This is a genomic window from Agrobacterium sp. NPDC058088, assembly GCF_042885035.1.
Lineage (GTDB): Bacteria > Pseudomonadota > Alphaproteobacteria > Rhizobiales > Rhizobiaceae > Agrobacterium.
Genome location: NZ_JBHVSU010000003.1, coordinates 345,758 through 402,624 on the forward strand (window position 1 = coordinate 345,758; position 56,867 = coordinate 402,624).

Annotated in this window: 51 protein-coding genes (1 of these 51 cut by a window edge); 20 read left to right on the forward strand and 31 right to left on the reverse strand. The window is 59.9% G+C overall.

Features of this window, described 5'->3' with window-relative positions:
- Both ACFVTJ_RS11615 and ACFVTJ_RS11620 read left to right on the forward strand, forming a co-directional pair.
- A protein-coding gene (locus ACFVTJ_RS11615) for an FkbM family methyltransferase (protein ID WP_386907449.1) crosses the window boundary here: on the forward strand, positions 1-425 show its 3' portion. It extends 271 nt beyond the left edge of the window; the window shows 425 of its 696 coding nt (coding positions 272-696); its start codon lies beyond the left edge, outside the window; the stop codon is at positions 423-425.
- 316 nt (positions 426-741) lie between these two features.
- Positions 742-1,578 (forward strand): alpha/beta fold hydrolase, encoded by an 837-nt coding sequence (locus ACFVTJ_RS11620; RefSeq protein ID WP_386907451.1) that lies wholly within the window; start codon positions 742-744, stop codon positions 1,576-1,578.
- A gap of 53 nt (positions 1,579-1,631) precedes the next feature.
- Here ACFVTJ_RS11620 and ACFVTJ_RS11625 read toward each other — a convergent pair whose 3' ends face one another.
- From ACFVTJ_RS11625 to ACFVTJ_RS11655, 7 genes are all read right to left on the reverse strand, one after another.
- Positions 1,632-3,014 carry an FGGY-family carbohydrate kinase gene (locus ACFVTJ_RS11625; protein WP_386907453.1) on the reverse strand — a complete coding sequence of 461 codons (1,383 nt, stop codon included), beginning with the start codon at positions 3,012-3,014 and terminating at the stop codon, positions 1,632-1,634.
- Entirely contained in the window at positions 3,011-3,334 is a 324-nt protein-coding gene (gene rhaM, locus ACFVTJ_RS11630; RefSeq protein WP_386907455.1) for an L-rhamnose mutarotase, read from the reverse strand. Before rhaM ends, ACFVTJ_RS11625 begins: the two co-directional genes overlap by 4 nt.
- A 3-nt stretch (positions 3,335-3,337) precedes the next feature.
- Positions 3,338-4,348, reverse strand: coding sequence for an ABC transporter permease (locus ACFVTJ_RS11635; RefSeq protein ID WP_386907457.1), 1,011 nt, complete (start codon positions 4,346-4,348; stop codon positions 3,338-3,340).
- The gene (locus tag ACFVTJ_RS11640) at positions 4,345-5,346 is read right to left on the reverse strand and encodes an ABC transporter permease (protein WP_269823499.1); all 1,002 of its coding nucleotides are present in this window, start codon (positions 5,344-5,346) and stop codon (positions 4,345-4,347) included. Before ACFVTJ_RS11640 ends, ACFVTJ_RS11635 begins: the two co-directional genes overlap by 4 nt.
- A 14-nt stretch (positions 5,347-5,360) precedes the next feature.
- Complete coding sequence (locus ACFVTJ_RS11645; protein WP_386907459.1) at positions 5,361-6,896, reverse strand: sugar ABC transporter ATP-binding protein; 1,536 nt, start codon at positions 6,894-6,896, stop codon at positions 5,361-5,363.
- A gap of 223 nt (positions 6,897-7,119) precedes the next feature.
- Entirely contained in the window at positions 7,120-8,130 is a 1,011-nt protein-coding gene (gene rhaS, locus ACFVTJ_RS11650; RefSeq protein ID WP_386907461.1) for a rhamnose ABC transporter substrate-binding protein, read from the reverse strand.
- Positions 8,131-8,177: 47 nt separating this feature from the next.
- On the reverse strand, positions 8,178-9,002 hold the full coding sequence (locus tag ACFVTJ_RS11655) for a DeoR/GlpR family DNA-binding transcription regulator (RefSeq protein ID WP_063949198.1): 825 nt from the start codon (positions 9,000-9,002) through the stop codon (positions 8,178-8,180).
- Between the two features lie 200 nt (positions 9,003-9,202).
- Here ACFVTJ_RS11655 and ACFVTJ_RS11660 point away from each other — a divergent pair, with 200 nt between their 5' ends.
- Both ACFVTJ_RS11660 and rhaI read left to right on the forward strand, forming a co-directional pair.
- A complete protein-coding gene (locus ACFVTJ_RS11660) occupies positions 9,203-11,299 on the forward strand; it encodes a bifunctional rhamnulose-1-phosphate aldolase/short-chain dehydrogenase (protein WP_386907463.1) in 2,097 nt (698 codons plus the stop codon).
- A 51-nt stretch (positions 11,300-11,350) separates the two neighbouring features.
- Entirely contained in the window at positions 11,351-12,643 is a 1,293-nt protein-coding gene (gene rhaI / locus ACFVTJ_RS11665; protein ID WP_386907465.1) for an L-rhamnose catabolism isomerase, read from the forward strand.
- 194 nt (positions 12,644-12,837) lie between these two features.
- On the opposite strand, the gene panB is transcribed toward rhaI, so the two are convergent.
- The 8 genes from panB to ACFVTJ_RS11705 form a co-directional block, all read right to left on the reverse strand.
- The gene (panB, locus tag ACFVTJ_RS11670; protein ID WP_386907467.1) at positions 12,838-13,677 is read right to left on the reverse strand and encodes a 3-methyl-2-oxobutanoate hydroxymethyltransferase; all 840 of its coding nucleotides are present in this window, start codon (positions 13,675-13,677) and stop codon (positions 12,838-12,840) included.
- The gene (panC, locus tag ACFVTJ_RS11675; RefSeq protein WP_386907469.1) at positions 13,674-14,552 is read right to left on the reverse strand and encodes a pantoate--beta-alanine ligase; all 879 of its coding nucleotides are present in this window, start codon (positions 14,550-14,552) and stop codon (positions 13,674-13,676) included. Before panC ends, panB begins: the two co-directional genes overlap by 4 nt.
- A gap of 139 nt (positions 14,553-14,691) precedes the next feature.
- The gene (locus ACFVTJ_RS11680) at positions 14,692-15,468 is read right to left on the reverse strand and encodes an enoyl-CoA hydratase-related protein (RefSeq protein WP_386907471.1); all 777 of its coding nucleotides are present in this window, start codon (positions 15,466-15,468) and stop codon (positions 14,692-14,694) included.
- Entirely contained in the window at positions 15,458-16,384 is a 927-nt protein-coding gene (locus ACFVTJ_RS11685; protein ID WP_386907473.1) for a hydroxymethylglutaryl-CoA lyase, read from the reverse strand. Before ACFVTJ_RS11685 ends, ACFVTJ_RS11680 begins: the two co-directional genes overlap by 11 nt.
- Before the next feature lies 1 nt (position 16,385).
- Positions 16,386-18,380, reverse strand: a complete 1,995-nt coding sequence (locus ACFVTJ_RS11690) for an acetyl/propionyl/methylcrotonyl-CoA carboxylase subunit alpha (RefSeq protein ID WP_386907475.1) — start codon at positions 18,378-18,380, stop codon at positions 16,386-16,388.
- Between the two features lie 7 nt (positions 18,381-18,387).
- Positions 18,388-19,989, reverse strand: coding sequence for a carboxyl transferase domain-containing protein (locus ACFVTJ_RS11695; protein ID WP_386907477.1), 1,602 nt, complete (start codon positions 19,987-19,989; stop codon positions 18,388-18,390).
- A 9-nt stretch (positions 19,990-19,998) separates the two neighbouring features.
- Positions 19,999-21,171: an isovaleryl-CoA dehydrogenase gene (locus ACFVTJ_RS11700; protein ID WP_386907479.1), complete on the reverse strand. Its 1,173-nt coding sequence runs from the start codon at positions 21,169-21,171 to the stop codon at positions 19,999-20,001.
- 75 nt (positions 21,172-21,246) lie between these two features.
- Complete coding sequence (locus ACFVTJ_RS11705) at positions 21,247-21,720, reverse strand: Lrp/AsnC family transcriptional regulator (RefSeq protein ID WP_003524741.1); 474 nt, start codon at positions 21,718-21,720, stop codon at positions 21,247-21,249.
- Positions 21,721-21,952: 232 nt separating this feature from the next.
- Between ACFVTJ_RS11705 and ACFVTJ_RS11710 the strand changes: the two genes are divergently transcribed.
- From ACFVTJ_RS11710 to gpmI, 6 genes are all read left to right on the forward strand, one after another.
- Positions 21,953-23,068 carry an acetyl-CoA C-acyltransferase gene (locus ACFVTJ_RS11710; protein ID WP_386908033.1) on the forward strand — a complete coding sequence of 372 codons (1,116 nt, stop codon included), beginning with the start codon at positions 21,953-21,955 and terminating at the stop codon, positions 23,066-23,068.
- Between the two features lie 12 nt (positions 23,069-23,080).
- Positions 23,081-24,208 carry an acyl-CoA dehydrogenase family protein gene (locus ACFVTJ_RS11715; protein WP_386907482.1) on the forward strand — a complete coding sequence of 376 codons (1,128 nt, stop codon included), beginning with the start codon at positions 23,081-23,083 and terminating at the stop codon, positions 24,206-24,208.
- A 44-nt stretch (positions 24,209-24,252) separates the two neighbouring features.
- Complete coding sequence (locus ACFVTJ_RS11720; RefSeq protein ID WP_386907484.1) at positions 24,253-25,491, forward strand: 3-methyl-2-oxobutanoate dehydrogenase (2-methylpropanoyl-transferring) subunit alpha; 1,239 nt, start codon at positions 24,253-24,255, stop codon at positions 25,489-25,491.
- A 3-nt stretch (positions 25,492-25,494) separates the two neighbouring features.
- On the forward strand, positions 25,495-26,508 hold the full coding sequence (locus ACFVTJ_RS11725; RefSeq protein WP_386907486.1) for an alpha-ketoacid dehydrogenase subunit beta: 1,014 nt from the start codon (positions 25,495-25,497) through the stop codon (positions 26,506-26,508).
- Between the two features lie 2 nt (positions 26,509-26,510).
- Positions 26,511-27,785 carry a dihydrolipoamide acetyltransferase family protein gene (locus ACFVTJ_RS11730; RefSeq protein ID WP_386907488.1) on the forward strand — a complete coding sequence of 425 codons (1,275 nt, stop codon included), beginning with the start codon at positions 26,511-26,513 and terminating at the stop codon, positions 27,783-27,785.
- A gap of 209 nt (positions 27,786-27,994) precedes the next feature.
- Positions 27,995-29,512, forward strand: coding sequence for a 2,3-bisphosphoglycerate-independent phosphoglycerate mutase (gene gpmI / locus ACFVTJ_RS11735; RefSeq protein ID WP_386907490.1), 1,518 nt, complete (start codon positions 27,995-27,997; stop codon positions 29,510-29,512).
- 74 nt (positions 29,513-29,586) lie between these two features.
- Here the strand turns inward: gpmI and ACFVTJ_RS11740 are convergent, their stop codons facing one another.
- The 7 genes from ACFVTJ_RS11740 to ACFVTJ_RS11770 form a co-directional block, all read right to left on the reverse strand.
- Complete coding sequence (locus ACFVTJ_RS11740) at positions 29,587-30,024, reverse strand: DUF6691 family protein (protein ID WP_386907492.1); 438 nt, start codon at positions 30,022-30,024, stop codon at positions 29,587-29,589.
- On the reverse strand, positions 30,021-30,428 hold the full coding sequence (locus ACFVTJ_RS11745; RefSeq protein WP_386907494.1) for a YeeE/YedE family protein: 408 nt from the start codon (positions 30,426-30,428) through the stop codon (positions 30,021-30,023). Before ACFVTJ_RS11745 ends, ACFVTJ_RS11740 begins: the two co-directional genes overlap by 4 nt.
- A complete protein-coding gene (gene bigR, locus ACFVTJ_RS11750) occupies positions 30,425-30,781 on the reverse strand; it encodes a sulfite-sensing transcriptional repressor BigR (protein ID WP_386907496.1) in 357 nt (118 codons plus the stop codon). The genes ACFVTJ_RS11745 and bigR overlap by 4 nt, the downstream gene beginning before the upstream one ends.
- Positions 30,775-32,070 carry a bifunctional sulfur transferase/dioxygenase Blh gene (gene blh / locus ACFVTJ_RS11755; protein WP_386907498.1) on the reverse strand — a complete coding sequence of 432 codons (1,296 nt, stop codon included), beginning with the start codon at positions 32,068-32,070 and terminating at the stop codon, positions 30,775-30,777. Before blh ends, bigR begins: the two co-directional genes overlap by 7 nt.
- Before the next feature lie 261 nt (positions 32,071-32,331).
- The gene (locus ACFVTJ_RS11760; RefSeq protein WP_386907500.1) at positions 32,332-32,817 is read right to left on the reverse strand and encodes a hypothetical protein; all 486 of its coding nucleotides are present in this window, start codon (positions 32,815-32,817) and stop codon (positions 32,332-32,334) included.
- Between the two features lie 13 nt (positions 32,818-32,830).
- Entirely contained in the window at positions 32,831-33,622 is a 792-nt protein-coding gene (locus ACFVTJ_RS11765) for an SDR family NAD(P)-dependent oxidoreductase (RefSeq protein WP_386907502.1), read from the reverse strand.
- A gap of 26 nt (positions 33,623-33,648) precedes the next feature.
- A complete protein-coding gene (locus ACFVTJ_RS11770; protein ID WP_386907504.1) occupies positions 33,649-34,476 on the reverse strand; it encodes an alpha/beta fold hydrolase in 828 nt (275 codons plus the stop codon).
- 131 nt (positions 34,477-34,607) lie between these two features.
- Between ACFVTJ_RS11770 and ACFVTJ_RS11775 the strand changes: the two genes are divergently transcribed.
- On the forward strand, positions 34,608-35,591 hold the full coding sequence (locus ACFVTJ_RS11775) for a GlxA family transcriptional regulator (protein WP_386907506.1): 984 nt from the start codon (positions 34,608-34,610) through the stop codon (positions 35,589-35,591).
- A gap of 228 nt (positions 35,592-35,819) precedes the next feature.
- On the opposite strand, the gene ACFVTJ_RS11780 is transcribed toward ACFVTJ_RS11775, so the two are convergent.
- Complete coding sequence (locus ACFVTJ_RS11780; protein WP_386907508.1) at positions 35,820-36,455, reverse strand: LysE family translocator; 636 nt, start codon at positions 36,453-36,455, stop codon at positions 35,820-35,822.
- 431 nt (positions 36,456-36,886) lie between these two features.
- Here ACFVTJ_RS11780 and ACFVTJ_RS11785 point away from each other — a divergent pair, with 431 nt between their 5' ends.
- The gene (locus tag ACFVTJ_RS11785) at positions 36,887-37,915 is read left to right on the forward strand and encodes an LLM class flavin-dependent oxidoreductase (protein ID WP_386907510.1); all 1,029 of its coding nucleotides are present in this window, start codon (positions 36,887-36,889) and stop codon (positions 37,913-37,915) included.
- An 85-nt stretch (positions 37,916-38,000) separates the two neighbouring features.
- On the opposite strand, the gene ACFVTJ_RS11790 is transcribed toward ACFVTJ_RS11785, so the two are convergent.
- Entirely contained in the window at positions 38,001-39,308 is a 1,308-nt protein-coding gene (locus tag ACFVTJ_RS11790; RefSeq protein WP_386907512.1) for an NtaA/DmoA family FMN-dependent monooxygenase, read from the reverse strand.
- A 341-nt stretch (positions 39,309-39,649) separates the two neighbouring features.
- On the opposite strand from ACFVTJ_RS11790, the gene ACFVTJ_RS11795 reads away from it, so the two are divergent.
- The 8 genes from ACFVTJ_RS11795 to ACFVTJ_RS11830 all read left to right on the forward strand — a co-directional run bounded on the left by ACFVTJ_RS11795 (position 39,650) and on the right by ACFVTJ_RS11830 (position 49,516).
- Entirely contained in the window at positions 39,650-40,717 is a 1,068-nt protein-coding gene (locus ACFVTJ_RS11795; RefSeq protein ID WP_386907514.1) for an ABC transporter substrate-binding protein, read from the forward strand.
- 7 nt (positions 40,718-40,724) lie between these two features.
- Entirely contained in the window at positions 40,725-41,618 is an 894-nt protein-coding gene (locus tag ACFVTJ_RS11800) for an NmrA family NAD(P)-binding protein (protein ID WP_386907516.1), read from the forward strand.
- Positions 41,609-42,778 (forward strand): LLM class flavin-dependent oxidoreductase, encoded by a 1,170-nt coding sequence (locus ACFVTJ_RS11805; protein ID WP_386907518.1) that lies wholly within the window; start codon positions 41,609-41,611, stop codon positions 42,776-42,778. Before ACFVTJ_RS11800 ends, ACFVTJ_RS11805 begins: the two co-directional genes overlap by 10 nt.
- 90 nt (positions 42,779-42,868) lie before the next feature.
- A complete protein-coding gene (locus ACFVTJ_RS11810; RefSeq protein WP_386907520.1) occupies positions 42,869-44,068 on the forward strand; it encodes a M20 aminoacylase family protein in 1,200 nt (399 codons plus the stop codon).
- A gap of 35 nt (positions 44,069-44,103) precedes the next feature.
- Positions 44,104-45,693, forward strand: a complete 1,590-nt coding sequence (locus ACFVTJ_RS11815) for an ABC transporter substrate-binding protein (protein ID WP_386907522.1) — start codon at positions 44,104-44,106, stop codon at positions 45,691-45,693.
- A gap of 442 nt (positions 45,694-46,135) precedes the next feature.
- The gene (locus tag ACFVTJ_RS11820; RefSeq protein WP_386907524.1) at positions 46,136-46,486 is read left to right on the forward strand and encodes a DUF3088 domain-containing protein; all 351 of its coding nucleotides are present in this window, start codon (positions 46,136-46,138) and stop codon (positions 46,484-46,486) included.
- Positions 46,487-46,525: 39 nt separating this feature from the next.
- Positions 46,526-48,121, forward strand: coding sequence for an ABC transporter substrate-binding protein (locus ACFVTJ_RS11825; RefSeq protein ID WP_386907526.1), 1,596 nt, complete (start codon positions 46,526-46,528; stop codon positions 48,119-48,121).
- A 42-nt stretch (positions 48,122-48,163) separates the two neighbouring features.
- Positions 48,164-49,516, forward strand: coding sequence for an LLM class flavin-dependent oxidoreductase (locus ACFVTJ_RS11830; RefSeq protein WP_386907528.1), 1,353 nt, complete (start codon positions 48,164-48,166; stop codon positions 49,514-49,516).
- Between the two features lie 16 nt (positions 49,517-49,532).
- Here ACFVTJ_RS11830 and ACFVTJ_RS11835 read toward each other — a convergent pair whose 3' ends face one another.
- The 7 genes from ACFVTJ_RS11835 to ACFVTJ_RS11865 form a co-directional block, all read right to left on the reverse strand.
- Positions 49,533-50,504: a LysR substrate-binding domain-containing protein gene (locus ACFVTJ_RS11835; protein ID WP_386907530.1), complete on the reverse strand. Its 972-nt coding sequence runs from the start codon at positions 50,502-50,504 to the stop codon at positions 49,533-49,535.
- Positions 50,505-50,541: 37 nt separating this feature from the next.
- On the reverse strand, positions 50,542-51,780 hold the full coding sequence (locus ACFVTJ_RS11840) for an acyl-CoA dehydrogenase family protein (protein WP_386907532.1): 1,239 nt from the start codon (positions 51,778-51,780) through the stop codon (positions 50,542-50,544).
- Between the two features lie 68 nt (positions 51,781-51,848).
- Positions 51,849-52,904, reverse strand: a complete 1,056-nt coding sequence (locus ACFVTJ_RS11845) for an aldo/keto reductase (RefSeq protein WP_386907533.1) — start codon at positions 52,902-52,904, stop codon at positions 51,849-51,851.
- An 18-nt stretch (positions 52,905-52,922) separates the two neighbouring features.
- Positions 52,923-53,858, reverse strand: coding sequence for an ABC transporter ATP-binding protein (locus ACFVTJ_RS11850; protein ID WP_386907535.1), 936 nt, complete (start codon positions 53,856-53,858; stop codon positions 52,923-52,925).
- Positions 53,836-54,834, reverse strand: a complete 999-nt coding sequence (locus tag ACFVTJ_RS11855; RefSeq protein WP_386907537.1) for an ABC transporter ATP-binding protein — start codon at positions 54,832-54,834, stop codon at positions 53,836-53,838. The genes ACFVTJ_RS11850 and ACFVTJ_RS11855 overlap by 23 nt, the downstream gene beginning before the upstream one ends.
- Entirely contained in the window at positions 54,831-55,826 is a 996-nt protein-coding gene (locus tag ACFVTJ_RS11860) for an ABC transporter permease (RefSeq protein WP_006698433.1), read from the reverse strand. The genes ACFVTJ_RS11855 and ACFVTJ_RS11860 overlap by 4 nt, the downstream gene beginning before the upstream one ends.
- Complete coding sequence (locus ACFVTJ_RS11865; protein ID WP_004445474.1) at positions 55,823-56,812, reverse strand: ABC transporter permease; 990 nt, start codon at positions 56,810-56,812, stop codon at positions 55,823-55,825. The genes ACFVTJ_RS11860 and ACFVTJ_RS11865 overlap by 4 nt, the downstream gene beginning before the upstream one ends.
- Positions 56,813-56,867 lie beyond the last annotated feature (55 nt).

The following is a 56,867-nucleotide window of genomic DNA, read 5'->3' on the forward strand; positions in this document are numbered from 1 at the left end:
ATTGCCGCGGCAATGTCGTGTTTTCGCAGGGACTTCTTACCGCCGACGAGCCGAGCTCCTATCCCTTTTATGTTCGCAAGGATCTCTGGATGTCGTCGATGGACGAAAATCAGGGCCCTTATGAAAAACGCATCGAAATCTCCTCGGCGAATATCGATGAATTTGTTGCGGAGCAGGGCATTACCGCGCTCGTTATGGATATAGAAGGCGCGGAGCGCGATCTGCTCGGCAAGGCCGAGCTTGCCGGCGTGGAGCGGATATTCGTTGAACTGCACGACCACCTTTACGGTCTCGCCGGCGTCCGCGACATCATGCAGGCACTCACCGCCAAGGGTTATGCCTATGATCCGCGCGGCTCTCGCGGTCCTTGCGTGCTGTTTTCCCGGGATGACAGCCCGAGGGAATACGATCCCGACGTGGATTGAAAGCCGGGCACCTCCCGCCAGGGGCGGCGTTGGAGAGTTTGTTTTAAACTGCGGCAGGGCGCTGAGCGTTCTGCCCGCAATCGTTTTACAAACCGCTTGCGCCATCTGGCGCAACCTTTAGTGCTTCATGCCGTTTAGTGCCCGTGCCACGATTCATCTGGCAGCGGGTGGCGCCATTATTATTGCCAAAAACGCAATTCATTCCGAATTATTATTGTAATTGTTGAGACCATTTTCCTGCGTCATTATCCCTCCATCAAACCGGCGCACAACAGGATGCACCGGAGATGCCAACGCAACCGAAGGAGAAACGATCATGGGCTTTGTTAAGACGACAGACGGAACCGAAATCTTCTACAAGGACTGGGGCCCGAAGGATGCCCAGCCGATCGTTTTCCACCATGGCTGGCCGCTCTCGTCCGATGACTGGGATGCGCAGATGCTGTTCTTCGTTTCCAAAGGATATCGCGTCGTCGCCCATGACCGCCGTGGTCATGGCCGTTCCGCGCAGGTTGCCGATGGTCACGACATGGACCACTACGCCGCCGACGCCTTTGCCGTCGTCGAAGCGCTCGATCTGAAGAATGCCGTCCATATTGGTCATTCCACCGGTGGCGGCGAAGTTGCCCGTTACGTCGCAAAGCATGGTGAACCCGCCGGCCGTGTTGCCAAGGCCGTTCTCGTGTCCGCCGTGCCGCCGCTGATGCTGAAGACCGAGGCCAATCCCGAAGGTCTGCCGATGGAGGTTTTTGACGGCTTCCGCTCAGCGCTTGCCGCAAACCGCGCCCAGTTCTTCCGCGATGTGCCGGCCGGCCCGTTCTACGGTTTCAACCGCGATGGCGCGACCGTGCATGAAGGCGTTATCCAGAACTGGTGGCGTCAGGGCATGATGGGCAGTGCAAAGGCCCACTACGACGGCATCAAGGCCTTCTCTGAAACAGACCAGACGGAAGACCTGAAGAATATCAGCGTTCCGACGCTGGTTCTGCACGGCGAAGACGACCAGATCGTTCCGATCGCCGACTCCGCTCACAAATCGATCAAGCTGCTGAAAAACGGCACGCTGAAGACCTATCCCGGTTTCTCGCACGGCATGCTGACCGTCAATGCCGATGTGCTGAACGCCGACCTGCTGGCCTTTATCAAGGGCTGAGCGCTCTGCAGAACGGGAATGCGGCCGGTTACTCGGCCGCATTTTTATTTGGGCTAGGTCAAATGACCCCGCCAGGCGGTGCGATAGGAAGTCAGCTCGGGGATATCTCCCGCAATGAAATGACGCTCTCGCCCGGCAACCGGCTTGATCCCGGTGAGGAGTGCAGCACCCGCACTGGTCCCCGTCGAGCCTTCCATGGCAATGACGTCGGTTGCTGCAAAAGTGGCGAGTGCCTTCAAATAGAGCGTGTTTCCGGCAAAGGGGCCTTCAACGACAACCGGTCCTCTTCGTTCAACGAGCGAAAGGCAGAATTCTGTCATCAGGGCAAGATAGAGCGAAGCAGTGGCATGTCGCTCCGCCGCTGTTGCATCGCCATCGGCGATCCAGCGTGCCGCCTTTTCCGGAAAGGGGCCGGAGCCGCTGACCACGCTCGGCAGCAGCATCATTCCTTTTTCGATAACCGCGCCGAACGCGGCTTCAATTTCGTGGATTGTGGCTGGTCCGAATTGCTGCGCCAGCATCTCATATTCCCTGCCGCCCATGAAGCGGGAGGAAGGAACCGGTCGCCCGAGGGCATCGACATTCAGAAGCGTATCGCGGTTGGGATCCAGCGCATCCGCCTTGCCGCCAATGGCGAAATTCACCACCCAGGTGCCTGTGGAAACGACGGAAAAATCTCCGTTGCGGCGAAGAAGGTGCGGCAGTAGCGAGGCATTGGAATCATGGATGCCGCAATAGACCGGCATATTCGCAGACAGCCCGGTTTCCTGTGCCAGCGATGGGCGGATGGTTCCCAGCACATCGAAAGCGGAGCGGACAGGCGCCATCAGATGCTCGATACCGAGACGCTCGACCAGCGAGGAAAAGCTCTTCACGCGCGGGTTCCATAGGTCCGTGTGGCAACCAAGCGAGGTCGTTTCGGTTGCCTGAACGCCGGTCAGCCGCCCTGCCCAATATTGCGGGTAAGTGACGATGTCGCGCACCCTGGCAAACTCGTCCGGAAAGGCGGTTTTCTGGAAATGGATTTGTGCACCGAGGTTCAGTCCTGCAGGAAGCTGCGGCGAGCCGGTCTCTGCGAAATCGGGCCTGATCTCGCGATAGGCCTCCTGAACGGGTTCTGGGTAAGCGTGCTCGTAATCAAGCACCGGCATGGCGAGGTCGCCGTTTCCATCGAGAAGTGCTGCTGAAGCGCCATGGGTGGTGATGGAAATCGCGTCGAAACCCGGCTCGCGGCTAAACCGCTGAAGAGCGGCAAGAATGAAGTGCCAGAGCATCTCCACATCGTAATGTGGGTAGGGGCCATCGCGGAGAACGGGGTTCGTCCGCTTCTCGCCGGCAATTTCCTCGCCGCTGCCGGTGTCGATGACGACTACTTTGGCATTGGTCTTGCCGATATCGATGACCGCGACCCGGCTCCGTCTGATGCTGTCGCTCATGGCTGATGGAACACCGTCACCAGGTCTTTCACAACGGGTGAGTTATCGGGATTGCTCTCCATGATATCAGCCATATGCGCCCACCATTTCTTCATCACGGGATGGTCGGGCAAAGCCGCCATGCCGTGGGTCTTCGGCCGCGTCAGCACGCCGAAGAGAATGTTGGTTTCCGGGTCGAGATGGATGGAGTAGTCGCTGACACCCGCCTCGTGCAGCAGCGCCACCAGCTCAGGCCATATTTCGTCGTGGCGCTTTTTGTATTCGGCCTCCTTGCCGGCGAAGAGTTCCATCTTGAAAGCGTGTTTTTCGAGTTCCGGCATGGCTCAGCCTTTCATGGCTCGAAGGCGACGGACGACGATGGGGATGGCGATGGTAACGATGAGCAGCAGGCCAACGAAGATCGACATGACGATGCCGGGCACGTTCAAAAGCCCCAGCCCGAAAGTGACAAGGCCCATGACGAAGGCGGCGATGACGACGCCCGCAATCGTGCCGGAACCGCCGAGAATGGAAACGCCACCCAGCACCACCATCGTTACCACTTCAAGCTCCCAGCCTTGAGCGATTGACGGGCGCGTGGAGCCGAGCCGCGAGGTCAGGCAGACGGCGGCAATGCCGCTCATCAGGCCGGTGAGCAGAAAGAGGATGAACTTCACGCGCTCGACGGGAATGCCGGAAAAGCGGGCGGCGAAGGGGTTGGTGCCGATGACATAGACCTGCCGGCCGAAATTGGTTGCGTGCAGCAAAATGGCGAAGAGGACGGCCATGATGACGAATAGCACAAATTCGAATGAGATCACCCAGAACACGTAGCCTTGACCGAAATAGGCGAAATCCGCCGGATATTTGCCATAGGCCTGATCCCCCAGCACCATATAGGAAATGCCGCGAAACAGGCTCATGGTGCCGATGGTGACGACGATGGAGGGCAGTTTCAGCCCCGCGACCAGAAAGCCGTTGAAGGCGCCGCAGAAAAGCCCGGTGCCGATGCCGATGGCGACGAGGCCGGGCGTGCCGACACCCATCTGCACCGCCGCTCCCATGGCAGTGGAGGCGAGCGCGATGATGGCGGCGACTGACAGGTCGATTTCACCGGCGATGATCAGAAGCGCCATGGCAAAGGCAATGATCGCCTTTTCGGTGAAGTTGAAGGTGGCATCGGAAAGATTCCAGGCATTGAGGAAATAGGGCGAGGCGAGCGAATTGGCGATGAAGATCAGGATCGCAACGCCAAGAAGCAACACTTCCCAACTGGCCATGATACGGCTGAGCGGCGTGCCGAGTTTATCGGGAATGACGCGCGGTGCCTGTGACGATTGGGAATTCGTGCTCATGCGGATGCTTCCTTCCCATGGTCTGCTGCGGCCCGGTCGCGCAGGATGATGCGGCCTTTTCTGGCTTCAGCGCGGGCGTTAAAGACAACGGCGAGCACAATGACCACGCCCGAAATCGCCATTTGCGCGAAGGGTGAGATGCCGATGACGGGCAGCGCATTCTTGATGACGCCGAGGAACAGCGCGCCAAGCACCGCTCCGGCCACCGAACCGATACCGCCGGCAATCGAGATGCCGCCGATCACATTGGCCGCCACGCTATCCAGTTCGAAACCGGCGGCGATATCCACATAGGCGACGGCGTAACGCGACACCCAGAGATAGCTGGCGAGACCGGCGAGCGCGCCCGACAGCACGAAGGCGAAGAAACGCGTCCGGCCGACATCGATGCCGGCATAGACAGCAGCACCCGGATTGCCGCCGGAGGCGTAAGCGGAGCGACCGAAGGAGCTTCGGGTGAGCACCAGCCAGGCCCCGGCGATGATGAGAATGGCGACCCAGGACAGAACCGGCATGCCGAGGATCATCGTGCGCGGCACATTGAGGAAAGTTGGCGAAAACTGATGCGCATTCACCCAGCCCCCACCCGAAAGCACGAAGGCCATGCCGCGGTAGATGGTGAGCGTGCCGAGCGTCACGACAATGGGCGGAATGCCGAGCCACCAGACGAGTATGCCGTTGATGGAACCCAGAAACGCGCCGATACCGACCGCCATGACGATGAGAAGCGGCAGCGGAATGCCCGGAAAAGCGGCATTGGTCATCGCCACCGCCATGCCGGTGAAGGCGAGGTTGGCGGCAACCGAAAGATCGATGGATTTGGTGAGAATGACCGCCATCTGCCCAAGCGCCAGAATGATGAGGATGGACGTATCATTGAATATATTGACGAGATTGCCGGGCCGGCCGAAGCCGGGCGCGCGTAGGGCAAAGCCCGCTATCATGACGATGATGATGCCCGCCAGCAGCCATTCGCGATTTTTGAGTAGACGTTGCATGTTCGTGGCCCCTCTCAGGCATTGCCGGTGGCGGCGCGCACCAGCTTTTCCGGAGAAAAATCGGCACGTTCGAACTGGCCCGCCATCAGTCCTTCGCGCATCACGATCGCGCGGTCGGACATGCCGAGGATTTCGGGAAGTTCGGATGAAATCATGATGATGGACAGGCCTTCGGCGGCAAGCTCGCTGATGAAGCCATGCACGGCGGCCTTGGAGCCGATATCGATGCCCTTGGTCGGTTCATCAAGAATGATGACCTTCGGCTGGGTGGCGAGCCACTTGCCGATCACCACCTTCTGTTGATTGCCGCCCGAAAGCGTGCCAACAGGCACCGAAAGGGCGGCCGCGCGCAGGTCGAGCCGCGCGGCATATTTGCGCGCCAGCGCGAATTCATTGGCCGCGGCCAGAAACCCCTTGCGCGAGGTGCGGGTGAGGGAAGGCAGCGACATGTTCTGATAGATCGGCATATCGAGCGCCAACCCGTGGCGGCCCCGCTCTTCCGGCACATAGACAATACCGGCGCGGATTGCATCTTCCGGCGAGCGGATGGTGAGCGGCTGGCCGTTCAGCATTACCTCTCCCGAAGCCGCACGGGTGATGCCGAACAGCGACTGGCAGAGTTCAGAGCGCCCGGCGCCGATCAGCCCATAAAGGCCGAGAATTTCGCCCTTGCGCAGATCGAGCGAAATATCGCGGAATTCCGTCTGGTGCGAATAGTCTCGGACCGACAGAACCGTCGGGCCGAGCGTGACGGCCTGTTTTGGGAAGGCATTCGTCACATCGCGGCCGACCATCAGCCGCACGATCTCGTCCTGCGGTGTAGTAGCGAGATTGCCTGCGCCGACCATCTTCCCGTCACGGAACACGGCGTAATTTTCGGCGATTTCATAGACTTCATCGAACTTGTGGCTGATGAAGAGGATCGCCTTGCCCTGCCGCTTGAGGTTTTCGACGATGCGGAAGAGATCGTCGATTTCCTTGCGCGAAAGAGCGGCGGTCGGTTCGTCCATGATGACGATGCGCGCCTCGACGGACAGCGCTCTGGCGATCGCGACCAGATGGCGTTGGGCAATCGACAGGTCTTTCAGCCGGATGGACGGATCTATGGTGCTTTCGAGTTGTTCCAGCAGAACGCGGGCGCGGTCGTTGATGGTCTTCCAGTCGATCAGGCCGAAACGACCTTTTGGCGCATGGCCGAGGAAGATGTTTTCGCCGACCGAAAGCTCGTCGAACAGCACGGTTTCCTGATGAATGGCGGTCACGCCGGCATCGATTGCGTCCTGTGCGCTATGGAAGTGGACAGTCTCGCCATCCAGCAGGATTCCGCCTTCGTTCGGGCGATAGATGCCGGTGAGGATCTTGACGAGCGTGGATTTGCCCGCGCCGTTCTCACCGATCAGGGCGGTAACCTTGCCGGGGTATAGCGCGATATTGACGCTATCAAGCGCTTTTACGCCGGGGAATATCTGGCTGATGCCGCGCATTTCCAGAATGGGTGTGGGGCTGGGGGCCTCTGTCATGTTGATGGTTTGGGTTTCAGCACGCATCATTCCGTCTTACCGGTCGGTTTTGAGTGAAGTGATCGGGGCCACCCCCCTCTGCCCTGCCGGGCATCTCCCCCACAAGGAGGGAGATCGGCCAGAAGAAAACGCTCGCTCACTCGCAACGTTAGAGATGGCCGAGAGGCCGCCGCATATCGATCTCCCCCCTTGTGGGGGAGATGCCCGGCAGGGCAGAGGGGGGTAACCTCCGCACCGCCGGATGTTATCAAGATCAAAAAATCTTCGAAAACTGGTCGATATTCTTCGCGTCATAAATAAACGGATCAGCCATCGCCGCTTCGCTGTTTTCGCCAACCTTGATCTTGCCCATGCGGCCAGCTTCGATTTCCGACCCGGGCTTGCCATCGGTTTCGCCCTTCACCAGGCGATAGGCGATCTGGGTGGCGGAATAACCGAGGTCGATCGGGTTCCAGATGGCGAATTCCTTTGTCGCACCGGACTTGATGGCGCCCGCCATTTCCGATGGCAGGCCAAGGCCTGTGACGAACACCTGACCGATCTTGCCGGCATCCTTCACGGCCTGCGACGCGGCGAGAACGCCAACCGTCGTCGGTGCGACGATAACTTTCACATTCGGCTGCGAGGAGAGCAGGCCCTGCGCTTCGCGATAGCTCTTGTCGGCAAGGTCGTCACCGTAAACCGTGGTGACGAGGTTGAGACCGGGGAAATCCTTCAGCTGCTTTTTCATCTCGCCGATCCAGACATTCTGGTTCGTGGAGGTGGTGGTAGCAGAGAGAATGGCGAAATCGCCCTTGCCGCCTTCGAGATGTGCCGCAGCCAGCTGCAGGCACATCTTGCCAATCAGCGCGTTGGACGAGGGGTTGAGCTGGAGAATGCGGCCTTCGGGAGCGACGCCAGAATCCCAAGAAATCACCTTGATCCCGCGTTGTGCCGCCTTTTTCAGTGCCGGAACAACGGCGTCGGGGTCGTTTGCGGAAATCGCGATGGCGTCAACGCCCTGCGCGATCAGCGAATTGATGACTTCGATCTGACCTTCCGCCGTGGTGGTGGTCGGGCCGGTATAGATGATCTCGACGCCGCCGAGGTCCTTTGCCGCCTCCTGTGCGCCCTTGTTGGCGGCTTCGAAAAAGCCGTTACCGAGTGATTTGACGACGAGCGCGATCTTGACGTCGGCGGCCTGGGCAACGCCGCCCAGTCCTGCGACAGAAAGAGCCGCGCTGAGTGCCAAGACGCTGGTCAATGTTCTGCGTGTAAGTTTCATGTCCCTTTTCCTCCCGTTTTGAACCTTGTTTTTCTCCCCCGCGCTCCTCATGCGACCGAAGAAGAATTCTCCTCATCCGGCGGGCCGGATGTTTTTCCCACGGCACCGGCAATCAGCAATTCGACGCCGGCATTTTCCACCATCCTTGCCGCCTCGTCCGAAATCCCGTCATCGGTGATGATGGTCGTGACGTTTTCGAGCGGGCATAAAATCAGGCTGGACCGTTTTCTGAATTTCGAGGAATCGACCATCACGATCAGCTCTTCCGCCTGCCGCATCAGCTTTTGCTCGCTCTGGATCACCAGCGCATCGGATTCCATGATGCCGAGCGCTCCCACGCCCTGCGCACCGAGAAATATCCGCCGCGCATAAAAATTGCGGATCGCATCATTCTCGAAAGGCGACAGGATAAGGCTCTGATCGCGATAGATCGCACCGCCTGGCACGCTGACACTGCATTTGGAATGTTTGACCAGATGCTCGGCAATGGCGAAAGAATTGGTCATCACCTGCAGGCGGCGGGCCGCCATGTAATGCACCATCTGGAATGTCGTGGTGCCGCCATTCAGGATGATCGCGTCGCCATCATTGCAGAGATCGACCGCCTTGCGCGCAATTGCGCGTTTCTTGTCGATATTGACCGATTCGGAGACGCGGAATGGCCGGGCTGCCAGGTTGCCCAGCTGCGGCGGATGTACCGCTTCCGCTCCGCCGCGCACGCGCCGCAATTTGCCCTGAACATGCAGAGACGCGATATCCCGGCGGATCGTGGCTTCCGACGCATCCGTCAGTTCGGCAATATCCTGCACCGTCACGACAGCTTTTTCCTGTGTGGCGCTCAAGATGATGCGATGGCGTTCGCGTTCGTGCATGGGGTCCTCCTGACCGTGATTATTCGCAATCTCTTTACGTTGTCAATCAACAACGATCAAATTAATCAATATCGCGCTGCAGCATGAAAAATTATGATCGTTTTTGATTGACATTGTGCTTTTGGATGCGCGATACCTGCGATCAAAGGAGGCGGGCCGGTATCGGCTCCGCGAATGCAGACAGATATTGGGAGGAAGACATGACGGGAACATCCCGCCTTCTCGAAAGCCGTTGGGACGACGCCTATGCGAAGACGCTCGATGAGCCCGGCAAGCTGCTTTATCGCTCCAATCTCTTAGGGGCCGACAAGCGCATCACCAATTATGGTGGCGGCAATACGTCTGCGAAGGTTCTTGAGGCTGATCCGCTGACCGGCGAAAAGGTCCGTGTCATGTGGGTCAAAGGCTCCGGCGGCGATGTCGGCACCATCAAGCTCGATGGTTTCGCGACACTTTATCTCGACAAGCTGGAAGCGCTGAAAGGCATTTATAAGGGCGTTGAAGACGAAGACCGCATGGTCGGCTTCCTGCCGCACTGCACCTTCAACCTCAATCCCCGCGCCGCCTCGATCGATACGCCGCTGCATGGTTTCGTGCCCTATGATCATGTCGATCATATGCATCCGGATGCGATCATTGCGATTGCCGCCTCTAAGAATTCGAAAGAACTGACGCAGCAGATCTTTGGCGATGAAATCGGCTGGCTGCCTTGGCGTCGTCCCGGTTTCCAACTCGGTCTTGATCTCGAAGCTTTCGTCAAAGCCAATCCCAGGGCGAAGGGCGTGGTGCTGGAAAGTCACGGCCTCTTCACCTGGGATAACGACGCAAAGGCTTGCTACGAACTGACGCTCGCCATCATCAACAAGGCGATCGAATGGTTTGCGGGAAAGACTGAAGGCAAGGTGACCTTCGGCGGTGCCGTTGCCAAGAGCCTGCCGGTGGCCGAACGCCGCGCCATTGCCGCCCGGCTGATGCCGGAAATCCGTGGCCGCATCGGCCGCGAGGAACGCAAGCTTGGCCATTTTGACGATCAGGATGCGGTTCTTGAATTCGTCAATTCTAAGGATCTGAAGCCGCTCGGGAACCTCGGCACATCCTGCCCGGACCATTTCTTGCGCACGAAAATCCGCCCGCTGATCCTTGATCTCGATACGGCGAAACCGGATGTCGACGCGCTCACGGCCGCTCTCGACGCGGCGCTGGAGGCTTACCGCGCGGATTATACGCGCTACTATGAGGCCTGCCGCCACGATAATTCACCGAAGATGCGCGATCCGAACCCGGTGATTTTCCTCATCCCCGGCGTCGGCATGTTGTCTTTCGCGAAAGATAAGGCGACCGCTCGCATCGCCGGCGAGTTTTATGTCAACGCCATTAACGTCATGCGCGGTGCTTCCACCGTATCGGAGTATCAGGGTCTTCCGGAGCAGGAAGCCTTCGATATCGAATATTGGCTGCTGGAGGAAGCAAAGCTACAGCGCATGCCGAAGCCGAAAAGTCTTGCCGGCCGCGTGGCTTTCGTCACCGGCGGTGCCGGCGGCATCGGCCGGGCAACGGCGGAACGGCTTGCGGGCGAGGGTGCCTGCGTGGTTCTGGCCGATATTGACGAGACCGCGCTGGAGGCCGCCAGGGGCGATTTCGTCAAGCGTTACAGCGCCGACGCGGTGCGTACCGTCAAGCTTGATGTGACGCAGGAGGACGCGGTGATTTCCGCCTTTGCGGAAGCGAGCGTGGAATTCGGCGGCGTGGATATCCTCGTTTCCAATGCCGGCATCGCTTCTTCCGCCCCGGTGGAGGATACGACGCTTGCCATGTGGAACAAGAATATCGACATTCTCGCCACGGGTTATTTCCTTGTGTCGCGAGAAGCATTCCGGCTGCTGCGGCGTCAGAATCTCGGCGGCAACGTCGTGTTCGTCGCCTCCAAGAATGGCCTTGCCTCTTCACCCAATGCGTCGGCCTATTGCACGGCGAAGGCCGCTGAGATTCATCTCGCCCGTTGCCTGGCGCTTGAAGGGGCGGAAGCGGGCATTCGCGTCAACACCGTCAATCCCGATGCCGTGCTGCGTGGTTCTAAAATCTGGAACGGCGAGTGGCGGGAGCAGCGTGCTGCTTCATCCAAGATCGAGGTGACCGATCTGGAGGAACATTACCGCAAGCGCTCGATGCTGAAGCTTAACGTCTTTCCGGAAGATATTGCCGAGGCGATCTACTTCCTGGCGTCCGACGCTTCCGCCAAGTCCACCGGCAACATCATCAATGTCGATGCCGGTAATGCGCAGAGTTTTACGCGATAATTGGGGGCGGTAACGGCTGGCGGTAACGCCGCGTTGACCGGGGAGGAAAAAATGACCGAGACGAAAATCGCCGCTGATGTGATCGCGGCTGAAAACGAAAAGCGCGCCGGCGCACAGAAAGACGACTATCAGGCGCTGGGCAACCAGCTAGCGCGCCGCAACATCGACATCGATGCCGTTACGGCCAAGGTGGCGGAATTTTTCGTCGCCGTGCCGTCCTGGGGCGTCGGCACGGGCGGCACGCGCTTTGCCCGTTTTCCCGGCACGGGTGAGCCGCGCGGCATTTTCGACAAGCTCGATGATTGCGCCGTCATCAACCAGCTGACGCGCGCTACACCCAATGTCTCCCTGCATATTCCGTGGGACAAGGAAGACCCGAAGCAGCTGAAGGCCCATGCCGATGCGCTGGGTCTCGGCTTCGACGCCATGAACTCCAACACGTTTTCGGATGCGCCCGGCCAAAGCCATTCCTACAAATACGGCTCCCTCAGCCACACGGACGCCGCCACGCGTCGGCAGGCCGTGGAACACAACATCGAATGTATCGAAATCGGTGACGCCATCGGCTCCAAGGCACTGACGGTGTGGGTGGGCGATGGCTCCAACTTCCCCGGCCAGAGCAATTTCACGAGAAGTTTCGAACGTTATCTCGCGGCCATGGCCGATATCTACAAGGCGCTGCCGGATGACTGGCGCATCTTTTCCGAACACAAGATGTATGAGCCGGCCTTCTATTCCACTGTGGTACAGGACTGGGGCACCAATTATCTCATCGCCAATACGCTGGGCGAAAAGGCCTTCTGCCTCGTCGATCTCGGCCACCATGCGCCGAACACCAATATCGAGATGATCGTCGCCCGGCTTATCCAGTTCGGCAAACTCGGCGGGTTCCATTTCAACGACAGCAAATATGGCGATGATGATCTCGATGCCGGCTCGATCGAGCCCTACCGCCTGTTCCTCGTCTTTAACGAACTGGTGGACGCCGAACATCGCGGCGTGAAGGGTTTCCATCCCGCCCATATGATCGACCAGTCGCATAATGTGACGGACCCGATCGAAAGCCTGATCTCCAGCGCCAATGAAATCCGCCGTGCCTATGCGCAGGCACTGCTGGTGGATCGCGTGGCTCTCGATGGCTATCAGCAGGAGAATGACGCGTTGATGGCTTCAGATACGTTGAAGCGGGCCTACCGCACCGATGTCGAGCCGATCCTTGCGCAGGCCCGGCAATTGGCAGGCGGCGCGATCGATCCGATTGCGGCCTATCGGGCGAGCGGCTACCGCAAGCGGGTGGCGGCGCAACGGCCTGCTTCGGTCGGCGGCAGCGGCGGTATTGTGTAAGTTCGGTATCGCTAGAACAGGGAAAGCTGAGGCTGACTACACACCTTGCCTCTATCTCGACGTCATCCTCGGCCTTGTGCCGAGGATCTGCTAGCGTCGCATAAAATCGATAGGCAGCAGATGCTCGGGACAGCCCGAGCATGACGAAGGTGAAGGTGTTGGTGACGCACTCGCCCACTCGCTGCGCGCCTTTATTACTTTCCTGAAGGCGATTGCCGGCGCACCTGAAACGTATGCTCCGGCCCGGGAAACGCCCCCGAGCGAACTTCATCGGCATAGGCCGCCGCTGCTTCGGAAACCATTGGGCTTAGATCAGCGAAGCGCTTGACGAATTTCGGTTTGAAATCGGAAAACAGGCCAAGCATGTCGTCGGAAACCAGCACCTGTCCGTCACAGGCCGGCGATGCGCCGATGCCGACGGTTGGGGCGGCAAGTTTCTCCGTCAACTCGCGGGCAAGCGGTTCTACGGTACCTTCCACGACGATGGCGAAGGCGCCGGCCTGATCGACGGCAATTGCGTCGCGCCAGATTTTCTGCGTTTCCGCATCCGAATGGCCGAGCGAGCGGAAGCCGCCGGCAGTGTGGACGAGCTGCGGCATCAGCCCGACATGGCCGAAGACGGGAATGCCGCGCGCGACCAGAAAGGCAATGGTCTCTGCCATTTCCTCGCCGCCTTCCAGCTTCACGCCGTCGCAGCCGGTCTCCTGCATCAGCCGGACAGCGTTGCGGAAGGCCTGTTCTTTCGATTCCTGATAGGTGCCGAAGGGAAGGTCAACGATGACGCAGGCATGGTCGACGCCGCGCATGACGGCGCGACCATGGGCGATCATCATGTCCAGCGTCACACCCACCGTCGTATCCATGCCGTAAAGCACCATGCCGAGCGAATCTCCGACCAGCAAGAGATCGCAATGCGGGTCGAGCAGCCGGGCAATCGGCGTCGTATAGGCAGTGAGGCAGACGATGCGCCCTTCGCCTTTCATCTGCCGGATGGAGACCGTCGTCAGCCGTTTTTGTTTTGCATGCGCGCTCATTGGGCGGCCTCCTGTTTCCCGGTCTTATCGCGGCCGATGACGCGGTTGTCGAGAAGCCGCGTGCTGCCGACGCGCACGAACAGCGCGACCAGCACGGGGCCTGCCTGCAGGGAGGTAACGGGTGCCAGCGTATCGGGATCGCGCACTGCAACAACCTCCGGCGAAGCCAAGGGCTCGGCTGCGATGAACTTTTCTATTGCCGCTTCAACGGCTGCCGGGTCATCAAGGCCTTCAACATAAAGCCGTTCGGCCTCATCCAGAGCGCGGGGCACGATCACGGCGGCAGCGCGTTGCTCGGGCGTCAGATAAACATTGCGCGACGAGCAGGCGAGCCCGTCGGCCTCGCGCACCGTGGCGACGGGAACGACCCGCACCGGCTGGGCAAGGTCTTCCACCATGCGCCGGATCAGCGTTACCTGCTGATAGTCCTTTTCACCGAAATAGGCCGCGTCCGGCTGGACGAGATTAAACAGCTTGGTCACGACGGTGGTAACGCCGGCGAAATGCCCCGGGCGCACCGCACCTTCCAGCTGGCTGCCCAGTTCCGGCACATCCACCACCGTTTGCATCGGGCGCGGATACATCTCCGTAACGTCAGGAGCGAACAGAATATCGACACCCGCCTCCTGCAATAGCTGGCTGTCGCGCGCGAGATCGCGTGGATAACGCGCCAGATCTTCATTCGCGCCAAACTGCAACGGGTTAACGAAGATGGAAACCACCGTCACGTCGTTTTCCGCTTTGGCTCTGGCAACCAGCGTCAGATGGCCGACATGCAGAAAACCCATGGTCGGAACAAAGCCGATGGTTTTGCCTTCGCGGCGAAAGGCGGCTATCGCAGCCCGCAATTCGGCGACGGTTTTTACAAGGCGCATGGGGTCTCCTCCGGCTGCCCGATCGCCATCCGGCGAAAGGTGGTGGATAGAACGCGATTTGCTGAACGGGGTCAACGCGGCCGCGAGCATTATATCGATTAACAGCTGAAGAGGCGCCGTCGCTTTGAAGTGCTGCGGTTCAGGATTTGCCGACCCATGCTGGCGGGCGCTTTTCGGCAAAAGCCTGCCGCCCTTCGCGCGCTTCATCGCTGCCGCTAACGGCTGCGATGGCGTCTTCTGCAAAGGCAAGCCGCTTATCGGAAGGCATGTCGCGCATTGCCAGCAAGGCTGCCTTTCCGGCCGCGATGGCACCCGGCGCGTTCTGCCGCAACCTTGTGAGAACATCTTCGATCAAACTATCGAGTTCGGCCAGGGGTGCGGTGCGATTGACGAGGCCGAGACGTGTGGCCTCCGCAGCGCTTATCGGCTGACCGAGATAGGCCATTTCCTGAAGCCCGCCAAGGGGTATTTTCGCCAGCAGCTTTGCCGCCACCATGGCGGGGAAAAGCCCGATCCGCACTTCCGGCAGGCCGAATTCGGCATGATCCGCGGCATAGGCAAGATCGCAGGCGGCGACAAGGCCGAGCCCGCCGGCCAGAACCCGGCCATTGATGCGGGCAATGACGGGCTTGTTGCAGCTCTCTATGGCGCGCATCAGGTCGGCAATCGGGTTTGTCCCATTGCGCGAAAGGAACATGCCGCCGGCACTTTCTTTCAGATCGGCTCCCGAGCAGAAACTGCGGTCTCCCGCTGCCGTTATCACCACGGCTCGCAGGCTGCCGTCGCCTGATGCCGCGCGGATCGCAGCGGTCAGCGCATCCGTCATCGCGGCATTGAGGGCGTTGTGAACCGCGGGCCGGTTGAGCGTCAGCCAGAGAACGTCCTTGTGTGTCTCCTGCAGCGATTCATCCGCCATGCAGGTCACCCTCCTGTTTTGCGGCAAGCAGCGCTTTTCCGGCGCGGGCCGCGTTCGGCCTGCCGAGATGCCGGCTGATCCACTCACCGGTCTTCGCGACCGCCATCAGGTCGATACCGGTTTTAATACCAAGTCCTTGCAGCAGATAAACGACATCTTCCGTCGCGACATTACCGCTCGCCCCCGGCGCAAAGGGGCAGCCGCCCAGCCCGGCAACGGAACTGTCGAAAACGACGATGCCTTCCTGAAGCGAGGCGAGCACATTGGCGACGCCCTGCCCATAGGTATTATGGAAATGCATGGCGATTTTTTCACGCGAAATGCCGGTCGCCACACGCTCAATGACCTTGCGGACCTGGCCAGCCGTGCCGACGCCGATCGTATCGCCGAGCGAGATTTCATAGCAGCCGAGGGCCATAAGCGCCTCGGCCATCGCCGCCACTTCATCGGGCGCAACTGCCCCATCATAGGGACAACCGGCAATGCAGGAAACGTAACCGCGCATGCGGATATTCCGGCTGGCGGCCGCCTCCGCGACATCGCGTAGGCGCTCAAGGCTGTCGGCGCGCGAGCAGCCGATATTGTGCTGGCTGAAACCTTCCGAGGCGGAGACGAAAACGGCAATTTCCGCGACACCTGCCTCGATGGCCGCCTCGAAACCTTTTATATTGGGAACAAGCGCCGGATAGGCCGTTCCCGGCCGTCGTTCGAGGCCTTGAAACACCTCCCTCGAACCCGCCATTTGCGGCACCTTTTGGGGAGATACGAAGGCGCCCGTTTCGACCGATTGCAGGCCGGCTGCGGCGAGCCGCTCGACAAGCTCGATCTTGATGGGAGTGGAAACCTCGGCGCTTTCGTTCTGCAGACCGTCACGCGCGCCCACCTCAACGATCTTCACATTGCGAGGCCAGCCCATCTCACACACCCTCCGGCTCGAAATCCACCAGCACCGCACCGGCGACGACCATGTCGCCTTCAGCGCAGTTGATGGCAGTGACGGTGCCTTTCGACGGGGCGCGGATCGTATGCTCCATCTTCATCGCCTCCATCACGACAAGCGCATCGCCGGTCTCGACGGCCGCGCCGCTCTGGCTGAGCACGGCACGGACAACGCCCGGCATGGGCGCCTCAAGACCGCCGATATGGCCGGCAGAATCCGCAATGTCGACCGGATCCGGCTGACTGATGCGATAGTGTTCGCCCCGCAGAAAAAGGGCGTAGCTGTCACCCTCCGCAAAGAAATAGCCTTGCCATGTCCTGTCGTTGACGGTCGCGCGAAAGCGGCCGCTGTCTGAGAGGTTGCCCCGGATGCGGATTGTCTGTCCGCTGGTCTCCAGTAAAAAGCCGTCCGCTTCATAGGTAACACCAAGGTCGATTGGCTGGTTCTGAAGAGTGAAATGCAGCGTTTCCCGCGCGGGCGCATTCAGCCTGAAGGCATTGGTGGTGTTCCAGGGACTATAGGGGTCGGTCTTTGCTTGCGGGTTGGCGCTTTCGTTTTTACGGGTGAGAAGGAGGCCGAGCGCAGCCAGTACGATCTCCTTTTCGCCCACGGCCTCCGGTGCAAAAAGGGCTGCGTCGTTGCGCGCGATGAAGCCGGTATCCAGATCGGCGGCGGCGAAAGCATCGAGCCCCGCAAGCCGTGTCAGAAAGGCGACGTTGCTGATGACACCGCAGATCGCCAGCTCTTCAAGCGCCATTTTTAGACGCCGTACGGCGGCGGAGCGGTCATGATCCCAGACGATCAGCTTGGCGATCATCGGATCGTAATGCACGGTGATGGCGTCGCCGGTGCGGATGCCGCTGTCGATCCTGAGATGCGGGTCTTCGTCGGGAAAGACAAGATGGCTGATCATGCCAATCGACGGCAGAAAATCATGCGCCGGGTCTTCGGCATAAATCCGGGCCTCTATGGCGTGGCCGTTGATGCGCAGACCGGTCCAGTCTTCCGGCAGCGCTTCTCCATTCGCGACGCGGATTTGCCATTCAACCAGATCGAGACCGGTAATATATTCCGTCACCGGATGCTCGACCTGAAGCCGCGTGTTCATTTCCATGAAATAGAAGTCGCCGGATGGATCGAGCAGGAACTCCACCGTTCCCGCACCTCGATAATCGATGGCGCGGGCGGCGGCGGTTGCCGCATCATACATGCGTTGCCGCAAGGCGTCGGACAGCCCGGAGGCGGGGGCTTCCTCTATCACCTTCTGGTGCCGGCGCTGGATCGAGCAGTCGCGTTCAAAAAGTGAGACGCAATTGCCGTGGCCATCGGCAAAGACCTGCACTTCCACATGGCGCGGTCGTTCCAGGTATTTTTCGATCAGCATGCGGTCATTGCCGAAGGCGGCAAGCGCTTCGCGTTTTGCGCCGGCAAGCTCCACCGCGAAGTCACGCTTTTGCCTGACGACGCGCATGCCCTTGCCACCGCCGCCGGCCGAGGCCTTGAGCAGCACCGGATAACCGATTTTGTCTGCTTCGGCCGCCAGCCGTTTTTCGGCCTGCTCATCGCCGTGATAACCGGGAACGACGGGAACACCCGCCTCGGTCATCAGTGCCTTCGCTTCGCTCTTTCCACCCATGGCGCGGATTGCCTGTGGCGGTGGGCCGATGAAAATGAGGTCTGCGGCGGCACAGGCTTCGGCGAAATCGGCATTTTCGGACAGAAAGCCGTAACCCGGATGGATCGCCTCCGCGCCGGTTGTTTTTGCCGCTGCGATGATTTTTTCCGCATCGAGATAAGAAGCGCGCGCCGGTGCGGGGCCGATGGCGATGGCCTCATCGGCCAGCGCCACATGCATGGCGTTTCGGTCGGCATCCGAATAGACCGCGACGGTGCGGATACCCATGCGGTTGGCGGTGCGGATGATGCGGCAGGCGATTTCGCCCCTGTTGGCGATCAGTATTTTAGAGAACATCGTCGCCTCACATCCTGAATATGCCAAAACGGGTGGGCTCTATCGGTGCGTTGAGCGCGGCGGAGAGGCCAAGTCCAAGCACGAGGCGGGTATCCTTCGGGTCTATGATGCCATCGTCCCACAGCCTTGCACTGGCATAATAGGGATGGCCTTCCCGTTCGTATTTTTCCCGGATCGGCTGTTTGAACGCCTCTTCGCCTTCCTTCGACCAGTGACGGCCATCGGCCTCGATGCCGTCGCGGCGGATTTGCGCCAGAACGGACGCCGCCTGTTCGCCGCCCATCACCGAAATGCGGGCATTCGGCCACATCCACAGGAAGCGCGGCGAATAGGCCCGCCCGCACATGCCGTAATTGCCGGCCCCGAAGGAGCCGCCGATGATGACGGTAAATTTCGGCACTTTGGCTGACGCAACAGCGGTGACGAGCTTTGCGCCATCCTTGGCGATACCACCAGCCTCATAGGCCTTGCCGACCATGAAGCCGGTGATGTTTTGCAGGAAAACCAAGGGGATGCCACGCTGGCAGCAGAGCTCGATGAAATGCGCGCCCTTCAGCGCCGATTCCGAAAAAAGGATACCGTTATTGGCGATGATGCCAACAGGATAGCCATGGATATGGGCGAAACCACAGACCAGCGTCGTACCGTAAAGCGCCTTGAACTCATCAAATTCAGAACCATCCACCAGACGGGCGATGATCTCACGCACCTCGAAGGGTTTGCGTGTGTCAGCTGGAACGATGCCGTAAAGCTCATCTGCGGGATAAAGTGGCTCTGCCGGCTCGCGGATATCCAGCTCCACCTGCTTGCGGCGGTTGAGGGTAGAAACGATCCGCCGGGTCAGCGCCAGCGCATGGCGGTCGTTGTGGGCATAGTGATCGGTCACGCCGGATTGCCGCGAATGCACATCCGCACCACCCAGGTCCTCCGCGCTCACCACTTCGCCGGTCGCCGCCTTTACCAGCGGCGGGCCGCCGAGGAAGATCGTGCCCTGATTTTTGACGATGACGGACTGGTCGCTCATGGCAGGCACATAGGCCCCGCCCGCCGTACAACTACCCATCACCACGGCGATCTGGGCGATGCCTTCCGCCGACATATTGGCCTGATTGTAGAAGATACGGCCGAAATGATCGCGGTCGGGAAACGCCTCGTCCTGATTGGGCAGGTTCGCGCCGCCGGAATCCACAAGGTAAATGCAGGGCAGGCGGTTCTCCGTGGCGATTTCCTGCGCGCGCAGGTGTTTCTTCACCGTTAGCGGATAATAGGTGCCGCCCTTTACCGTCGCATCATTGGCGACGATCACACATTCGCGGCCCGAGACCCGGCCGATGCCAGTGACGATGCCGGCGGCGGGAACGGGTTCGTCATACACCTCGTAAGCTGCAAATTGCGAAAATTCGAGGAATGGACTGCCGGGATCGAGAAGTGTTTCGATCCGGTCGCGCGCCAGCAATTTGCCGCGGGAGAGATGCCGTTCGCGGGCCTTGTCACCGCCACCTCTGGAGATTTTTTCGACGTGTTGGCGCAGGTCATCGACCAGACCCGACATGAAATCGACATTGGCAGCGAAGGTGGGGTCGCGGTCCAGGCTGGATGTAAGTTTCATCGCGTGTCCTCACCCGTTGCCCTTGACCAGTTCGCGGCCGATCAGCATCCGACGAATTTCGCTGGTGCCCGCACCGATCTCGTAAAGCTTGGCGTCGCGCAGCAACCGTCCGGCCGGGCTTTCATTGACATAGCCGGAGCCGCCGAGAAGCTGGATCGCATCCAGCGCCACTTGCGTCGCCCGCTCGGCGGCAAAGAGGATTGCGCCTGCCGCATCCTGCCTCGTGATGCGGCCATTGTCGCAGGCCCGGGCCACGGCATAGACATAGGCGCGGGATGCATTCATGGCCGAATAAATGTCGGCGAGCTTGCCCTGCACCAGCTGGAATTCGCCGATCGGCTTGCCGAATTGCTTGCGCTCGCGGGCATAGGGCAGCACCAGATCGATGGCCGCCTGCATGATGCCAACAGGGCCGGCGGCCAGCACGGCGCGCTCGTAATCCAGCCCGCTCATCAGCACCGTCACGCCGTCATTGAGGCGGCCGAGAATGTTTTCTTCCGGCACCTCGCAATCCTCGAACACCAATTCTGATGTGGGTGAGCCGCGCATGCCGAGCTTGTCGAGTTTCTGGGCCGGGCGAAACCCCTTGAAGCCCTTTTCGATCAGGAAGGCCGTGATGCCGCGCGGGCCGGCGGACATATCCGTCTTGGCGTAAACCACCAGCGTATCGGCCTCGTGGCCATTGGTGATCCACATTTTCGCGCCGTTCAGCACATAGCGGTCGCCTCTGCGCTCCGCCTTCAGACGCATCGAGACGACATCCGAACCGGCTTCCGTCTCGCTCATGGCGAGAGAACCGACATGTTCACCGGAAACGAGTCTCGGCAGATATCTGTGCTTCTGCTCATCCGTTCCCCAGCGGTGAATCTGGTTGATGCAGAGGTTGGAATGAGCGCCGTAGGAAAGGCCGATGGAAGCGGAAGCCCGGCTTATCTCTTCCATCGCCACGCAATGGGCGAGATAGCCCATGTCGGCACCGCCGAATTCTTCCGAAACCGTGATGCCGTGCAGACCGAGCTCACCCATTTCCGGCCAGAGCTTGCGTGGAAAACGGTCGTTCCTGTCGATCTCCGCCGCCAGCGGAGCGATTTTATCATCTGCAAATGCACTTGCGCTGTCGCGCAATGCTGCGATTTCCGGGCCGAGATCGGCATCGAAAATGGCGGCGAGGTTCAAACTCATCGCGTCTCCTCCTCCGGACGGCAGACCGTCCCTTTTGTAAGCAGCCGGCACCTCCTCCGCGCCGGCAGCCCTTGATTACGGCGTGTCACCCCCGGTGAAGGCGGCGGAACGGCGTACGAATGTCTTGATGGCGAAATTGGACTGGATGCGCGACACGCCGGGAACCGTGGTCAGGAAATCCAGAAGCTCCTGATAATGTGGCAAATCCCGCACCATGGCATGGATCAGATAATCGGAACTGCCGCTGGTCTGATAACCGCCTACAACTTCGGGAATGGAGGCGACGTGGTGTTCGAAGGTTGTCAATGCTTCCTTGATCTGCCGTTCCAGCGTGACGGAGATGAAGACACCCATATTGCCGAGCAGCCGGTTCTCATCGAACACGGCGGTATAGCCACGAATGATGCCTTCCTCTTCCAGCTTGCGTACACGGCGCAGCGTTGGCGTGAAGGAAAGACCGATGCGGGCGGCCAGATCGCGCCAGCTTACCCGCCCGTCATCGCCGAGCACATGCAGAATCTTGCGGTCGAAACTGTCGAGCTCAATCATGGATCATTTGCTCTATCATATGACTAATTATTGGATCAAAGATATCGCCAATCAAAAAACTGTCAATCAAAATAGCTTTGAAATGAATTCGAGATAGTGATAGCGTTCACCTCAGTCGCGGTCTGGAGGAGATGGTGGCTGTTGGCCGTTCTCTCAAGCGGAGTGCGGGCAAAGGGAGGTGAATTTGGCTGTGCATGACCCTGTCGTGATCGTCGGGGCCGCCCGTACTGCTATGGGCGGGTTCCAGGGCGAATTCAAATCGGTGGCTGCGCCCGATCTTGGGGCGACGGCGATCCGTGCGGCCGTCGAACGGGCTGCTATTTCGGTTTCTGACATTGATGATGTCCTGATGGGCTGTGTGCTCACGGCTGGGCAGGGACAGGCGCCTGCCAGACAGGCAGCCATTGCCGCCGGCATTCCCAACTCGGTTGGCGCGACGACCATCAACAAGATGTGCGGCTCGGGCATGAAGGCGATCATGCTGGGCCATGACCAGATCGCGGCGGGAAGCTCTTCCATCGTGCTGGCGGGCGGCATGGAAAGCATGAGCAATGCGCCCTATCTGCTGGATCGCGCTCGAAATGGTTATCGTCTCGGTCATGGCAAGGTCATCGACCATATGTTTCTCGACGGTCTCGAGGACGCCTATGACAAGGGCCGGCTGATGGGCACTTTCGCGGAAGATTGCGCTGAAACCTATCAATTCACCCGCGCCATGCAGGATGACTATGCGCTTGCCTCGCTGGAGCGGGCGCGACGCGCCATAGCGGAGGGAGCCTTCGAAGCGGAAATAGCGCCTGTCGGCAATGTCGCCGTAGATGAGCAGCCGGGCAAAGCAAGGCCGGAGAAAATCCCGCAGCTCAAGCCCGCCTTTCGCGATGGCGGAACGGTGACGGCGGCAAATTCCAGCTCGATTTCCGATGGCGCTGCCGCTCTCGTTCTCATGCGCAGATCGGAAGCGGAACGAAGGGGCCTTTCGCCGCTGGCGACCATCATCGGTCAGGCCGCCCATGCGGATGCGCCGGCGAAATTTCCAACGGCTCCTATCGGCGCGATGAAAAAGCTGTTCGAAAAAACAGGCTGGGCGGCGAAGGATATCGATCTCTTCGAAATTAACGAGGCCTTCGCGGTCGTGGCAATGGCGGCGATGCGTGATCTCGATCTGCCGCATGAGAAGGTGAATGTGCATGGCGGTGCTTGCGCGCTTGGCCACCCCATCGGGGCTTCCGGTGCACGCATCGTCGTCACGTTGCTGGCCGCTTTGCAGCGTCACGGACTGAAACGCGGCGTTGCCGCCGTCTGCATCGGCGGCGGCGAAGCAACTGCGCTCGGCATTGAGCGACTTTAAGGGGAGGCGGCGATGATCCTGAATGAAGCGCAGCAGCAGATCAGAGACATGGCCCGCGATTTCGCCCAAGAACGGCTGGCCCCCGGAGCTGCCGCACGCGACCGGGAAAGCCGGTTCCCGAAAGACGAGCTAAAAGAAATGGGAGACCTCGGTTTCCTCGGCATGTTGGTCTCCGAAGACTATGGCGGGTCGGAAACCGGTGCCGTCGCTTATGCCTTGGCGCTGGAGGAAATCGCTGCCGGTGATGGCGCCTGTTCCACCATTATGAGCGTCCATAATTCGGTCGGTTGCGTGCCGATCCTGAAATTCGGCACGGAAGATCAGAAACAGCGTTTTTTGCCGAAACTGGCTTCCGGCGAATGGATCGGCGGTTTCGCGCTGACCGAACCGCAGGCTGGTTCCGATGCCTCCAACCTGAAGACCCGCGCCCGGCGGGATGGCGACCGCTATATTCTCGATGGCGCAAAACAGTTCATAACGTCAGGCAAGAATGGTGATGTCGTCATCGCCTTTGCCGTGACCGATGCTGCTGCGGGCAAGAAGGGCATCAGCGCCTTCATCGTGCCGACCGATACGCCGGGTTACGAGGTCATCAGGGTCGAAGAAAAACTAGGCCTGCATTCATCCGATACCTGCCAGATAGCGTTCACCGAGATGGCGGTCCCAGTCGAATTGCGGCTGGGCGAAGAAGGGCAGGGCTATCGTATCGCGCTCGCCAATCTGGAAGGCGGCCGCATCGGCATAGCCGCGCAGGCGGTCGGCATGGCGCAGGCGGCCTTCGAGGCGGCGCGGGATTATGCCCGCGAGCGCCAGGCCTTCGGGCAGGCGATCATCGAACATCAGGCGGTGGCGTTTCGCCTCGCGGATATGGCGACGCGCATTCAAGCGGCGCGGCAACTGGTGTTGCATGCGGCGGCGCTGAAGGAGGCGGGCGAGCCCTGCCTTTCCGAGGCCTCGATGGCCAAGCTCTTCGCGTCGGAAATGGCCGAACGCGTTTGCTCGGACGCCATCCAGATTCACGGCGGTTACGGCTACATGGCGGATTATCCGGTGGAGCGGATCTATCGCGATGTGCGCATCTGCCAGATTTACGAGGGGACAAGCGATGTCCAGCGGATGGTGATCGCAAGAAACATTTGAGCGTTGTTTCGCGGTCTGGAGGAGACCGTGACGGGAGGAGTAAAATGGATATATCAGAAACGCCACGTCTCAGCCTGCATGTTCCAGAGCCTGCGGTGCGGCCCGGCGGGGAGCCGGATTTCTCCAATGTAAAAATACCCAAGGCCGGCTCCGTGCCGCGCCCGGAGGTGGACGCTGCACCGGAAAGCATGCGCGATCTCGCTTATTCAATCATCCGCGTTCTCAATCATCAGGGCGAGGCCGTCGGGCCGTGGGCCGGGCTGCTTTCGGATGACGACCTGCTGGTCGGCCTGAAAAACATGATGCGGCTTCGGGCGTTCGATGCGCGCATGCTGATGGCGCAGCGGCAGGGCAAGACGTCGTTTTATATGCAGCATCTGGGGGAGGAGGCTGTCAGCTGCGCCTTCCGCAAGGCTCTTTCGAAGGGCGACATGAATTTCCCAACCTACCGGCAGGCGGGATTGCTGATCGCTGACGACTATCCGCTCGTTACCATGATGAACCAGATCTACTCCAACGAACTCGACCCGCTGCACGGGCGGCAATTGCCGGTTCTTTACTCCTCCAAGGAGCATGGCTTCTTTACCGTGTCAGGCAACCTCGCCACGCAGTATGTGCAGGCGGTCGGCTGGGCGATGGCGTCTGCCATTAAGGGCGATACGAAGATCGCGGCCGCCTGGATCGGCGACGGTTCGACGGCGGAGTCGGATTTCCATTCCGCGCTGGTCTTCGCCTCAACTTACAAGGCCCCGGTCATCCTCAATATCGTCAACAATCAATGGGCCATTTCCACCTTTCAGGGCATTGCACGCGGCGGCTCCGGCACCTTTGCGGCGCGTGGGCTGGGCTTTGGCATTCCCGCACTCAGGGTCGATGGCAATGATTATCTCGCTGTTTATGCCGTGGCGCGTTGGGCAGTGGAGCGGGCGCGGCGCAATCTCGGCCCGACACTCATCGAATACGTCACCTATCGCGTCGGCGCTCATTCCACCTCAGACGATCCGAGCGCTTACCGCCCCAAGACCGAGTCCGAGGCATGGCCTTTGGGCGACCCGGTTCTGAGATTGAAGAAACATCTCATCCTGCGCGGCGTGTGGTCGGAGGAACGGCACCGGCAGGCGGAGGCGGAAATCTCCGATGAAGTGCTTGAAGCGCAACGCGACGCGGAAAGCCACGGCACGCTGCATGAAGGCAAAAAACCGCCGAAAAAGGATATTTTCGAAGGCGTCTACGCCGAGATGCCGCCGCATCTCGTCCGCCAGCGCCAGAAGGCAGAGTGGTAAGACATGGCAAGAATGACGATGATTGAAGCCGTCCGCAGCGCCATGGATGTGTCCATGGAGCGCAGCGACGACGTCGTGGTGTTCGGCGAAGATGTTGGCTATTTCGGTGGGGTTTTCCGCGCCACGCAGGGGCTGCAGCAGAAATACGGTAAAACACGCTGTTTCGATGCGCCGATCAGCGAATCCGGTATTGTCGGCACCGCCATCGGTATGGCCGCTTACGGATTGCGGCCCTGTGTCGAAATCCAGTTCGCCGATTACATGTATCCCGCCTATGACCAGATCACCCAGGAGGCAGCGCGTATCCGTTATCGCTCCAATGGCGATTTCACCTGCCCGATCGTTCTTCGCATGCCGACCGGTGGCGGCATTTTTGGCGGGCAGACGCATAGTCAGAGCCCGGAAGCGCTTTTCACCCATGTCTGCGGGCTGAAGGTGGTGGTTCCTTCCAATCCCTATGACGCCAAGGGGCTGCTGATCGCCTCCATCGAAGATCCCGACCCCGTGATGTTTCTGGAGCCGAAGCGCCTTTATAACGGTCCCTTTGATGGCCACCATGACCGGCCGGTAACGCCCTGGTCCAAACACGATATGGGGGAGGTGCCGGAAGGTCATTACACCGTTCCCATCGGCAAGGCCGAGATACGCCGTCCCGGAAACGCTGTCACCGTCATTGCTTATGGCACCATGGTGCATGTGGCGCTGGCGGCGGCGGAAGAGACCGGTGTGGATGCCGAAATCATAGACCTTCGCAGCCTGCTGCCGCTGGATCTCGATAGTATCGTCAAATCCGTCTCCAAGACCGGCCGCTGTGTCATGGTGCATGAGGCGACGCTGACCTCCGGCTTCGGCGCCGAGGTCGTGTCGCTCGTACAGGAGCATTGCTTTTATCATCTGGAGGCTCCCGTCGTGCGTGTCGCCGGCTGGGATACGCCTTATCCGCATGCCCAGGAATGGGACTATTTTCCGGGTCCGGCTCGTGTCGGGCGCGCCCTCGTTGACGTCATGGAGGCCTGATTATGGCGGAATTTACCCTCACAATGCCCGATGTGGGTGAAGGTGTTGCAGAAGCCGAACTGGTGGAATGGAACGTCAAACCGGGCGATATCGTCCATGAGGACATGGTGCTGGCCGCGGTGATGACGGACAAGGCGACGGTGGAAATCCCATCCCCCGTGGCGGGCGTCGTTACCTGGCTCGCCGTGACGGTCGGAAATACTGTGCCGGTGAAGGCACCGCTCCTGCGCATCGAAACAGATGTCGCCGCCGCCGCTCCCAATGGCAGCGTGCCGGAAGCGGAAGTACCGACCCAGATGACGGAAGCGCCTGCCGACATGACGGACACGCCGCCACCCGTTGAAGCCCAGCCGACGGCGCGAGAGCCCGAGGAGGCGCCGCCGCCCGCCGCCGCCGAACCGCATCACAAGCCGCTCGCATCCCCCGCCGTTCGCCAGCGTGCCGATGATCTCGATATTGATCTCACCAAGGTCAAGGGCACGGGGCCGGACGGGCATATCACCCATGCCGATCTCGATGGGTTTTTAACGGTACGGGGTCGGCCGGAACGCCCTGAACCTGTAGCGCCGCACGATAGCGCCGTGGAGGAAGTGAAGATAACTGGACTACGGCGCAAGATTGCCGAGAAAATGGTGCTGTCCGCCTCCCGCATTCCTCACATCACCTATGTCGAAGAAGTCGACGTGACCGATCTGGAGGATCTTCGCGCTACGATGAACGGCAACCGCCGTTCCGGGCAGCCGAAACTGACGATCCTGCCGTTTCTGATGCGCGCTCTGGTGAAAGCCGTGGCCGATCATCCCGGCATGAATGCCACTTTCGACGACGAGCAAGGGGTCGTCAGCCACTACGAGGCGGTTCATATCGGCATCGCCACGCAAACGCCGGCGGGCCTGACGGTTCCGGTCGTTCGTCACACGGAAACGCTTGGCCTTTGGGAATGCGCGGAAGAAGTCGCGCGCGTCGCTGAGGCCGCCCGCACCGGCGCGGCGCATCGGGAAGAGTTGATGGGGTCCACCATCACCATCAGTTCGCTGGGGGCCTTGGGTGGTGTTGTTTCGACGCCCATCATCAATCATCCCGAGGTGGCGATCATCGGCGTCAACAAGATCGTGACGCGGCCGGTCTGGGACGGGATCCGGTTTGTACCGCGCAAGATGATGAACCTCTCTTCGAGCTTCGATCACCGTGTCGTCGACGGGTGGGATGCCGCCGTCTTCATCCAGGCCGTCAAGGCGCTCCTGGAAAAGCCGGCACTGATATTCATCGACGGCTGAGGTTTCATCCAAAAGCTTTTTTCCGTGAAGCACTCCGGCTTCATGGAACTGTTTCGCTGTCGGTATAGGCTTGCGTTCGTCATCTTCGGGTATAGAAGAGAAGAACGAGAAGCATGTTTTCTCATCATGATCATAGTGGCGGACGAGGGCGCTCCGGTGCCCGGCGGTCCGCTGTCCGCCGGCAACCGAATGAAGAAGAAGGTCCTCCCATGCGCACTCCCAAACCCGTTGTCCTGACTATTCTCGATGGCTGGGGGCTGAACGAGGACACATCCAGCAACGCGCCCGTTCTGGCGAATACGCCCACCATGGACCGGCTTTTCGCCACCTGCCCGAATGCGACGCTGACCACCTTCGGCCCGAATGTCGGGCTGCCCACCGGGCAGATGGGTAATTCCGAAGTCGGCCACACCAATATTGGCGCGGGCCGCATCGTTGCCATGGATCTCGGCCAGATCGATCTGGCTATCGAGGATGGCAGCTTTTTCCGCAATGCGGCGATGCTTGATTTTGCCGAAACGGTGAAGGCCGCGGGCGGCGTGGCGCATCTGATGTGCGTGGTTTCCGATGGTGGCGTCCATGGCCACATCCTTCACGGCCAGGCTGCGGTGAAGCTGATGATCAGTCATGGCCTGAAGGTCGTGGTGCATGCAATCACCGATGGCCGCGATGTCGCGCCGCAATCGGCTGAAGATTTCGTGGCGGCGCTGGTGGCAAGCCTGCCGCAGGGGGCGAGCATCGGCACAGTGATCGGTCGTTATTATGCGATGGATCGCGACAATCGCTGGGAGCGTGTCGAGAAAGCCTATGACGCGATGGTTCTTGGCAAGGGAGAACATGCGCGGGATGCGGTGAGCGCTGTTGCCCAGAGCTACAAAAACAACGTCACGGATGAGTTCATCCTGCCGACGGTGATCGATGGTTATGAAGGTTTCGAAGCCGGCGACGGCCTGTTCTGCCTGAATTTCCGCGCTGACCGCGCCCGTGAAATTCTCCTCGCCATCGGTGCGAATGATTTCGACGGTTTTGCGCGCGAAAAGCCTGTGCTTTCAGCACTGCTGGGCATGGTGGAATATTCCACCCGCCATAATGATTTCATGACGACGGCTTACCCGAAGCGCGATATCGTCAACACGCTCGGCGCGTGGGTGGCAAAGCAGGGGCTGACGCAGTTCCGCCTCGCCGAAACGGAAAAATATCCGCATGTCACCTTCTTTCTGAACGGTGGCAAGGAAGAGCCCGAAGTGGGCGAAGACCGCTTCATGCCGAAATCCCCGAAGGTTGCGACCTACGATCTGCAGCCGGAAATGAGTGCGGCCGAGGTCACGGAAAAATTCGTCGAGGTGATCGGCAAGGGCTACGATCTGATAGTCACCAACTACGCCAATCCTGACATGGTCGGCCATACCGGTGATCTGCAGGCGGCGATCAAGGCGTGCGAAGCCGTGGATCGCGGGCTTGGCGCCGTTGTTGCCGCTCTGGAAAAGGTGGGCGGCGCGATGCTTGTTATTGCCGACCATGGCAATTGCGAAACCATGGTTGACCCGGTGACAGGTGGTCCGCACACGGCCCATACCACCAATCCGGTGCCGGTGATCCTGTTTGGCGGCCCGGAAGGCGCAAAGCTGCATGCTGGCATTCTCGCCGATGTCGCGCCGACGCTGCTGCAACTGATGAACGTGCCGCTGCCGCCGGAAATGACGGGTAAAAGCCTCATCGACCTCTAATGAAACTCAGTCGCGCGGCGGCTCTCCAGCCCCGCGCGACTGTTCGTTTTCCGCGTTCGTGACGAGTGTTTGCGCTATGGCTGTTTTGCGTAGAGACGGTCGTGGACCAGCATGCCTGCAATCATGGCGCAGACGAAAAGAACAACCGGCATCAGCCCGAGAGCGAGAGCCGATAGTGCCGGGCCGGGGCAAAAACCGGCAAGACCCCAACCAATGCCGAAAATGGCCGAGCCTGTTATAAGCGGTCGGTCGATGCGGGTTTTTGCCGGAAGGCTGAAATCCTCGGTGAGGATGGGCTTGGCAAGACGTCGGCTGAGGAGCACACCCGGCACGGCAACCATCACTGCACCACCGAGAACGAATATCAGGCTCGGGTCCCAATGGCCGCTCGCCACATCGAGAAAACCGGAAACACGGGCCGGATCAATCATGCCTGACAGCGATAGGCCGAAGCCGAACATTGCTCCTGCGATCAATGCCAGGGCAACGCGCGCCACGCCGGGATTTTTCATGACAGGGCTCCTGTTATCGTCGCGGCGCAGATGCCTGAAATCAGGAAAGTTGCGGTTGCGGCGATGGAGCGCCGGGAAAATCGCGCCAGCCCCATGATGCCGTGGCCTGATGTGCAGCCAGAGCCCATGCGCGTGCCAAAACCCACCAGCAGGCCGGCAATGAGGATAAGCGGCCATGGTGCTGCGATGGTGAGGACAGGCAGTTGGCCGAACGCTGCGGCATGGATGTAAGGCCCAGCCAACAATCCGGCAAGGAAGGCGAGATCTGCAAGGCGTCGCTCCTTGCCGAGCATTTTGCCTAGGATTCCGCTAATGCCGGCGATACGGCCATTGAAAACAAACAGCAGAATGCAGGCAACCCCGAGTAGCATTCCGCCGAAAAGAGACGGCCAGTAGGGGCTCATGGGGTCTCCTCCTCCGGCGCGCAGAATATGGTGTAAAGGGCCTCGATCAGCTGCGCCGCTTTCGCTTCGCTCAGCTGGTAGAATATCTGCTTGGCGTCGCGGCGGGTTTCGACAACGCCGGCTTCCCGCAAGACGCCCAGCTGCTGGGATAGCGTCGGCTGGCGAATGTCCAGTTTGACTTCCAGCTCGCCGACGGAAAACTCCCCCTGCGCCAGCGTGCAGGCGAGCATCAGCCGCGCGGGATGGGCAAGCGTTTTCAGAAGCAGCGCGACCTCGACAGCCCTCTCTTCCATGGCGGGGAGAGGAATTTCAGCAATGTGCGGAGGCTTTTTCAGCGCATTATCCTTCACCATGTGCTGCCCTCCAGCATGTCGAGCGGAAATTTCAGATAGCGCTTGCCATTCGCCTCCGGTTCCGGCAGGCGGCCGCCGCGAATATTGACCTGTAGGGCATGCAGAATGAGCTTCGGCATCGGCAATGTGCGATCCCGCGCTTCCCTCAAGCGAATGAAGTCCTCCTGCGTCATGCCGGCCAGATGCGGATTGCTGCGCTTCTGTTCGCCCACCGTGCTTTCCCATTTCGGGGCACGGCCCCCGGGCTGATAATCATGGCCCGTGAAAAGCCGTGTGTCGTCGGGAAGAGCGAGGATATCCTGAATCGATGCCCACAGTTCTTTGGCGCTGCCGCCCGGAAAATCGGCGCGTGCCGTGCCGGAATCCGGCATAAAAAGCGTATCGTGCACGAAGGCCGCGTTACCCACCACGTAGGTTACGGAAGCCAGCGTATGGCCGGGCGAAAACAGGACACGGGCTTCCAGTGAGCCGATGCTGAACCGGTCGCCAGCCTCGAACAGCTGGTCCCACTGTGAACCATCGGTCTTGAGATCAGGCCAATTGTATTTCGCCTGCCAGAGCTTCTGTACGCCTGTGACTTTGGCGCCGATTGCCGTCTTTGCGCCGGTCTTCTCCTTTAGATAATGGGCGGCGGAAAAATGGTCGGCATGTGGATGGGTATCGAGGATCCATTCCACTGAAAGCCCTTGGTTTTTTACATAGTCCAGAATGGCGTCGGCATTCATCGTTCCGGTGGCGCCGGATTTTTCATCGAAATCATAGACCGGATCAATGATGGCGCAGCCACCGGTCGCAGGGTCGGAAACGACATATTGCACGCTCGAGGTACGCGCGTCGAAGAACGCCTTGATGTGCGGCACCGCCTCCGACTGGCGCTCCAGCCAGCGTGTGGCGGCGGAAAGATCAAAGCCATGCATCTTGCCGAAAGCCTCGATGTCGCTCCGTTGCATGCGCCCGTCGAGGGCTTCACCGAGAACATGAAGCGTCAATGCCCGCGTGCCGCCCTTGCAATGGGCGAAAACAGGACCTTCGGCCTCTGCCATCTTCTGCTGGAAAGCGCGGATATCGGCTTCGGTAATGGTGGGGCCGCTGACCGGGATGAAACCGTAATCCATGCCGGCTGCACCGGCGGCGCTTTTTTCCTGCGCATTGCCCGGTTGGCCGGGCTCTTCGCCATCGGGCCGGGCATTGATGATGCTTTTAAAGCCCTGGGCGGAGAGCGATGGGAAGTCGGCAATCATGGGCTGACCCGCGACCGTCAGACGCTCGTTGATCTTTACGGCATTCATCGCTTTCTCCCGTCGGCTAGATTATTATATATTATTATATAATGTATAATGTTAATTTGCAATGAGGAAATTGCTGTCTTTCCGAATGCCACCCTGCGATTCTTTCAGGAAGATTAGAAACGGAATTCTAAAAGCGGGATTTCGTCGTTTTGTGACGGACGGGTGGCGCTCGGGCTGCATCTGGCCCATAAAACACTGTGTGTCCGAAACTATTCGGACACAGAATTTTTCATTAAAAGCAGGTGCGGATTTCCGCGTGCCTCAGGTGGCGAGCCTGCGGCGCGTCGCTTTCCAGCCAAGACAGATCGCTGCCAGGAGCAGGACCGTCTGAGCTACGACAAATGGTGGCTCGTTGCCGTTCGGCGCCAGATCGTTGAGGGTTTCGACCTTGAGGAAGGCCTGCACGATCAACACGAACATATTGAGATAGAGGCTGATCGTGGCAGTAATCGAATAGATGGTGCGCGATCTGCCATTGAGACCGTATCCGTAAAGCGCAACGAGGGCGATTGCCAGAAAGAGGGTCGAGATGATGCCGACGCCGAGTGCGGGGGTGAAATTCCCGATGGGGAACAGAAAACCCGTAAGCGTGGTGGCAAGCGTGGTGACGAGAAAAACCGCCGTCATGCGCGGCATCCACCGCCCCACCGCATAAGCGGGCAGGGCGATCAGTCCGGTGGCAATGCCGATGAGGCTTATGGCCACATGCAATGCCGTGAATTGGGGAATGGTCAGTCCAAGGATCATGATACGTCTCCCACTATTCGGTTTTGCCTGCACGATACCGGCTGGCGGCAAGTGCATGCGACAGATTGGGCCTCAACGCCGCGCGGGCTGCAAGGAAATTTTCAAGGTCGGCCGTATCGGGCAGGGAAGGAATGGTCATCGCCTCACCAAGGTCGAGACCGGCAAGGGCCGCATCCACCATGTCGTGCACATCCATGACCATGGCGGCCGGAATGGCGTCGAGCCGCTCCTCTTCCCATATCGCAGTGCGGGTGATGCCGGGCAGCACCGCCTGAACCCGTACCCCAGACGGTGAAAGCTGCGCCTGCAGCGCCTCGGTAAAGGCGAGCACGAAAGCCTTTGTGGCCGGATAGACGGCGGTGAATGCCGCCGGCATCAGAGCCGTGACAGAAGTCATGTTGATGATCGTGCCTTTGCCATCCTCGGCAAGACGCGGCGCGATGGCTGCCGCGAGCCGGGTGACGGCAAGAATGTTGAGATTGATCATTGTCGTCACATAGGCAGGGTCCAGCGCAGTGATTGCGCCTTCTCCGGCGATTCCGGCATTGTTGACGAGGCCCGTGATGCGGCGGTCTTCGCGCAACCGAGCCTCGACCTTTTCGAGGTCTTCCGCCCTGGAAAGATCGGCGCTGAGAACCTCGACGGCAATGCCGTGGTCCCTTTCCAGCTGCGCTGCCAGAGCCTTCAGCTTTTCCGCACGCCGCGCCACGAGGATGAGATCGTGGCCGCGTCTTGCGAGGCGTTCGGCGTAAACGGCGCCGATACCATCGGATGCGCCGGTGATGAGAAAGGTGTTCTGTGTCATGTCCGTGTCTCCGGTGCGGGGTGGTTTCAGGCGTTGATGAAGGCGAGAAGGTCGGCGTTGAACCGGTCCTGATGGGTCTGCGTCAGGCCGTGATCGGCACCCTCGTAGATTTTGAGGACCGCATGTTTGACTATTCTGACCGTGGAAAGTGCTGAAGCGCCGACCGGCACGATCTGGTCGTCATCGCCATGCAGCACCAGCGTCGGCTTGTCGAAAGCCTTCAGGTCCTGGTGGAAATCGCTTTCCGAAAAGGCGCGGATGCTGTCGAGCTGACCTTTCAGGCCGCCCATCATTCCCTGCCGCCAGAATTCCTCGCGAATACCTTCCGAAATCACGGCGCCTTCGCGGTTATAGCCGTAAAAGGGAATGGTCAGGTCCTTGAAGAACTGGCTGCGATTGTCATAGGTGCCCTTGCGGATGCCATCGAAGACATCGATCGGCAGGCCGATGCTATTGCTTTCTGTCTTCAGCATCAGGGGCGGCACCGCGCCGATGAGGGCGACCTTGGCAATGCGATCCGTGCCGTGGCGGCCGACATACCGCGTCACCTCGCCGCCGCCGGTGGAATGGCCGACCAGAATGATGTCGTGGAGATCGAGCTGTTCGATCAGTTCGGCCAGATCGTCGGCATACTGATCCATGGTATTGTTGTGCCAGACCTGATCCGAGCGACCGTGGCTGCGGCGGTCATGGGCAATGGTGCGGAAACCGTTGTTGGCGAAGAACACCATCTGTGCATCCCAGGTATCGGCGCTGAGCGGCCAGCCATGGGAGAAGATGATGGGCTGGCCGTCCTTCGGGCCCCAGTCCTTGTAGAAGATGTGCGTTCCGTCTCTGGTGGTGATCGTTGTCATGGCTCTCTCTCCTGTTGTGGGGGAGCTTGCTTGCGTCCCGTAGGAATAGAGATACTCTTGATGCAGCCGGGACTGGATTGGCGCTTCTGACAGAAAGCGTGCCGAAACTGACAAAACGGGGGTGTTGGTGCATGACGGGTGCAATGGGAAGCGCGCTGGAAGTGGGGCTTGTCCTCTATCGGGACTGCCAGATCGCCATGGTGCATGGCATTACCGATCTTTTCGCCATCGCTTCTGTATTTTCACAGGATCGCGGCGGCCCGAAATTGCGGGTCAGTCACTGGAGCATGGGGGAGCGTGGCGAATTCTCCCGCTGTCATGATACCGATCCAGGCCCGGGGCATCCCGATATTTTTGTTGTACCCGGGAGGCTGACCGGGCCGGCCGAAATCGAGGAGGCCGAGCCTTACGCCCGCTGGTTGCTCGACCGGCACGCGCAAGGCGCGACGCTGGCGGCCAGTTGCGGCGGTTCCTTCATGATCGCCGCGACCGGGCTTCTCGCCGCCCGGCCCGCCACGACCCACTGGCTGTTTGCCGAGCGGTTTCGGGAGCGTTTTCCCGATGTGCGGTTGGAAATAGACAAGATCGTCATTGAGGACGGCGATATCATCACCGCTGGCGGGCTGATGGCGTGGACAGATCTTGGCCTGCGCATCGTCGATCGGCTGCTTGGCCCTTCGGTCATGATCGAGACCGGTAAATTCCTTCTGATCGATCCTTCCGGACGGGAGCAGCGCCATTATAGCAGCTTCGCCCCAAGGCTGATGCATGGCGACGAACCGATCTTGAAGGTGCAGCACTGGCTGCAGACCCGCGCCGGGCGGGCGACAAGTGTGAACGACATGGCCAGCCATGCCGGGCTGGAGGAGCGAACGTTCCTGCGCCGCTTCAAGGCGGCGACCGGCATGAAGCCCATTGAATATGTCCAGCATCTGCGGATCGGCAAGGCGCGGGAACTTCTTGAGTTCACCCGCCGTTCGGTCGATCAGATCGCGTGGTCGGTGGGTTATGAGGACGCTGCCGCCTTTCGACGTGTGTTTCACCGCATTCTCGGGCTTTCGCCGGGGGAATATAGAAACCGTTTTTCCAGCAATTCGGCCATGGCTGCCGCCTGAAACTCACCTGCGGCTGCGCCGGCGCTAACGCAGGCCGTTACCAAATAGCGAGTGTTTGCTAACGTGCCAGACAGGTTTGACGCGGGCATATTCCGTCGTCATCAAGGCGGACGCGGAGCCGCGCGCCAATATGGCGGCGCATTTGGGCGGCAGTCCTGAGCGATCAAGGTGCTTCTGCGTTCCCGCGCCATGGCTGAGTGAGGCGGAAAGAGCAGAGGCGGCAATGGCTTATGCGCTGGCCCGCCGGTAAAGGGCAAGGGAAGCGGCAAGCGTCAGCAGCGCGCCGCCGCAGATGCGGTCAAGCCACAGCGCGCCGGACTTGCGCAATAGTCTGACCGCCTGCGCGCCGAACAGGGCGTATCCGAACATCACGATGAAATCGATGCCAGCGAAGACCAGTGCAAGCATGGCATATTGCTGGATTTGCGGCGCGGCGGGATCGATGAATTGCGGCAGGAAGGCCGAAAAGAAGAGGTATCCCTTGGGATTGGTCACGGCGACGAGAAAGCTCTTCAAAAAGATCGAGCGCGCCGATTTAGACCCGTTTACCTCCGCAGGGCCAAGAGCGCCATCAAGCGTGCCCCTTGAGCGCAAAAGCACGACGCCGAGGAAAACAAGGTAACAAACACCCACCCATTTGACGACACCGAACCAGAATTCCGAGGCTGCCAGGAGGGCACCCAATCCCAGCGCGACTGCGCCGATCAGGACGAAATCCGAAAGGACGGCACCGGACATGCCGATCATGGCGCGACGAACGCCGAATTTCGAGCCATTGGCTAGCGCCAGCAAAACGGTGGGTCCGGGTGTCGCTATGCCGATAAAGGCGACCATGGCAAAGGCCAGAAGCGTCACGTCGATCATATTTTCCTCCCCGAGGTGGCGGACATTCCCGGCGATATCGCCACACCCATCCATGTCAGCCTTCCCTAGAGCGGGAGAATACAGGCTTTCCCGGTTATGACAATCTGGGTGGTTTCCTGGAAAGAAGGGTGTCCCAACCGCGGCCGGTAGCAACGTCGCGTGTGCATTTCGTCATCCTTGGCGGGGCAAGGGTAACGTCACCTCAAAAGAGGAGGGCGCATAAACAACGCAAGTCGTCGAGTGATAATCCATAATTTTAGTATACTATTGAATCGCGCAACGATCTTTCAACAATGACCGGCACAATAAAAGACCATGCCGTGCAAGCCGCGCCCCTCATCAGGCATTCTGCAGGAGTATGCGCGGCCTGGAAGAACGGCCGCAGCAGCGTCGGCCTCAGCCCATCTTCCAACCATTCGCGGACGTGCACTATGCCTCTTTCCCATATTTCCCATTTCGCCTTTCTGGTTCCCGGCAATTATCACGATGAGGACCCCGCAAAGGGGCTGGAAGAAACCCTTGAACTTTTTGAAGCCGGGGAGGCGCTGGGCTATCACAGCGCCTGGGTGCGTCAGCGCCATCTGGAACGGGGCGTGTCCTCGGCAGCCACTTTTCTTGCGGCTGCATCGCAGCGCACGAAGCGGATCGGGCTGGGCACAGCCGTCATCCAGCTCGGTTATGAAAATCCTTTCAGGCTGGCCGAAGATCTCGCTACCGTTGATGTCCTGTCACACGGGCGGCTGAATGTTGGCGTCTCGGTGGGCGCGCCGCCCTTTGCGCATCTCATTTCGGACTATGTCGATATTGCTGCCGATGCGGATTACAGCCACGCCCGCGCGGAAAAGCTGGCGAAGGCGTTGAGATCGGAACCTTTATCCAGTGACACCGAGGCTGGGAATGCCGCCGGCGCACAGGTGCCACGCCTTCGGCCCTTCGCCAAAGGTTTGACCGACCGTCTGTGGTATGGCGGCGGATCACAGAATTCCGCCCGTTGGGCCGGCAAGGCAGGGTTCAATCTTCTGACCGGCAATATTGTCAGCGGTGAAAATACCGATGATTTCTTGACCGCGCAGGCAGCCCTTGTCGCCCGCTTCCGCCATGAATGGGTGCATGAGCGTCAGCCGCGTGTCGCGCTTGGCCGGGTGATCCTGCCGACCGATAGCGCAAGTCCCGCGACACGCCGCCGTTATGCGGAATTCGCTGCTGAGCGGGACAAGCGCACGCATGCGCCGCATGGCGCCCGCCGCACGCTGTTCCTGCCCGACATTGTTGGCACGACTGAGGAGATTCTGGAGAAGCTGTCGCGTGATCCCGTGCTGCCGCATGTCTCGGAGTTCCGTCTGGAATTGCCCTATGAGTTTCAGCCGGAAGATTATCGCCAGATCGTCACGGATTTTGCCTCTGCCGTACCGCAGCTTTCCGGCGGCCGACCGGTTTTGAAAGTAGCGGCGCGTCAATAAGATGTCCTGGCACCCACCATTGTCGTATACGGCGGAAATGGTGGTCGATGACGGTGTGGCGCTTTACCCGCGCCACATTTTCGGTTCAATCGGGATTAGGCAGACCATAGCGGTCGCGGATCGTCGCACCTTCATATTCACGCGGATAAACGCCGCGGTCCTGCAGCACCGGCACGACCTTTTCGACAAATTCGGCAATATCGTCAGGCGCGCGCGGCGGCTGCAGGGTGTAACCATCCACCGTGCCATCCTGCCAGAGATCAATAATGCCGTCCGCCACTTCTTCCGGTGTGCCGAGCAGCAGCCGGTGGTGCCCCTCGGAGCGGCGCACGGCCTCACGGGCGGTGAGTTTTTCGTGGGTCAGCAGCTCGGAAAGGCCAAGCCCCATGCCAACGGCCCATTGCCGGTTCTGATCGGGAATGAAGCGTTCGCCATCGAGTTTTATGTCCGGGTTGAAATCGCGCGGATCAATGCCGTTTTCTTTCGCGAAACGCGCCAGAAGCCCATCTTCCGAGCCGGTCCCGCTGAAGAGTTCATGCTTGCGCAGTGCTTCCTCACGGGTCTCGCCGAGAATGACGACAAGGCCGGGAACGATGCGGATGCCGGCGGGATCGCGGCCGAAAGAGACGGCGCGGTCACGCACTTTTTTGCCAAAGGCCTGACCTGCCGGGCGTGACAGGATGTTGCAATAGATGATCTCGCCATGGCGAGCCGCCAGATCGATGCCTCCTTCGGAAGCGCCGGCCTGCGCGATGACGGGATGTCCTTGCGGCCCGCGCGGCACGTTGAGTGGACCCTTTACGTGGAAATATTGGCCCTCGTGATCGATGGTTTCGGCCGTTGCCGCATCCCAGAACCGGTCTTCCGGCACCTCACCTTCGCGGCGCGGATCCCAGCTCGACCAGAGCTTTTTCGCAACATCGAGAAATTCGGTGGCCTTGGCATAACGTTCGCTACGCGGCGGTAGCGGATCGTTGCCGAAATTGGCGGCGACATTGGGATTGAAGGAGGAGACGATATTGACGATCAGCCGGCCACCGGTGACCACGTCGATAGACTGCGTCCGTCTCGCAAAATTATAGGGCGAATTATAGGTGGAGGATATTGTCGCCACAAAGCCGATATCCGGCACCTGCGCGGCTAGCGAGGTCGAGAGGATGAGCGGGTCGATGGTGTGAAACGGGCGGCTTGCCGGGTCGGTCAACAATGCCGGGTGGTCGGAGAGAAAAACGGCGTCGAACCGGCCTTTATGGGCCAGTTCCGTCAGCCGCCGGTAATAGCCGATGTCGTTGATATCGTGCCGGTCTCCGCTCCTGTATTTCCAGGCATTGGGAAGATATCCCGTCGTGTTGATGCCGACATTGAGATTGAGCCGGCGTTTGGTGTTGCTCATGCTTTTATTTTTCCGTCTGTGTGCGATTTCCAGCCTGCAGCTGGTGCAATTGTCCGAAAGCGTAACAGCCGCGATTGTGGTCGCGAGTTAAAAATCCTTGCGGTTCGAAGAAGAAAAACTTTCGGCGCGATGCACAGCCGAATGGAGAAGATCAAATGAGCGGGAGATGATCTGACCAAAAATCCCATTAATCTAGAAAGGATATACCGTCCTCACGCCTGAGGGTGGGTAGGGTAGAAACGATTTTCCTCAATCGGGCTTCAAATAGTACACTTTATCTATAGAAAATATTTTGTGGCGTGTAGCGTGGGGTTCAGATCGTAATTTCGAGGACGAATCCTATGGCCGATGCCGCCCTTCGCCAGGTAACTCAACCGGTAACCCTTTGGTACACGCGCTGCCCGGCGCCGACGCCGCTTTCCATCGCGGTGCAGCTCGGCTGGATAGAGGAACGTTTCGCTGGCCATGGCATTTCCGTGTCCTCCATTCGTGATTCCGCCGATCCGGCCATCCGGCAAAGCCATTTCGATCACCGCCTGGACTGGTCCTTCCGTCAGGGCGGTAACATCCCGCCAATCTGGGCGAAGGCGGGTGGTCGGCACACGCGGCTGGTGGGGTTGACGAGGACCGATGAGTTTCAGGCGGTCATAGCGCTACCCGCAAGCGGCATAAACAAGGGCGGCGATTTGAAGGGGCGGCGCATTGGCCTGCCGAAACGTCCGAATGAAACGATCGATTTCCAGCGCGCCACATCGCTGAAGGGCATCGTATCGGCACTCACGGTTTCCGATCTCACCATTGCGGATGTCGAGCTTGTCGATCTGACTGCCCGGGAGCCGGTGCTACTGGGCCCGGAGGATGAGCGGTTCCATGGTCTGCGCCGGCGGCTTCCCTATGGCGAGGAAATTGCTGCACTTCACCGGGGGCAGATCGATGCGTTTTTCGTCAAGGGCGCGGAAGGTGTCACTGTCGCCAATCTCATCGGTGCGCGGGTCGTCGTATCGACTGGGTTTCATCCCGATCCGAAAATTCGCATCAATAATGGCACGCCGCGCCCCTTGACGGTGGACGCCACCTTTGCCGATGAGCGGCCCGATCTGGTGGCGGAACTGGTGGCCACGGTCCAGCGGGTTGCCGAATGGGCTAAGGAAAATCCGGCGGAAGCCGTGCGTTTTATCGCCCGCGAAATCGGTGTCAGCGAGGAGGCGGTTCTCGCCGCCAATGGCGCGGATGTGCATCGTAATCTGAGGCTCGACCTCGATCCCGCCGAGCTGTACGCGCTCAGCCATTTCAAGGATTTTCTGCTGGAATGGAAATTCATTCCCGAAGATTTCGATGTGCGGGATTGGGCCGATCCACACGCCCTGTCTTCGTTGAGAGATACGGCGCAACACGATGCCGGAAAGTGAGGGCGCCATGACAACCAGCATTCTTGTGACGGGCGCAACGGGCAAGCTCGGCCAACGTGTCGTCAACCGTCTTTTGCAAAAACAGACAAAGGTTCGGGTATTCACCCGCAGGCCCGAGGAAGCGTTGAAGCTCTGGGGCGACACGGTCGATATTGCCGCGGGAAATTTTTCCGATCCCGCGAGCCTGAAGGAGGCCTCACGCAGCATAGACAGGGTCTTCCTGCTTTCTCCCATCGGTGAAACGCTGGTGGCTGACCAGAATGCGGTGATCGACGCGGCTCTCTCTGCCGGTGTGTCGCGGATCGTGAAAATATCAGGTTCCGACTGGACCATCAAAAACCCGGCACGCTCCATCTCGGGTGCCGCCCATGCTGCGGTGGAAGCGCATCTGGCGGGAAGCGGCATAGCGCATACGGTGCTGCGGCCGAATGCCTGGATGCAGGTGGCGTTGGAACCCGTCGTTGTCGCCTTGCGAAACGGCGAGGACGTGCCTGCCCGTTTCGGCAACGCGGCCGTCTCCTTTATCGATGCCGACGATATCGCCGATGTCGCGGTGCAGGTGCTGACTGCCGGCGCACCGCCAGCCGGCACCCTGGTGCTGACCGGCGGCGAAGCCCTGTCGGCGCTGGAAATCGCCCGCATCGCGGCCCGTATATTGCGTCGGCCGGTCGGAGTTTCGCCCAATGCAACCTCGACCATTCCGGCGCATATCGGCGCGTTCGAACAGAAGGCCATCGCCGAATTCGGGCAGCTGATCGGCGAAGGTCTCGCGGCATCGACCAAAGATACTGTCGAACGGATTATCGGCCGACCACCCCGCACCGTGGAGAATTATCTGCGCGCCCGATTGGCCGCCGCCCCGCAGGGTGATCATTCCGAAGGAGAAAAGACATGGCGCTGACCGTTGCTTTGCCCGAAGGGCTGGAGCTGAGAGGCCCTGCCGATTTCGCAGAGAGCCCACTCAGCCGGGCGGCAAGACAGCCGCTGATGCTGGGGTTGTTCCTCAATCTGCAGGACATCAATTTTTCGAGCCTTCCCACCAGCAATAGCTGGACCTTCGATTATAATGTGGAGCTGGTGAAGCGTGCGGAGGAGCTTGGTTTCGAAATAGCCTTCAGTCGCACGCAATGGCTGCCAAAGGGTGGTTATGACGGAGAATCCTCGCTCGACAGTTTCATTGCGCTTGGCGCGATGGCGGCGGTGACGAAGAGCATTTTGCTGATCTCCACCATTCACGTTCTTTACGGGCCTCTGCATCCGCTGCATCTCGCCAAATATGGCGCGACGTTGGATCATATCGCCAAAGGGCGCTGGGGCATCAACATCGTCACCGGCCACCGTGCCATCGAACATGAAATGTTCGGCTGGCAGCGGATCGATCATGACAAGCGTTATGACATGGCAGGGGAATTGTTCGATGTGCTTCACCGCCTTTGGGGAGAAACGGAGAACTTTTCCTATGAGGGCAAGCTCAATCCGTGGGCGATCAATAATGGCTGGATCACGCCGAAGCCCGCCTTCGGCCGCCCGCCACTGGTGACGGCGACCGGTTCGCCCGCCGGCATCGATTTCGCTGCCCGTCATTCCGATCTGGTTTTCGTCACTTCGCCGGGCGGTGCGCATATAGACAGTGCGCTGGAAACGCTTCCCGATCATGTCGCCAACATCAAGAACCGCGCCAAAGCCTATGGTCGGCAGGTGAAGACGATCATCAATCCGATCATTGTCAGCCGCGATACGGAGAAGGAGGCGATCGCCTATGCCGATGCCATTGAGGCCGGAAAGCCGCAGCCTGGGACCCGCGCTTTCGCCACCAACAATTACGACAGCGATGCCCATGCCTGGCGCGGCCGCGGCGATGCGCGCCACAAGCAGGGTCGTAATCTCGGCGGCAATATCGAAATCATCGGTTCGCCGGAACAGGTGGTCGAGCAGCTTGTCGGCCTGAAAAAGGCGGGGATCGATGGCGTTCAGCTGAATTTCTACGATTTCCGCGACGACCTCAATTATTTCGCCGAGCGTATTCTGCCCTTGATGAAGGAGGCGGGCCTGAGGCTCTGACGCCTTTCCAGCCCTGATTTTCTTATCCCAAGCCAATCCTTCGCAATCGTCCGATTGCGAAAACGATGTTTTTTGCCCTCAGGAGATACCGTGAATATCGCCGTCGATCCCGTTAAGACACCCGCCCCGAAAATCATCGACCGGATCGGGACCTATGTTCCCGAACTCGTCTCCATCCGCCACGACCTGCACCAGCATCCCGAAATCGGCTTCGAGGAGGTGCGCACGTCAGGCATCGTCGCTGAAAAGCTTGCTTCTTGGGGCATCGAGGTTCATCGCGGTTATGGCAAGACCGGCGTGGTTGGCGTGCTGCGCGGCCGTCATGCGGGCAATCGCTCCATCGGGCTCCGGGCCGATATGGATGCCCTGCCGATGCCGGAGGAAACCGGTCTGCCCTATGCGTCCGTCTATCCCGGAAAGTTCCATGGCTGCGGGCATGATGTACACACCACCATCCTGCTCGGCACCGCCCGCTATCTGGCGGAAACCCGCGATTTCGCCGGCACGGTGGTGTTCATTTTCCAGCCTGCCGAAGAGGGGCTGGGCGGCGCGCGCGCCATGATTGCCGATGGACTGTTCAAGGATTTTCCCGTCGACGAGATTTACGGGCTGCACAATTCCACCCACGCCGCGCCCAATCACCTCAAGGTTTCGCCGGGCACCATTCTGGCTGGTGCGGATTTCTTTGACATCCGGCTGAAGGGCCGGGGCGCTCACGCCGCGCATCCCGATGTCTCCCGCGACCCGGTGCCGGCGACAGGTGAGCTGATCCAGGCGCTGCAGACCATTGTCAGCCGCAACGTATCGCCGACCGATCCCGCCGTGCTGTCGATTACGCGCATCGAGGCTGGATCAGCCTATAACGTCATTCCCGAAACGGCCGCGATTGCCGGAACGGTGCGGGCCTTCTCCGACAGCGTGCGCGAAACCATAAGAGGCCGCATCCGCACCATCTCGGATCACGTCGCCGCCGCGTACGGCCTCACGGCCGAGGTGGATATTCGCGACATATTCTCGGTTCTCACCAATGACGATCCATCGGTGGAGATCGTTGCTGGTGTGGCGCGCGAGGTTCTGGGAGACGAACGCGTTTCTACCGAGCCCGGCCGCTTCATGGGCAGCGAGGATTTTGCCGATCTTTTGAAACACGCACCGGGTGCGTTTTTCACCCTTGGCCGTTCCGGAACGGTGCCTGCCCACAATCCCGGTTTCATCGTCGACGACGACATCCTGCCCGTCGGTGCGACCCTGTTCGCGCGGCTGGTGGAAACCCGGCTGAAACCTGCCTGAAAATTTAAAAAACAAGTCTGTAAGAGGAAACATCCATGGATATTACAAGACGTAAGACATTGCTTTTGAGTGCCGCCCTGGCTGGAGCCACGTTGCTGCCATCCCTGCCGGCGCTGGCGGCGGAAACGCCGAAAAAGGGCGGGATCGTCACTCTTGCGGGTCTCGGCGAGCCGACAACGCTGGTGCCGCTTTCCGATTCAAATACGCGCACCCGAGCCATTTCAACCAAAATCCTGGAGGGGCTGGTGCGGTTCGACAGCGAGTTCAAACCGCATCCAGTTCTGGCGGAAAGCTGGGAAACATCGGCCGATGGGCTGCGCTACACTTTCAAGCTGCGCAAGGGTGTCAAATGGCACGATGGCAAGGATTTCACGTCGCAGGACGTCAAATTTTCGTTGCTTGCCTTCAAAAAGGTTGGGCCACGCGGGCGCATCACCTTCGCCAACGTTGCTGATATCGAAACGCCTGATCCGCTGACGGCCGTGGTGGTGCTTTCCAAACCCGCGCCTTATCTTTTGCGGGCGCTGACGGGCGGCGAAACGCCCATATTGCCAGCCCATGCCTATGCTTCGGAAAACTACAATGAAAGCCCGAACGGCAATGCGCCAATCGGCACAGGCCCCTTCGTGTTCGAGGAATGGAAACGCGGCAGCTACGTGAAGCTGAAGAAGAACCCGGATTATTGGCAGGCCGATCTGCCTTACCTCGATGGTTTCGTGGCACGGTTCGTTGCCGATGCGGCGTCCACCACCATTTCCGTGGAGACGGGTGAGGCGGATTACACCGCCGATGTCTCCTACAGCGATCTTGAGCGCCTGCGGCAAAATCCGAAACTGGCTGTGGAGGTCTATACCGACGCTTATCTCAACAATGCGGCCGTGTTTGAGTTCAATCTGGAGAACCCAATTCTGGCGAAGAAGGAGGTGCGTCACGCGCTGGCCCATGCCATCGACCGCGATTTCATCAATGACGCCATCTTCTTCGGGACTGCGAAACCTGCCGGCTCAAACATCCCGGCAGTCTTCACCGCCTATAATGACGAAAAGCCCTTCACCTATCCCTTCGATCTCGCCAAGGCGAATGAGCTGCTGGACAAGGCCGGTTACCCAAAGGGCGCGGATGGCACCCGCTTTTCGCTGCGGCTCGCCTTTCTGCCGTCCGACGTCTTCCGTAAAACGTCCGAATATCTCCGCTCATCCTTCGGCAAACTCGGCGTGAAGGTTGATATTGTGGAGGGCGATCTCGCCACCTTCATCAAGCGCGTTTATACCGAGCGCGGTTTCGACCTGACGGTGAACGGCATCAGCCGGTTGTTCGATCCGACGGCGGGCGTGCAGCGTCTTTACTGGTCCGATGGCATCAAGAACCCCGCGCCATATGTCAACGCCGCCCACTATAACAATCCCACGGTGGACGATCTTTTCCGGGCGGCCGCCATCGAGGTTGATGAAACGAAGCGGGCCGCGCAGTTCCATGAGATCCAGAAAGTCGTCGGCGATGACCTGCCGAATTTCTCAATTGTTGCTTTGCCGACCGTCATTCTACGCAACACCAGCCTGAAATCACTCGTAACGACCATCGACATTGCCTATGGCGATCTGGCGACGGCCTGGAAAGGCGAGTGAGGACAGAAATCCGATGACCCTGCGGCGCGAGAGTTATGACGAACTTTTCTCCGCATTCAATGTCATCCTCGGTCTTGCACCGAGGATCTGCCACGGCATCCTACGCCTTGCAGGTTGCAGATGCTGGGGACAGGCCTCAGCATGACGAAGGAGAGGTTTTGCGCCAACAGCATCTCACCAGAACCCGGCAATTCTGCCGGGTTTTTTATTGCCGAAACCCACCCTCCATCCTGTTTGCACCTTCGCGCGGCACGCCCGTTTCAGGGAAAAACTTTGCGCATGAAACAGGTCGGGCGAAACAGCGATACCACCCGTGAAAATTTAGAAAAAATCAATTTCATCAACAATTTAGCGCAAAGGAATTCTTCGTTTCCAAGCAAGAATTGCTTTCTGGACCCACGCTTTGCCCGCCTGCACTGTGGGCTGGAAATCTCACGCTCACATGATGGATGCCATGGCCAAGGATACGCTTTTTTTGATCGCTCCCGGTTTTGAGGACCCCAAGCACCCCGGTGTCCGGTTCGTCTGCCCGCATTGTAACCAGATCGAGGGTTTGCTTGCCGCGTTTCCTGACCTTGCCGCTGGGATCGATATCCACCGCGTCGGGTTCCAGCGCCCGCGTGAGGCGGTTATCGCCGCCGTTGGGGAGGAAAATCAGTCGCTGCCGCTGTTCATCTTCGCCAGCGACGCGCCTACCGACGCGACGGTCAAGGGCGAGGCGCATTTCATTCAGGACACCAAACGCATTTTGCAAATCCTCGCCGAGCGTCACGGGTTCCCGCAGCTGCATTGAGTTGCCGCACCCCGCATATCGGATTTTTCGGAGACAGACATGACCATTTCCAGACGCCAGTTTCATAAGATAGCACTTGCTGCCGGCGCATTCGTAGCACTTCCGGGCGGGTCTTTCGCCGCGGCCGAAGAGCCGGTTTCGGGCGGCACACTGAAGATCGTGTATTTCCCTGAGCCGACCCAGCTCGTGGCCATCAATACCAGCGCGGGTGGCCCGCAGTTCATCGGCTCGAAGATTTATGACGGGCTTCTGACCTATGACTACGAGCTTTCGCCCAAGCCGAGCCTTGCCAGGGAATGGAGCGTTTCGGCGGACGGGCTGGAATATGTTTTCCACCTCCAGCCCACGGCCAAATTCCATGACGGCAAACCGGTGACATCGGCGGATGTGGAATTTTCCATCCTGCGGCTAAAAGAGGCCCATCCACGCGGTCGGGCGACGTTCGCGAATGTTGAAAGCGTCGATACATCCGATCCGCTTGTTGCAAAGGTGAAGCTCTCCAAGCCGGCGCCGGGCCTGATTACCGCGCTCGCCTCCTCTGAATCGCCTATCGTGCCGAAGCACATCTTCGAAACCTTCAAACCGACCGACAATCCCAAGCCTGCCCAGATCATCGGCAGCGGCCCCTTCGTGCTGAAGGAATGGGTGCCGGGCAGCCATATCCTGCTGGAGAAAAATGCCGACTATTGGGATGCACCGCGCCCTTATCTCGACCGCGTCATCATCCGCCTCATCAACGATGCGGGCGCCCGCGCGGCGGCGCTGGAAACCGGAGAAGGGGATATTGGCCCCAACCCGGTGGCGCTCGCCGATCTGGAGCGGCTGAAAGCAATCCCGACACTGAAGGTGGATGACCGCATCTATGCCTATGCCGGCCAGCAGAACCAGCTGGTCATCAATCTTGAGAACGAATATCTGAAGGAACTGAAGGTCAGGCAGGCGATTGCCCACGCCATCGATGTTCCGGCGCTCATCGATACCGTGCTTTACGGTTACGCCGTGCCATCGCCGACACCGATCAGCCCCGGTCTTGCGAAGTTCCACAATCCCGATATCGGGTTTGCCAAGTTCGACGTCGCGCAGGCGGAAAAATTGCTGGATGAGGCGGGTTTCCCGCGCAAGGACGGCGGCAAGCGCTTCAAGCTCCGCGTCACCACAAACCCCTTCAATCCGCAGACCTATTCGGATTTCATCGCACAGGCTCTGTCGAAAATCGGCATCGAGGCGGATATCCAGAAATTCGATTTCGCCACCTATGTGAAGGTGGTCTATACCGACCGCACCTGGGACCTTTCGGTGGAATCCCTCTCCAATACTTTCGATCCGACAGCCGGCGTCCAGCGCGTCTACTGGAGCAAGAACTTCAAGATCGGTCTGCCGTTCTCCAATGCCAGCCACTATTCTAATCCTGAGGTGGACAGGCTGCTGGAAGCTGCGGCGGTGGAGCCTGACATCGAGAAACGCGCTGCCTTCTTCAAGGAGTTTCAGGCCGTTGTCGCGAAAGATCTTCCCGTCATCAATCTCGTCGCTCCCATCCAACCGGTCGTCGGCAGCGTGCGCATCAAGGATTATGCGACGGGGGCCGAAGGTCTCAGCGGCAATCTCGCGAAAGCCTGGGTGACAAAGGAGGCGTAGAGCCTCCTCCCTTCGTTTCAAAGCGAATAAGAGGTCATTTCCATGAGCAGAAAAGCCGAAAAGCTGGTTCTCAATGCCTTCATCTATCCGGGCGGACACCATGAAGCGGCCTGGCGGCATCCGGATTCCGAGCCACATCGCGTCACCGATATAAGGCTTTATCAGGATATCGCCCGCAAGGCCGAGGCGGCGAAGCTGGATGCCATCTTCTTTGCCGATGCGCCGGTGCTGGATGCGAATATCCGCTATGCCGCCCGCCACCGGCTGGAGCCGATCACCATGCTGGCGGCTCTCGCCGCCGTCACCGAAAAAATCGGCTTCATCGCCACGGCATCCACCACCTATTACGAGCCTTACAATCTCGCCCGGCTGTTCGCCTCGGTCGATCATATTAGCGGCGGGCGCGTGGGTTGGAACATCGTGACGACTTCGGCGGATGCAGCGGCCGGCAACTTCAATCTTCAGAAGCACCCGCCGCATGCCGATCGTTACCGTCAGGCCATCGAGTTCGTCGATGTGGTGACGAAGCTCTGGGACAGCTGGGAAGATGATGCCATCGTCGCCGACAAGGAAAGCGGACTGTTTGCCGAAACAGATCGCATCCATCCCGTCAATCACGATGGCGAATTTTATCGGGTGCGCGGCGCACTCAATGTGCCGCGCTCACCACAGGGACGGCCTGTCTATGTTCAGGCAGGCTCCTCGGAAGAAGGGCGTGGTTTTGCCGCCCATTATGCTGAGGCAATCTTTACCGCGCATCAGACTCTGGAGAGTGCGCGGTCTTTTTATTCCGACATCAAGCGGCGCGTCGCAGCCACGGGCCGCAATCCCGCCCACGTGAAAATCTTACCCGGCATCAGCCCTTTTATCGCGTCAACCGAAGCGGACGCGCGAAAACTTGAGGCCTCCTTCAACGATCTCATCCAGCCGGCATTTTCGCTTGGGCAATTGCAGCGCATCACCGGCATAGACCTGTCATCGGCCGATCTCGATCAGCCATTGCCGCAGGAGGCCGTGGAAGCGACGCGCGCGCAGGCGAATAGCAGCCGCCATCAACTGGTTCTCGACGTGATCGACCGGGAAAACCCGACGATCCGGCAATTGCTGCACCGGCTCGCCGGCGGGCGTGGCCACAAGGTCATATCAGGCACACCGGAACAGGTGGCGGACTGGATTGAGACCTGGTTCCGCGAGGGTGCTGCCGACGGCTTCAACATCATGCCGCCATGGCTGAATGGCGGGTTTGATCTCTTCGTGGACGAGGTGGTGCCGATCCTCAAACAACGAGGCCTCTTCCGCGAGGATTATGAGGGCGACACGCTGCGTGATCATTACGGTCTGCCACGGCCTGACAATATTTACGTTGCGAGAGAGCCGCAAAAGGAACGCGCCTGAGGTGGGACGGGCGTGTTCAGGCGGCGGCCTCTAGAGCGCGCATATCCTCGCGCAATAAAGCGAGTAGAGATGCAACCTCCGGCAGCCGCCGCCTGTCAGGACTGGTCAGCAGGTGGTAACGGCTGGCGGTCGGCTGCGGTGAGCCGAAGGGCGCGATAAGACGGCCGTTTTTCAGCTCTTCCGAAGTCAGCGAGTGGCGCGCGAGGCCGATGCCGTGGCCGGATAAAATTGCCTCTATCAGCGCCGTCTGGCGCGAAAAACGCGGGCCGGTCGCCGAAAGTCGGAGCGGAATGCGGCAGGCGCGCAGCCAGTTCGCCCATTCGAAGGCGGGGTCTAGGCCATTGCCGCGCAACATCGCGAAACCGAGATCCCGCAATTGGGCGGGCTCGCCTGCAAGCTCATGGCGGGCTGCAAACTCGGGAGTGCAGACAGCGCTAACGGTGTCGGCGAAAAGCGGCTCGTGAATGAAGCCGGGAATTTGGACGGCGGTGGCGACGATGGCGCAATCGGCATCGAAATGGGTGAGATCGACGGTATCGCCCTCGATGGATTCGATCGAAAGTTCGACGTCTCCGAGCGCCGGAACGATGCTGCCCAGCCGCGGCGCCAGCCAGCGCGCGGCAAAGCAACCTTCCGCCAGAACTTTCAACTGCGGCCGTGCATTTGAAACCATCAGGTCGGAAAGGCTGCCGATCATGGTCTCGAAAGCGTCCGCCAGACCGGGATAAAGCGCGCTGCCGGCATCTGTCAGCACCAATTCACCGCGCTGGCGGCTGAAAAGCGGCTGGCCGAGATGGGTTTCGAGAATGCGCACCTGCTGGCCGATGGCAGCGGTCGAGACATGCAACTCCTCCGCCGCCCGCGAGAAGCTGGCATGACGGGCGGCAACGACGAAGGCACGCAGGGCTGTCAGCGGCGGCAGCCGGGAAAGCGTGGGCAGGCGAAAAGCTGTCCGGCCCCCGGCCGGAGCGATAAACTCCGTTCTCATTGCTGCTTCTCCTTTGTCGCCTGCATCTTCCGCATGGTCAGAACACGCGGCCTTCCCTGAGATGTGTCGTGGTGCCGTTGAGGTAATAATCACCGATCACCCGCGCCTTATGGGCAAGCGGATTGTGGTTGTAGACCGTACGGATGTTGCGCCAGTGGCGGTCGAAATTCCGGTCGCTTGACGTCGCCGAGCCGCCGCCGAGTTCGTAGAGATTGGTGGCGACGGTCAGCGACAGCTGCGAGGCAATGATTTGGGTGCGGGCGGTGGCGAGCGAGCCTTCCAGCAAGGCCGCCTCGATAGCCTCTTCATCGCCGGTGGCGAAGGCGGCCGCGGTGCGGTCGAGCGTTCGGGCTGCTTCGCGAATAAGGGTTTTCACCGCGAAGGCGCCTGCACTGATTTCGCCGAGCATTTTCTGAACAAAGGGATCCTGATTGGCGGTTTCGGCGCTGCTGTGGAGCGTGGTGCGCGCCTGGCGCAATACGTACTCCACACCGTCATTTAGCGCGCCTTGAACGGCGCCGGCCGCTGAGGCAGCGAGGTGCAGCTGCCGCATGGCGGAGCTGTGCCGCCCAATCTGGCTGCCGAGCTTTCGGGTCGTCAACTCATGCGGCAGCACCTCGACATTCTCGAGCAGAACACCGCCGCTTGCCGTCATGCGCTGGCCCATGCTGTCCCAGTCATCGAGGATGGTGATGCCGGCGCGATCAAGCGGAATAAGCACGCCGATCGGTTGCTCGTCATCGCCAATGGCGCTGAAGGTGCCGAAATCGGCAAAGGCGGTGCCGGTCGCATACCATTTGCGGCCGTTCAGCCGGTAACGGTCGCCATCGGCGCTCAGCCGTGTGGTGATTTCGCCGGGGCGCTTGGTGCCCTGTTCGGTACTGCCGCCGGCGAAAAGCTTGCCGGCAAGCACATGTTCAAGATGCCGCCGGTCTTCCAGTTCAATAGGTGCGAGAGCGAGGTTTTCGGTGAAATTGAAATGGCTGCGCAACGCGTGCGGAATATTGCTGTCGGCTTCGCCGAGGATCATTAGCACCTCGATATAGTCCGCAATCGAGCCGCCCGGTCCGCCCTTGGCTTCGGGGATACGCAACGTGCCGATCTTCGCCTCCTTGATGAGGGCAAAGATATCGAAAGGAAGTTCCCGCTGGCGTTCCCGGTGGGCCGCATCCTTTGCTGCGATAGCCGCAATGTCCTTTGCCCGGGCCAGAATCTCGTCACGGCTCGGTACGCCGGAATTGTCGGTGGTGGTTGTCTGCAGTTTCGGAGTGGACATTGCGGTTTTCCCTGAGCGGATGTGAGGTCCTGCGGCGCGGCGCGCCGCAGGCATGGTCTTCTGGACGATCAGGCGACCGCGCGCGGCTTGAGCGCCGGGCGGTGCGCGGACTCAAGATTGCGCGGCACACGGCCTTCAACGGGGTGGCTCGGATCGTTGAAACCGGGTGTTGAGGGATGGCCTGTCGTGACGAGGCTGTCGACCAGCGCTTCATCTTCCGCATCGATCTTCACATCGAGTGCGCGAATATATCCGTCCCAATGCTCTTCGGTGCGCGGGCCAGTAATGGCGGCTGTAACGAACTTGTTGTTCAGCACCCAGGCCAGTGCAAAATCCGCCGCCGAAACACCCTTCGAAGCGGCATGGGCCGCGACCTTCTGGGCGATTTCCACCGATTCCGGACGCCATTCGGTTTCCAAAACGCGCTTGTCGCCACGGCCGACGCGGGTATCGGCGCCCGGCTGTTCGCCCGGCTGGTATTTGCCGGTCAGCACGCCGCGGGCGAGCGGCGAATAGGAGACCACGCCGAGGCCATAATGATTGGCCGCCGGCAGCTGCTCGGCTTCTGCCGTACGGTTGACGATGTTGTAGAGCGGCTGGCTGGCAACCGGCCGGTCGATGCCGAGCTGGTCGGCCAGATGCGAAATTTCGGCGATGCGCCAGCCACGGAAATTCGAAACGCCGAAGTAACGCAGCTTGCCAGCCCGGATGAGGTCGGCAATGGCGCGCACCGGCTCTTCCAGCGGCGCATCGAACACGGCGCGGTGAAAGTAGAGGATGTCAATGTAATCGGTGTTGAGGCGGCGCAGCGAATTTTCGACCGTTTCGATCACCCATTTGCGCGAATGGCCGCCAAGGTTCGGGCCCTTGGTGTGGGAATTGACGAATTTCGTCGCCAGCACCCAATGGTCGCGCGTGGACTTGATGCCGCGGCCCACGACCTCTTCCGACTTTCCGTCATGATAGACATCGGCCGTGTCGATGAAATTGATGCCCTGTTCGCGCGCCTTGTCGATGATGCGGAAGGCCACGTCATCCGGTGTCGGGCCTCCGAACATCATCGTGCCGAGGCTCAGCGGTGAAACTTTCAGCGCGCTGCGTCCGAGATAGCGATAGTCGACCATTATGGTTGCTCCTTCAGTTTATTGGGCATGGTGGCAGGCCACGGCGTGGTTCTTGCCGAAAAGAGTGTAGTCCGGTGCTTTTTCGCGACAGAGATCGGTGGCGAGCGGGCAGCGTGTATGGAACCGGCAGCCGGACGGCGGATTGTGCGGGCTCGGCAGATCGCCCGAAATGGGGGCCGCCTGCTTACGGCGGGCGGGATCGGGAACGGCGGCGAGAAGGGCGCGCGTATAGGGGTGTTTCGGGGATGCCCAGAGTTCCGATGTGGGCGCGCTTTCGACGATCTTGCCGAGATACATGACCAGCACGCGATCGGAAAAATAACGAACCACGGAGAGGTCATGCGAGACGAAGAGATAGGACAGCGAAAGCCGCTTCTTCATCTCCACCAGAAGATTGAGAATTTGCGCCTGTATCGAAAGATCAAGCGCAGAGACCGGCTCGTCGCAGACGACCAGTTCCGGTTCCAGAACAAGTGCGCGGGCAATGCCGATACGCTGGCGCTGGCCGCCGGAGAATTCATGCGGATAACGGTCAAGCGAATCCGCCGGCAAGCCCACCTGCGCGACGATGGCTTCAACGATCTCCCGCTGGCGCACCCGGTCTCCTATACCGTGCACCTTCAACGGCCCGGTAAGGATGGTGCGCACCGTCTGGCGGGGATTGAGCGAGGCAAAAGGATCCTGAAAGATCATCTGGATGCGGCGGCGAATGCCGCGCAGCTCGGACGATGTCATTGCGGTCACATCCGCACCCTTGAAGGTGATCCTGCCGGAAGACGGTTCAACCAGTCGCATCAGGGACTTGCCGAGTGAAGACTTGCCGCAACCGGATTCGCCTACCAGGGCAACGGTTTCACCGGCCTCGATATCGAGCGAGACGTCATCGACGGCGCGCACCGTGCCGCGTCCGCCCGTATAATGGGTGGAAAGACTATGCACCGACAAGAGCGCCATTGGGTATCTCCTGAGATGTTGGAGCAACGAAGGGGCAGGCGGCATAACGGCCGTCTGAAATCTGCCTCAGCGGTGGTACATATTGCCCACAGAAACCGCGGGCGCTCGGACAGCGCGGCCGGAAGGCGCAACCGCGTTCCCCCGTGGCGGAAACGATGGAGCCGGGAATCTCGATGAGCGGCCCATCGCGATAATGCTGGCCGTCTTCGGCGCGCGGCGAGGCGGCAAGCAGGCCGCGCGTATAGGGATGGTAGGGATTGGAGAACACCCGTTCCGGCAGCCCTTCCTCTACCTTGCGTCCGGCATACATCACCATCACCCGGTCCGCCCATTGCGCCACGATGCCGAGATCGTGGGTGATGAGGATGACGGCCATGTTGAGATCACGGCGCAGATTGTCGAGCAGCTGGAGTATCTGCGCCTGTATCGTCACGTCGAGCGCCGTCGTCGCCTCGTCCGCGATCAGCAGTTTCGGATTGCAGGCAACGCCGATGGCGATCATCACGCGCTGGCGCATGCCGCCGGACAACTGGTGCGGATAATCATCCACTCTACGGGCGGCATCGGGAATATTGACGAGGTCGAGGAGCGCGATGGCCCGTTTGCGGGCCTGATGCCGGTCGATCTTCTCGTGGATGCGCAGCACCTCGATGATCTGTTCGCCAACGGTCAGAACCGGGTTCAGCGAGGTCATCGGTTCTTGAAAGATCATGCCGATATCGCGACCCCGAATGCCACGCCATTGTTTCTCCGAAAGCGGCAGCAGATCGCGCCCTTCAAGCAGAACCCGCCCGCCTGTTTTGGCATGAGAGGGCAGGAGGCCGATCAGGCCGAGCGCCGTCAGGGATTTGCCCGAGCCGCTCTCGCCGACGATCGCGAGCATTTCGCCGGGGCTGACATCGAAACTGACCCCTTTAACGGGCTGGGCAGAGCCGAAGCTGACGGAGAGATCACGGACTTCAATCAGTTTGCTCATCGGCGTTCCTCCGAAAAACGGGGATTGAGCGCATCGTTGAGGCCATCGCTGATGAGGTTCAGCGAAATGACGGTGAAGACGATGGCAAGGCCGGGAAGGGCGGTCAGATACCAGGCGGTGCGGATGACATCGCGGCCGGAACCGATCATCGAACCCCAGGAAACGCGGTTGGGGTCACCAAGGCCCATGAAGGAAAGTGCCGCTTCCATGAGGATCGCGCCCGCCACCATGACGGAGGAAGTAACGATGATCGGCGGCAGCGCATTGGGCAGGATTTCCTGAAAGACGATCCGCGCATGACCATAGCCGAGGCTGCGGGCGGCAAGCACGTAGTCCTTTTCGCGAATGGCGCGAAACTCGGCGCGGGTGAGACGTGCCACCAGAGGCCAGGTGATGATGCCGATCGCCGAGGTGACCGTGGTGACTGAGGGCTGTGCGATGGCGACGAGCACGACCAGCAGCACAAAGTTGGGCAAGGTCTGGAAGATTTCGATCAGCTTGACGAGGATATCATCAATGATGCCGCCGAAATAACCGGCGAAAGCACCAACCGCGATGCCGATGGTGAGCCCGATCAGTGTCGCCACGACACCGACGGTGAGCGAGATGCGCGCACCATGCACGATGCCTGCCAGAACATCCCGGCCCATGGAATCTGTGCCGAGCGGATAGGCCGCGTTCTGGCCGGGCCACAGGAACGGGCGGGCCACCATTTCCAGGGGATCGCCGGGATAGATCAAGGGGGCGATCAGCGCAGTGACGATGACGGTCGCGAGAAACAGCAGGCCAACGATCGCGTTGGGATTAGTGAGGAAGATTTTCAGTTCCCGCCGCAGGCCGCGCCGGGGCACGGAAACGGAACGTGCCGAGAGCGCATCCGGCGCATGGATATAAGGCCAGGTCTTTTCTTCCGGCTTCTTCGGTTTGGGATTGGTTTCTTCAGCGCCGAGTTCGGCCGTGTCGAGAACCGCTGATGTAGGGGAGGAATTCATCGGCTTTCTCCGATGCGGGGGTCAAGCCATGCCTGCAACAGGTCCACGGCTGCATTGACGATGATGACGACGAGGGAGGAGAGAAGGAGAATGCCGAGCAGAACGCTGAAGTCCCGCGCCATGACGGCTTCGAAAGCAAGGCGGCCAAGGCCGGGCCAGCTAAAGACGGTTTCGACCACCACGGCACCACCAAGCAGGCCGCCAATATGCATGCCGGCCATGGTAGTGATGGGGATAAGGGCATTGCGCAGGATATGGCGTGTGGTCAGCCTGATCGGTGAAACACCCTTGGCGCGGGCCGTGCGCACATAGTCCTGCGACTTCACTTCCAGCATCGCCGCGCGGGTGAGGCGGGCGTAGATCGCCAGAAAATAAAGCGCCAGCGACAGGGCAGGAAGCACGATGTAGCGCAGCCGATCCAACAGGGCGGAAAACCCGGTGAGGCTGCTGCCGATTGTGCTGTCGCCACCCGAGGGAAGCCAGCCGAGCTTCACCGAAAAGGTAAGGATCAGCATCAACCCGATCCAGAAACCCGGTACGGAATAAAAGATCAACGAGCCGATCGAAATGATCCGGTCTGGCAGCTTGCCGGAAAAGAGCGCCATGATCGAGCCGAGAAACACGCCGACGAAAATCGCAATGCCGAGCGCCGCGCCCATTAACGCAAGCGTGCCGGGCAGGCGCTGGCCGATGAGATCAGCCACCGGCATGCCGTAGCGCGGCGAAAATCCGAGGCTGAACTGGGCGAGATTGCCGAGATAATTCATCAGCTGGTGCAGGACCGGCAGGTCCAGTCCGAAACGATTGCGGATTTCCGCCATGGTTTCGACGGTCGCCGAACCCGCTTCCGCCGCCAGTACATCGGCGGCATCGCCCGGCGCCAGCTGCAGCAGGAAGAAGTTCAGAATGACGATACCGAGAACCGTCGGGACGGCCTGAATGGCCACCCGTTTTGCCTGCGATAAAATCCTTTTCGAATTTGACATCGGCTCCAGTCCGCAATCGTTAAAACACAAATCCGCCGGTCAAGGCACGGACATT

Bases quoted from the DNA above. Each gene is read 5' to 3' on its own strand.
- ACFVTJ_RS11620 (WP_386907451.1), top strand. From the start codon at position 742: ATGGGCTTTGTTAAGACGACAGACGGAACCGAAATCTTCTACAAGGAC.
- ACFVTJ_RS11625 (WP_386907453.1), bottom strand. From the start codon at position 3,014: ATGAGCGACAGCATCAGACGGAGCCGGGTCGCGGTCATCGATATCGGC.
- rhaM (WP_386907455.1), bottom strand. From the start codon at position 3,334: ATGCCGGAACTCGAAAAACACGCTTTCAAGATGGAACTCTTCGCCGGC.
- ACFVTJ_RS11635 (WP_386907457.1), bottom strand. From the start codon at position 4,348: ATGAGCACGAATTCCCAATCGTCACAGGCACCGCGCGTCATTCCCGAT.
- ACFVTJ_RS11640 (WP_269823499.1), bottom strand. From the start codon at position 5,346: ATGCAACGTCTACTCAAAAATCGCGAATGGCTGCTGGCGGGCATCATC.
- ACFVTJ_RS11645 (WP_386907459.1), bottom strand. From the start codon at position 6,896: ATGATGCGTGCTGAAACCCAAACCATCAACATGACAGAGGCCCCCAGC.
- rhaS (WP_386907461.1), bottom strand. From the start codon at position 8,130: ATGAAACTTACACGCAGAACATTGACCAGCGTCTTGGCACTCAGCGCG.
- ACFVTJ_RS11655 (WP_063949198.1), bottom strand. From the start codon at position 9,002: ATGCACGAACGCGAACGCCATCGCATCATCTTGAGCGCCACACAGGAA.
- ACFVTJ_RS11660 (WP_386907463.1), top strand. From the start codon at position 9,203: ATGACGGGAACATCCCGCCTTCTCGAAAGCCGTTGGGACGACGCCTAT.
- rhaI (WP_386907465.1), top strand. From the start codon at position 11,351: ATGACCGAGACGAAAATCGCCGCTGATGTGATCGCGGCTGAAAACGAA.
- panB (WP_386907467.1), bottom strand. From the start codon at position 13,677: ATGAGCGCGCATGCAAAACAAAAACGGCTGACGACGGTCTCCATCCGG.
- panC (WP_386907469.1), bottom strand. From the start codon at position 14,552: ATGCGCCTTGTAAAAACCGTCGCCGAATTGCGGGCTGCGATAGCCGCC.
- ACFVTJ_RS11680 (WP_386907471.1), bottom strand. From the start codon at position 15,468: ATGGCGGATGAATCGCTGCAGGAGACACACAAGGACGTTCTCTGGCTG.
- ACFVTJ_RS11685 (WP_386907473.1), bottom strand. From the start codon at position 16,384: ATGGGCTGGCCTCGCAATGTGAAGATCGTTGAGGTGGGCGCGCGTGAC.
- ACFVTJ_RS11690 (WP_386907475.1), bottom strand. From the start codon at position 18,380: ATGTTCTCTAAAATACTGATCGCCAACAGGGGCGAAATCGCCTGCCGC.
- ACFVTJ_RS11695 (WP_386907477.1), bottom strand. From the start codon at position 19,989: ATGAAACTTACATCCAGCCTGGACCGCGACCCCACCTTCGCTGCCAAT.
- ACFVTJ_RS11700 (WP_386907479.1), bottom strand. From the start codon at position 21,171: ATGAGTTTGAACCTCGCCGCCATTTTCGATGCCGATCTCGGCCCGGAA.
- ACFVTJ_RS11705 (WP_003524741.1), bottom strand. From the start codon at position 21,720: ATGATTGAGCTCGACAGTTTCGACCGCAAGATTCTGCATGTGCTCGGC.
- ACFVTJ_RS11710 (WP_386908033.1), top strand. From the start codon at position 21,953: ATGGGCGGGTTCCAGGGCGAATTCAAATCGGTGGCTGCGCCCGATCTT.
- ACFVTJ_RS11715 (WP_386907482.1), top strand. From the start codon at position 23,081: ATGATCCTGAATGAAGCGCAGCAGCAGATCAGAGACATGGCCCGCGAT.
- ACFVTJ_RS11720 (WP_386907484.1), top strand. From the start codon at position 24,253: ATGGATATATCAGAAACGCCACGTCTCAGCCTGCATGTTCCAGAGCCT.
- ACFVTJ_RS11725 (WP_386907486.1), top strand. From the start codon at position 25,495: ATGGCAAGAATGACGATGATTGAAGCCGTCCGCAGCGCCATGGATGTG.
- ACFVTJ_RS11730 (WP_386907488.1), top strand. From the start codon at position 26,511: ATGGCGGAATTTACCCTCACAATGCCCGATGTGGGTGAAGGTGTTGCA.
- gpmI (WP_386907490.1), top strand. From the start codon at position 27,995: ATGCGCACTCCCAAACCCGTTGTCCTGACTATTCTCGATGGCTGGGGG.
- ACFVTJ_RS11740 (WP_386907492.1), bottom strand. From the start codon at position 30,024: ATGAAAAATCCCGGCGTGGCGCGCGTTGCCCTGGCATTGATCGCAGGA.
- ACFVTJ_RS11745 (WP_386907494.1), bottom strand. From the start codon at position 30,428: ATGAGCCCCTACTGGCCGTCTCTTTTCGGCGGAATGCTACTCGGGGTT.
- bigR (WP_386907496.1), bottom strand. From the start codon at position 30,781: ATGGTGAAGGATAATGCGCTGAAAAAGCCTCCGCACATTGCTGAAATT.
- blh (WP_386907498.1), bottom strand. From the start codon at position 32,070: ATGAATGCCGTAAAGATCAACGAGCGTCTGACGGTCGCGGGTCAGCCC.
- ACFVTJ_RS11760 (WP_386907500.1), bottom strand. From the start codon at position 32,817: ATGATCCTTGGACTGACCATTCCCCAATTCACGGCATTGCATGTGGCC.
- ACFVTJ_RS11765 (WP_386907502.1), bottom strand. From the start codon at position 33,622: ATGACACAGAACACCTTTCTCATCACCGGCGCATCCGATGGTATCGGC.
- ACFVTJ_RS11770 (WP_386907504.1), bottom strand. From the start codon at position 34,476: ATGACAACGATCACCACCAGAGACGGAACGCACATCTTCTACAAGGAC.
- ACFVTJ_RS11775 (WP_386907506.1), top strand. From the start codon at position 34,608: ATGACGGGTGCAATGGGAAGCGCGCTGGAAGTGGGGCTTGTCCTCTAT.
- ACFVTJ_RS11780 (WP_386907508.1), bottom strand. From the start codon at position 36,455: ATGATCGACGTGACGCTTCTGGCCTTTGCCATGGTCGCCTTTATCGGC.
- ACFVTJ_RS11785 (WP_386907510.1), top strand. From the start codon at position 36,887: ATGCCTCTTTCCCATATTTCCCATTTCGCCTTTCTGGTTCCCGGCAAT.
- ACFVTJ_RS11790 (WP_386907512.1), bottom strand. From the start codon at position 39,308: ATGAGCAACACCAAACGCCGGCTCAATCTCAATGTCGGCATCAACACG.
- ACFVTJ_RS11795 (WP_386907514.1), top strand. From the start codon at position 39,650: ATGGCCGATGCCGCCCTTCGCCAGGTAACTCAACCGGTAACCCTTTGG.
- ACFVTJ_RS11800 (WP_386907516.1), top strand. From the start codon at position 40,725: ATGACAACCAGCATTCTTGTGACGGGCGCAACGGGCAAGCTCGGCCAA.
- ACFVTJ_RS11805 (WP_386907518.1), top strand. From the start codon at position 41,609: ATGGCGCTGACCGTTGCTTTGCCCGAAGGGCTGGAGCTGAGAGGCCCT.
- ACFVTJ_RS11815 (WP_386907522.1), top strand. From the start codon at position 44,104: ATGGATATTACAAGACGTAAGACATTGCTTTTGAGTGCCGCCCTGGCT.
- ACFVTJ_RS11820 (WP_386907524.1), top strand. From the start codon at position 46,136: ATGATGGATGCCATGGCCAAGGATACGCTTTTTTTGATCGCTCCCGGT.
- ACFVTJ_RS11825 (WP_386907526.1), top strand. From the start codon at position 46,526: ATGACCATTTCCAGACGCCAGTTTCATAAGATAGCACTTGCTGCCGGC.
- ACFVTJ_RS11830 (WP_386907528.1), top strand. From the start codon at position 48,164: ATGAGCAGAAAAGCCGAAAAGCTGGTTCTCAATGCCTTCATCTATCCG.
- ACFVTJ_RS11835 (WP_386907530.1), bottom strand. From the start codon at position 50,504: ATGAGAACGGAGTTTATCGCTCCGGCCGGGGGCCGGACAGCTTTTCGC.
- ACFVTJ_RS11840 (WP_386907532.1), bottom strand. From the start codon at position 51,780: ATGTCCACTCCGAAACTGCAGACAACCACCACCGACAATTCCGGCGTA.
- ACFVTJ_RS11845 (WP_386907533.1), bottom strand. From the start codon at position 52,904: ATGGTCGACTATCGCTATCTCGGACGCAGCGCGCTGAAAGTTTCACCG.
- ACFVTJ_RS11850 (WP_386907535.1), bottom strand. From the start codon at position 53,858: ATGGCGCTCTTGTCGGTGCATAGTCTTTCCACCCATTATACGGGCGGA.
- ACFVTJ_RS11855 (WP_386907537.1), bottom strand. From the start codon at position 54,834: ATGAGCAAACTGATTGAAGTCCGTGATCTCTCCGTCAGCTTCGGCTCT.
- ACFVTJ_RS11860 (WP_006698433.1), bottom strand. From the start codon at position 55,826: ATGAATTCCTCCCCTACATCAGCGGTTCTCGACACGGCCGAACTCGGC.
- ACFVTJ_RS11865 (WP_004445474.1), bottom strand. From the start codon at position 56,812: ATGTCAAATTCGAAAAGGATTTTATCGCAGGCAAAACGGGTGGCCATT.